The following is a 57,671-nucleotide window of genomic DNA, read 5'->3' on the forward strand; positions in this document are numbered from 1 at the left end:
ATTCCAAAGAGGAGGAATTGATGCAGTACCGCAGTCCACCCTTCTCAACCGGTCCGTCGTTAAAGACGTGCCCCAAGTGCGAGTCCGCTTCCGGGCTCTTTACCTCCGTGCGTTCCATGTTGTGGGACTGGTCGCGGTGGTAGGTCAACTTCTTAATCGGCTTGGTGAAGCTGGGCCAGCCGCACCCCGCATCATACTTGTCCGTGCTCGAGAAGAGCGGCTCGCCCGATACGACGTCGACGTAAATCCCCTTTTTGTCAAAGTCATCGTACTTGCCCGCAAACGGCATATCGGTTGCGGCGTGCTGGGTGACTTCATACTGGTCTTGCGACAGCTGCTTTAGTCGTTCATCTTTTTTTGCTTGATCCATAATTTTTCACCATCCCGACCTAACTATAGCAAACTTTGCCCGCTAGCTGCGCGCATAAGCTTGACGAATTTACATTATCTTAAAACAAGCGCCGCCGCAACTGCGTTATAATTATTTTTTAGATTAATTTTAGAAAGGTAACTTATCTATGCCACATTTAGCTGAAAATTTATCCGCAACCGTCAACACGAGGATCAAGCGTTTGCCCTCTTCCCAAATCCGCTCGTTTACCAAAAAAATCGCCCGGATTCCCGGGATGATTCCGTTGACCGTTGGCGAACCCGATCTGAATACGCCCGCGCACATCAAGCAGGCGGCGATCAGAGACATTGAAGCGGACGATTCGCATTACGCACCCGATTCCGGAACACGGGCGTGCCTGAATGCCATTAGCAGCTACCTGAGCAAAAGCCTCGGCGTCTATTATGATCCGAAGAGCGAGCTCTGCACCACCGTCGGGGTGACCCAGGCACTGAACGTTGCCTGCATGGCACTCATCAACCCGGGTGACAAGATTATCGTTCCGACCCCCGTCTGGGAGGTCTACTTTGGCATCATTGAGATGGCCGGCGGGGTGCCCGTTCAGGTCGACACGTCCGCGGACAACTTCATCCTGACCGCTAACAACCTGACCAACGCGCTTAAAAACGAGGGCAAGGGGGCCAAGGCCGTGATTCTGACTGACCCGTCCAACCCGACCGGCCGGGTATACGCACCAAAGGAACTGGAGAGCCTGGCAGCCGTGATCGCAGACAACAACTTATACGCGGTCAGCGATGAAATATACGCGGAGCTCATTTACGGCAGCAAAACGCACAGTTCATTGACGCAGATCATTCCGGAGCGCACGCTCCTTTTGTCGGGACTTTCAAAGAGCTTTGCAATGACCGGCTGGCGCATCGGCTACATCGCCGGCCCCCAAGAAATTATGAAGACGATTGTTAAGATTAACTCCTTTTTAATCACGTCCGTCACCAACAACGTCCAGGCCGCAGCGGCTGAAGCGTTAACGAACGGCCAGGAAGACTACGTCCAGGTGCGCGCAATCTACGAAAAGCGCATGCACATCGTTCAGGAGGGCCTGGAACAAAACGGCTTTACCATGGCCGCGCCCGAGGGTGCTTTCTACGTCTTTGCCAAAATTCCGAGCAGCTTTGGCGAAGACGACGTTGCGTTTGCAAGCGACTTGGCGCGTGAAGCCAAGGTGGGCGTTGTCCCGGGCAGCTACTTCGGCAAGGGCGGCGAAGGCTTTGTGCGGCTGTCCTACGCCTCATCAGAAGAAAGCCTAAGGACGGCAATTGCCCGAATCACAGCCTACGTTGAAAAAACTTTGCGTTAGCCCAATGCTTATTAGTTGGGATTACGCCTCCGACTAGTTTAAACTGAATAAGGATAAAAAATTTGCTATTAAACAGAAAGGTCAAAAAATGCATATTACAATGAAGAACGAACCGTTGACCACTAACGGACAACCGCCAATAGTTGGGGAACAGCTGCCCGACTTTAAAGTTGAACGGGCTGACAAGTCAACCGTTACCAAGAATGAACTGATCACTGGACCCACTCTGATCAGCGTAGTTCCCAACATCAACACCAGCGTCTGCAGCATTTCAACCAAGCGCTTCAACGGCGAAGTTGACAAGTACGATGGCATTGGCTTCTACACCGTTTCCACCAACACGCCAGATGAGCAAAAAAACTGGTGTGCAGCAGAAGGCGTTGCCAAGATGGAGCTTTTATCGGACGAGCAGCTTGATTTTGGCAAGAAATTGGGATTGTACGTGGAAGACGCTAGCATTGATTCACGGAGCATCTGGATTGTTGATGCTGCCGGGAAAATCTTGTACCAGGAACTGATCCAAGAAATGACCAACGAGCCCAACTATGATGCAGCACTTGCGTTTTTAGACGGCTTAAAGTAACCTTTTTTGCTAACACAAAAGCGGCTAGGGCAATTGCCCTAACCGCTTTTTATGTCGCCTAAAAAACAGGCTTGTCCAATACTTGCCACTGGGCAAAGGTCTGGTCGCTGAGCGTGAAGTGCTCTGGATCCTGCAGGTACTCCTTGGCCTTTAGAACCAGGGGCGAGGAGTTCGCGATGCTCAGTTCGCCAAGGGGCACCTTGACGGCACCGAGCGCGTCCTGGCCGTCGAACTGGGCCACGCTGGACTGCAGGTGGCCGCTTGCCTTTTCAATCCTGTAGAAAACGCAGATGTGCTGGTTGTAGTGCCAATCCTCGTAGTCCCAGGGATAGCGAAACGACATGACGCCGATCTGCTGCATTGCGAAAACCGTCAGGCCCGTTTCCTCGTTAACCTCGCGCATAGCGCAATGTTCCAGCCCCTCTCCGTCTTCCAGACTGCCGCCCGGCAGGTCAAAGCGGTTAACGTAGGGTCCACCTAGTTTTTAATGACGACCAGGCCGTTTTGCGTGCCGATTATGCCGTAACAGCCGAAGGCCCGGTGATATTTTTGCTTCATGATTGAATTCCTCAGTGTATTTTGAAATAATTATGCTTATAGCATATACTTCAGACCAAAAAAATAAATTTTTTTGTTTAAGCGACAATTTAGTGATTGTTGCCGTTGCAGAATAAAGTTTACGGTATATTCCGTAATCATGATATGTCTTGTCTCGTAAAATCTTAGCCTGCGTCAAACTAGAAGAACCAAAAGCTGTACTTAAAAAGAGCATCAGTCTGGTGCTTAATCAAAAATTCTATCAAACTCTTGCACCGGGATTTGCAAAAGAGACAAATAAGAAACGTGAAGTGCAAACTCCACGTTTCTTATATTAACCAATTATTTAATTACTTAGTCTTCATCCCACGCCGTCTTGGCCGGATAGTTTTCGCCCGCCTGCTGCTCAAGCGTCTTTCCCGTCTTGGCGACGCTTTCCTGGTACTTGTCTTCAACCGCAATGCCCAGGTCATCCAGCTGCTGCTTTGCGACCGGGGCCGGCGCGTGCATCATTGGTTCAGACGCATTGGCGTTCTTCGGGAAGGCCAGAACGTCCCGGATGTTGTCCTTTTCTGCCAGCAGCATCGCAAAGCGATCCAGCCCGATGGCCAGACCCGCGTGTGGCGGAAAGCCCATGTCCAGGGCCTCAAGCAGGTAGCCGAACTGCTCGTAGGCCCGCTTTTTGGAAAAGCCGAGGGCCTTGAGCATTTTTTCCTGAATTGACCGCTTGTGGATACGGATGGAGCCGCCCCCGAGCTCATCGCCGTTCATGACGATGTCGTAGCTGCGTGCATGTGCCTTGTGGGGGTCGGTTTCAAGCAGCTCAATGCCCTCGTCATCCGGCATCGTGAACGGGTGGTGTGCGGCAATCCAGCGGCCGAAACCCTCATCATATTCAAACAGCGGCCAGTCCACCACCCAGACAAAGTCGAAGACGTGCTTAGGAATGATACCGGTCTCCTTGGCAAACTCGCGGCGCAGGTGATCAAGCGAATCGCAGCAAACTTTCCACTTGTCGGCCACAAATACAAGCAGCTCGCCGCCAGCAAGGGCGAATTCCTTTATTAACGCTGATTTATTCTCGTCTGTCAAAAAGCGTGCAACCGGACCAGAAAATTCCCCGTCCTCGTATTTGGCCCAGGCCAGGCCCTTGGCGTGGTAGCGCTTGATGTAGTCTTGCTTCTTCTCAATTTGCTTGCGCGAGTATGCCTTGGCACCATTCTTGACGGCCAGGCCCTTGACAAAACCACCGTCGCTGATTGCCCCGCTAAAGACCTTGAAGTCACTGTCCTTAAAAATTGGGCTCAGGTCGTGGATCAGCATGCCAAAGCGGGTGTCGGGCTTGTCCGTTCCGTAGCGGTTCATCGCATCGGTCCACGAAATACGGTCAATCGGAGTCTTCAGGTCAATGCCCATGACGTCCTTCATGATTTTCTTCAAGAGGCCTTCGGTGTAATCCTGCACCTGCTGTTCATCCGTGAAGGACGTCTCCATGTCGATCTGGGTAAACTCCGGCTGCCGGTCGCCGCGCAGATCTTCGTCGCGGAAACACCTGGCCAGCTGGTAGTACTTGTCAAAGCCTGCCCCCATGAGCAACTGCTTGAAGAGTTGGGGCGATTGCGGGAGGGCGTAAAAGCTGCCCGGATAGATCCTTGACGGTACCAGGTAGTCCCGCGCGCCTTCGGGCGAAGATTTGCCCAAAATAGGCGTCTCAATGTCCACAAAACCATTTTCATCAAAAAATTCGTGGGTTGCACGCAAAATCTTAGACCGCAGAATAATTGCCTGTTGCAGGCCAGGGCGGCGCAGGTCCAGGTAGCGGTACTTCAGCCGCAGCTGCTCGCCCACTTCCGCATCATCCTTGACTTCAAACGGTGGGTTCTGCGCCTCGTTGAGAACGATGATGGCACTGGCGTCCACCTCAACCTCCCCGGTCTTCATTTCCGGGTTAACGCTGGACCGCTTGACCACCTTGCCCTTGACCTGGATGACGTATTCACTGCCGAGCGCTTCAGCCGCAGCCATCAGTTCCGCGCCCGAATCGTGGTTGACCACAACTTGCACGATGCCTTCGCGGTCACGCAAGTCGATAAACAACAAATTCCCTAGGTTGCGAATGCGTTGAACCCAACCGTACAGGTTCACTTCTTGGTCAATGTAGTCGGCGGTTATGTTGCCGCAATAGTCAGTTCTTTTTTCCATTTTTAATCCTTCAATTGTTCCATCACTTTTGCCATTTTATCAATATCGGCCAAATTAAGGTCAATGGTCTTGCCGTCTAGCAGACGCTTGACGTTTAAGGTGCCGTTTGCCAACTCCTTGGACCCCAAGGTAATCACGTACTTGGCGTGCGCACGATTGGCCTTTTTAAACTGGGCCTTGAGCTTCTTCTGCTCGACGTCATACTGGGCGCTATAGCCTTGCTGGCGCAGGCTGCGCGCAATTTCAACCGCCCTTTCAGCCGTCCCCTCGCCAATATTGGTGATGAAGAAGTCGATGCCCTGGTCAGTAAACAGCTGCGGGTTCTGCTGCTGCAAAACTAGCATGAGCCGCTCCTCACCGATGCCAAAGCCCACGGCTGGGGTGTGCGGCCCGTCAAATTCCTCAACCAGGTTATCATAGCGGCCGCCGCCCAGGATAGTCGTGGCCGACTCCCACAGGTTCTTGTCATCAACCATGAATTCGAAGATGATGCCCGAGTAGTAGTCCAGACCGCGCACCAGGTCATCGTCAACGACATAGTCAATCTGAAGGCGGTCAAGCATCCCCGTAATTTGCTCAAAGTTGGTTCGGGACTCCTCGTCCAGGTAGTCAATAATCTTAGGCGCACCCGGCAGGAACTGCTTGTCGCGCTCGTCCTTGGAATCCAAAATCCGCAGCGGGTTCTTTTCCAGGCGCCGCTTGGAGTCTTCCGATAACTGGTCCTTGAGCGGCGTGAAGTAATTGACCAGCGCATCGTGGTAGTCTTGGCGTACCTGGGCGCTGCCCAACGTATTGATGTGGAGCTCGTAATTTTGGACGCCCAGCTCTGCTAGCAGATCATGGCCCAACATGATGGTTTCAACATCAGACAGCGGGTTGCTGGCACCGAAGCTCTCTATCCCAATCTGGTGAAACTCACGCTGCCGGCCGGCCTGGGGCCGCTCGTAGCGGAACGTGGACTGGATGTAGTATACGTTGAGGGGCTTCACCCTTTCTGGGGCATACAGCTTATCTTCCACGTAAGCCCGCACGACGCCCGCGGTTCCTTCGGGCCGCAGGGCAATGTGGCGGCCGCCCTTGTCCTTAAAGTCGTACATCTCCTTTTCAACCACGTCCGAGGTCTCACCGCTGGAGCGGGAAAAGACCTCGTAACGCTCAAACGTCGGCGTCCGCATTTCCCGGTAGTTGGCCCGCTGCAAAAAGCTGCGCACCACCTGCTCAACGTTTTCCCACGCGCTTGATTGTTCCGGTAGGATATCAACTGTTCCTTTTAGTTTTTGCACTCTCATTTTTTCATCCTTCTACACTTAAAAAGCACCCTTGAAAAAATCAAGGGCGCTCTGAATTAGCACGGTACCACCTTTTGCCTGCTGCAAGTAACGCTTGCGAAACGATTATTACCTGTTAAAGGGTCACAGACAGCCTTTTATCCGTTCTTGCAGCAAAACGAACGGTCTCTGAAACAAAATGCCCATCTTCAGTCTTTGTCATTGATAATTCTTTTTTAGCTTATATTTTTAGGGACCAAAAGTCAACCGGTGAAGGCCTTTACAAGCCAAAATTATTGGTCGAGCACGATGGTGAACGGCCCGTCGTTTTCTAAACTGACCTGCATGTCGGCGCCAAACCTGCCGGTTTCAACCGTGAGACCGGTCTGTCGCAGCTCATGGTTAAAGGTCAGCCAGAGCTCTTCTGACTCAGGCGGACGCATCGCCCTGGTGAAGCTGGGCCGGTTGCCCTTTTTGGTTTCGGCCAGCAGGGTAAACTGGCTGACGCTCAGAATCTGACCGCCGACATCCCTGATTGCCAGGTTGGTTTTGCCGTCTTCATCTTCAAAAATACGCATCTTGGCAATTTTGGACGCCGCCTTCTTGACCTGGTCGAGATCATCGCCCTCTTTTAAACCGACCAAAAGAAGGAGGCCCCTGTCAATCTGGCCGACTGTTTCACCGGCAATTGTTACCCGGGCCCAGTTGACCCGTTGAATTACTACGCGCATCAGTTGTCTGCCCTCCGTGTTTCATAAACATCGGGAATGTCCCGCAATTTAGACAGAATGCTGTCAAGCTGGGCCGAATTGTTGACCGCAACCGTTGCGTAGATGTGGGCGATGTTCTCCTCGTTGACCTTGCCGGAAAGGTTGTTAATGTTGGGCGTGAGCGAATTCAGCTTGGTCAAGACGTCGCTCAAGAGGCGGCTGCGGTTGTAGCCGAAGACCTCAATGTTGGCGTTAAAGGTCTGGCCACTGCTTTCACCGACGTTTTCCCATTCCACCTCAATCAGGCGTCCCTGGCTGGCGTCGCTGCCAGTAATATTGCGGCAGTCCGCCCGGTGGATCGTGACGCCGCGGCCCTTGGTCACGTAGCCGACAATGTCATCGCCCGGGACCGGGTTGCAGCACTTGGCCAGGTGAAGCATCAAATCACTGATGCCCTGAATCATTACGCCATTTTTGTGCTTAATCTTCATGGCTGACGTCGTGCTTTTATGGTCTGGGGCGGCAGAGGCGGCCTTTTGGCCCGAATTGAGGATTTCTTCTTCAAGCTGCTGCTGTTTTTTCTTTTCGTCCGCACGCCGCAGGTCACTCGTCAGCCTGTTCACGATGCTGGTGGCAGACAGGTCGCCAAAGCCCACAGCAGCATACATCTCATCCGCCGTGTGGTAGTTTAACTGGTCCAGGACCTTTTCGACGTGGTCCTTATCCATAAACTCCTTGGGCAACAGGTCCTGATCGCGCAGCTTGTCGGCAACCATCTGTTCGCCCTGCTCAATGCTGCGGCTGCGGTCCAGTCCCCTGAAGTAGCGCCGAATCTTGTTGCGCGCACGCGAGGTCTTGACCATGTCGACCCAGTCGCGCGAGGGGCTCGCATTCGACTGGGTCATGATGTCGATCACGTCGCCGTTTTTCAATTTATAATCGAGCGGGACCAGCTTGCCGTTGACCTTGGCCCCCACCGCGTGGCTGCCGACCTGCGTGTGAATCTCGTAGGCAAAGTCAAGTGTGACCGAGCCCTTGGGCAATTCGTACACTTCACCCTTGGGCGTGAAGACGTAGACGCGGTCGGAAAAGATCTCGCTCTTAACGTTTTTCATGAACTCGCCGGCATCTTGGGTCTCATCCTTTAATTCAAGGATTTCGCGCACCATGTCGAGTTTTTCATTCGCACTGGACGGTGCTACCCCGGAAAAATTGCCTTGCTTGTAGGCCCAGTGGGCCGCAACACCGTATTCGGCAACCTCGTGCATCTCTTCGGTCCTGATCTGAATCTCAAGGGGCCGCCCGCCGGGACCGATAATTGTTGTGTGCAGCGACTGGTAGCCGTTGACCTTCGGGACAGCAATGTAGTCCTTGAAGCGGCCAGGCATCGGCTTCCACTTAGTGTGGACGGCGCCCAACACCGCATAGCAGTCCTTGACGGTCTTAACAATCACCCGCACGGCCAGCAGGTCGTAGATCTCGTTGAAGTCTTTATGCTTGTTGACCATTTTCTTGTAAATGGAGTAGATGTGCTTGGGCCGCCCGTATATCTCATACTTGATACTCAAGCTGTCCAGACTGGCCCTTAACGTCTTAATCGCATCCTGGATGAACTGCTCGCGCTCGCTGCGTTTAACGCTCATCAGGTTGACGATGCGGTAGTAGGACTTGGGGTTCAGGTAGTGAAAGCTCATGTCCTCTAGTTCCCACTTGATTGTCCCGATACCGAGCCGGTCGGCCAGCGGTGCATAGATGTCCATCGTTTCCGATGCAATCCGCCGCTGCTTGTCTGGACGCAGGTGCTCCAGCGTGTGCATGTTGTGCAGGCGGTCGGCCAATTTGACCATGATCACCCGGATGTCTTTGGCCATTGCAATCAGCATTTTGCGGTGATTTTCCGCCAAAAATTCCTGGTGGGACTTATATTCGTACTTGTTCAACTTGGTGACGCCGTCAACGATAAAGGCAACGTCCTTGCCGAATTTTTCCTTAATGTCCTCGTTGGTTACGGGCGTATCCTCGACCGTATCATGCAAAAAGCCGGCGGCGATTGTGTCAGGGTCTAGGTGCAGGCTGGCCAGCGTGCCCGCAACCTGGGTGGGGTGGACGATATAGGGTTGGCCTGAGGCGCGCTGCTGGCCTTCGTGTGCCTTTTGGGCAAACGTGTACGCTTTTTCGACAAACGCAATCTGGTCATCATTCATGTACTTCCTGCAGGCTGCAATCACCTGCTCATACGTCATTTCTTTGTACTTCGACATCTAAACCGACCCTTCTAGTTGTATATCTGCTTGTCCATCAAGCCAAAAATTTCAAAAATAAGGTAAATTAACCCAAAAAGCAGGTTGTAGTCAGCGTATTTAAGCAAAACCAGCAGACAAAAACTTGCCGGCAAAAAAAACAGCCAGGGGCGCTTCAGGTTGATTGACTTAATCAAATTACCCACGTGGTAGCTTACCGCACTATTAAATATGACAAATAAGAGCCCCACCCGCCAGATGGTCAGCACCTGCAGCAAACTAAAGATTAACGGCAAAACAACAACCAGGATGCTCCACCAGATTACGGGCATCGGCCGGTAGCGATTCAGCTTTCGAATGAATGGTATTTGTTTAAGTTTATCAATCAATTTGTTAATTCCTTACTTAGTTTTATATTATAACTCTTCTCAGCGGGGCCGGCGCTCAATTACTAGTCCGACCCACCGCTCCTGCCTCATGGCAAGGGCAATCTTAAAGCCATTTTGGTCCAGGGCACGCTTGATTTTGTCCGCTTGAAGGTAGTCAATCCCGGAAAAAATTACCTGTCCCCCCTCGTTCAGGTGTTCATCCAGCTGCGGGATCAAGTCGAGCAGAATTTCCGCTAAAATGTTGGCAACAATCACGTCGAATTTGCCCGCAACATCCTTTAACAGGCTGGTTTTTGCAATTTTAATGCTGGTCAACCCATTAAGGGCAGCATTTTCACGGGCAGCCGTGATGGCCTCGCTTGAAATATCGGTGGCCAAAACAAAACGGGCGCCCAGGAGTGCGGCGGCGATGGCCAGGATGCCCGAGCCGGTGCCCACGTCAACAACGCTCTGGGGCTTGACCAAGACGCGCTCAAGCCCCATCATTGCCAGCTGGGTCGTTTTGTGATTGCCTGTGCCAAACGCAAGTCCTGAATCGAGTCTAATCAGCTGCTGATCGGGAAAAGCAGGACGGTAATCCTCCCATTGCGGTACAACCGCGAGGTGGCGAGAAAAGTTGACCACGTGGTAAAACTTTTGCCAGACCGTGTTCCAGTCCTTGTCCTCAATGTAGGAAGCGCTCACACGCGCTGCCCCAATATCCAAGCCCAAACTTTTCAATTCCTGCAGCTTGCCGCGGTAATCGTGCATAATCCGTTCACGGTCGACGTCTTCATCGAAGTATGCCAAAAATTCCAGGTCTTCCGGCAGGTCCGCAATCTCGTCGAGGTCGACAACGGTCGAATCGTGTTTCCAGCCGGCCTGTTCAAAGTCGCTGCGCGCTCTGGATTCGACGCCGCGGCAGTGCAGGACGTCCTGGCTGTACACGCTGAGCGCATCTTCTGCTTCCTGACTGGTTGCAATTTTGATAATTAATAATTTCATTGTTTTGACCCCTTTTGTTTTTCTTTTATCAAATGCTATCATTGAAAGGAGGTGATAATATGTCAAAAAAGAAAAATCGCATTGAAAAAACGTTGGTGGAAAAGATTCTGGACCGTGACAAGATTTCTTACGAATCCGCCCAGTTCGCCACCCATGAGGATGCCGGCGGAGTTGCCCAGATGGATACGTCTATTTTAAACGAGAATCAGCGTTTGGTCTACAAAACCCTCGTCTGCACGGGCAACAAAACCGGCGTACTGGTCGGCGTTATTCCCGTTACCGAGCACCTCAGCATGAAAAAGCTAGCCCAAAATTCCGGCAACAAGAAGTGTGAGATGCTACCGTTAAAGGATCTTGAAAAAACCACGGGCTACGTTCACGGCGCCAACACGCCGATTGGGATCTACTTTAAGCACCGCTTCCCCATCTACCTCGACGCCAGCATGAAGGAGGAGCGCAAAATCGCCGTTTCCAGCGGCAAGGTTGGTCGCAGCGTCTTTTTAGCACCAAGCGACCTGCAGAAGGTTACCGCAGGCCACTTCTGCGATTTGCTTGAATAGGACTTGAAAACGTGCGCTTGTGTCCGCCCATCTGCCAGAACCAAGCGTGCATTTTTTTGAAAAAGCGGCACCACCGTCGAGTATTGCTTTAATTATAAACTAAAGAATAATTTTAGGATATAATTTGGGGTATACGAAAAGATAAGGACAAAAACAATGACATTATTAACGGACGAGCAACTGGCCAACATTGCTCACGACTACTTCCTCAGCAACCTCAATATTGCTGACATTTCCAAGAAATATAACCTTTCGCGCTACCTCATTACCAAGGCAATCGAGGAGGCCCGGAACAAGGGAATCGTCAAGATCAGCATCTACCAGAGTCCCAAACGGGCGCAAAAGCTGGAGCAGGAGATGCAGCGGCTTTTTAAGCTCAAGGACGTCTACATCCTGGAAGACCTGGAAACTAAAAACCAGGACAACGAGATGATTGTTAATTACGCGGCCAAGCAGATTCAAAACTACGCCAAATCCGCGCACGTGATTGGCTTAACCTGGGGCACCCTGCTGCGCGACATCATCGACAATTTTTCCGTCACCAACCGTGACAATCTGACCTTCGTTCAGCTGGTCGGGCAGGCGGTCAACGCCAATAAGCGCAAAAAGCAGCTTACCCAACACGCCGCGGATAAATTTAACGCCAAGTGTCTGACCTTTCCGGCCCCGCTGTATGCAATCAACCCGCAGCTGGTTGAAGACGTCAAGAGCGAACCCTACTACGAATACATCGCAAAGTACTTTTCCCAAATCGACCTGGTCTTTGCCAGCCTCGGTACGGCGCAGGCGCTCGAATCGGGGCAGTTCTTCATGGATCACTACGCAGACAAGCTGCTATCCGACGTTGACGGCAGCCAAATTGCCGGCATTATTTTTGGCCGGCCCTACGACATTAAGGGCAACTTCTATAAACCGATCGAGCCCCACATCTGCGGCATCAGCATGGACGACGTGATGCGCATCCCCGACCGCTTCGTAATCGTTAAAAACCGCTTCAAGGAAGAGGCCCTGCTCGGCGCGCTCAGAAGCGGCGTCGTTACGCACCTGATAACCACCAGCGGCATTGCCGAGCAAGTCCTGCGCAAGAACAAGATGCTCTAAGCACTACTTAAAGTTTTGGGCGTACAGGGCGCTGATGTAGTCCTGCAGCTGCGCGACCGAATGGCGGCGCGAGCGGGCACAATCCTTGGCCGCGCGTTCACACAAAAAGCATTTGCGCAAGGGAAGATTGAGCTCCTTGCGGGAGATGGCCTGCTTATTTTTCTGCACCAAGACGTCGGCGTCAAACAGGCGGCCCCAGACCGTAGAATCCTCAAAGGACATCGCGAGTTCCTTGACCCGCCTGCTGTTTTCTTTGAGCACGTAAAATTTCTCGCAGCCGGTCGGCCGGTCCCAGCTCTCGGCCACGTCAAAAGCCATGCCCCCCTTTTTGAGCATGCCTTCTAAGTCGGCGGCACCGGCGGCAAACAGGCGCCCGATGAAGCGGTTGTTTTTAACCGGTCCGGGAACATTCAGCTTGACGTCTAAAAGCACTGCACCGGGAAAAGTCTGGAAAAGCTGCCGCTGTTTTCTGACGCGTTCGTCCTTGTCAGCCAGTACCGCATCGATTCCGACTCTCTTGCCCTCTGTAAAAATTGATTTAACCATCAAATCATCCTTTCCCTTAAATTATGCTGACTAAAAAGCGTGAAAACAAGTCTTAAACTTATTTTCACGCTTTTTTGCATAATTTTTTTATTTCGCGCTAGTCTTTAACCTCTTTGATTGTGTCAATAATCGTACCATCACGGTATTGGATTAGTGCCACCGTGCGGTCTGTATATTCTAGCGGCTTTGGCACGCCAACTTGCTCTTCTGCCATCTTTTGCAGCTCTTTAATGTCAACAATCTTCAAATCAGGAATCTTGCTGAAGGCCGCAAGCAGATCGGGGCGGTCAGGATTGATTGCAATCCCGCGTTCAGTAACCAAAACGTCGACGGAAGCACCCGGCGTCACAACCGTTTCAACGGCCGGAACAACCGTCGCATTGCGCCCGCGCACAAGGGGTGCGGTAATAATCGTCATCTTTGCAGAAGCGGCATCCTGGTGCCCACCGATTGCGCCCCTAATGATGCCATCGGAGCCCGTCATGACGTTAACGTTGAAGTTAGTATCAATTTGGAGGGCCGAGAGAATCGCAACGTCCAGCTTGTTCACAACGGCACCCTTGTTATGCGGGTCCGCATACCAGGACGCGTCGATCTCCTGTTGGTCCTTGTTCTTGGCCATGGAAGAAGCCGCACCCTTATCGAAGTCCTGCACGTCCATAATCTTCTTTACCAGGCCCTCTTCAAGCAGATCGGTTGTAGGCTTGGTAATTCCACCCAGGGCAAACGATGCAGTTATTCCATCGTCAAGCATGGATTGCCGCAAGTAGCGGGTTACCGCAAGTGCTGCGCCACCGGAACCGGTCTGGAAGGAGAAGCCCTCCTTGTAATAAGGCGAGTTGGTGATCACCTGATTGACCATCTGGGCAATCTTCAATTCCTTAGGATCCTTGGTAAAACGAGTGGCACCGGAGCCAATCTTGTCTGAATCCCCAATGCGGTCAACTTTTACAACGTAGTCCACCTGGGTTTGCTTGATTGAAGCCGGCGTATTAGGATAGTCGACAATATTATCAGTCAACAGGACAACCTTGTCCGCATACTGGGCATCGATTAAAGCATAGCCCAGTGAGCCGAATACGGCCTCACCGTCTTGACCGTTTGCATTTCCGGCCGGATCCGCTACCGGCACACCCAGGAAGGCAACATCAATTTTGATTTCGCCTTCCTCAATTGACCGCGCACGGTTGCCGTGAGAACGGAAAATCACCGGCTGCTCGAGTCCACCGTGGGAAACAAAGTCGCCCAGGCTGCCCCGCATTCCGGATGAGGTAATATTGGTCACGACCCCCTTCTTAATCGCCTCAATCACCTTGTCGTTCATGACGCCGGTCAGCGAGGAGGGCGCAAGGGTCAAATTTTTATAGCCTAGCTTGATGATTAGGTCCATTACCTTGTTAAAGGCAAAGTCGCCGTTTCTGAAGTGGTGGTGAAACGAAATCGTCATTCCATCCTTCAGGGTTTTCTTAATGACATCTTCTAAGGAGTCAACCACCTTGTTTTCACCGGTTGTTACGGAAACCTTAGGGGCCACCCGTTGAGCCACTGGCTGCCCTACATCCACGCTTTTAAAGGGTCTAAGACCCATCTTTGACATTAACTCTTCCCGTAATGTGCGGTTTACGTTATTTTCCAATGTAATTGCCCTCCTCATCAATCAGGTTTGAAGCTTTCGCGGTTTCAATGACGCGGTCGGCCTTTTCAACGACCGGCTTGTCGACCATCTTGCCGTTCATCGAGATAACGCCAGAGCCCTTGGCCTTGGCTTCACGAATGGCATTCTGCACGGCCGCGGCGTCCTCAATCTCCTCCTTTGTCGGGTTGAAGACCTCGTTGACCATCGGGATTTGCCGCGGGTTGAGCAGCGACTTGCCATCGTAGCCCAATTCGTGGATGTAGCGGGTCTCACGGTAGAAGCCGTCGGTGTCGTTCATGTTAGAAAAGACCGTGTCAAACGCGTATACATCGGCTGCCCGGGCCGCCTGCAAAACCATGTTGCGCGCAAATTCCAGTTCACGGCCATCGGGGTAGCGGTGGGTATGCATGTCGGCGGTATAGTCCTCACCGGACACGGCTAAGCCCATCATGAGCGAACTGGCCGTGGCAATTTCAGGCGCGTTTAAAACACCCTTGGCACTTTCAATGGCAGCCATCACCCCAATTGAGCCTTTTTCTACGCCGTATTCTTCCTCGGCTTTTTCCATGTCTTTGACCAGCTTTGCAATCATCGCGGCCGACTCGGTCTTGGGCAGGCGGATAACGTCGACGCCCGCCTTCACCATTGCCTTGACGTCCTCATCATAAAAGGGCGTGTCCTGGCCGTTGATGCGCACCACGATTTCTGCTCCGCCGAAGTCCACTGTTTTGATTGCGTTATAAACGAGCAGCCTTGCCGCATCCTTTTCGGTCAGCGAAACCGCGTCTTCTAAGTCAAGCATGATTGAATCTGCACCGTATATCCCGGCATCCTTAATCATCGCGGGGTTATTGCCGGGAACAAACATCATTGTCCGCCGCAGACGATTTTTTACGTAAGTCATTTATTGCAGTACCTCCAATTTTGGTTCATTTTCAGTTCCAGTAGCCCTCTGGGCAGCAGCCAAGCTGCGTGCGGCAATGACGCAGTCAAGCGCACCCTTATCGGTGGCCTTGACGTTAGCATCCTTGATGCCAAAGTTGCCCAGCGTAGTGGCAATGACCTTTTTGATTTGCTCACCGTAGGCCTTGGCAACCTCAGAGTCCAGGTCAATCTGAATTCCCTCGGTTCCCTTTGAGATCATGACCTGGATATCGGATGATTCCAGGGTGCCTGCGACACCAATAGTTTTAATTTCCATTAATATTCATTCCTTCCTTGATTCGTTCTTGCAACTTTTGCTTGTTATCTATTATAAACTGCATGGTGGCAAGCGGCACTAGCGGTCTTATTGCCGTCAGGTTGTCTTCTTTGAGCAGCTGCCGGACGCGCGTAGCCGTGATTACTTGGCCATCATTGCCGAAGCGTTCAACAATTTGGACGGCGATTGCGGGACTTAACGTGTTAACCAGACTTTGGTTATAGAAATTAGTTGTTCGTGAAAATGGTTCTGTCCCCACATAACGCCGCTTGATTGCTAAAGCAGGTGCAATGAAGTTTTTAAAGACGCGTGCATCCACCTCGGTCTGCGTCTTGATTAGGTCATCGGGCGACTTCAGGAAGTAGGCCGGAAAGGTCGACTGCGAAACCATGTAGTCGCCGCCGTTGACCACTGCCACATTCTTCAGGTCGGCGGTTCCGGCCTGAACCAGCTGCATCCGTTCGCTCGTCTTGAAGAGCGAGGCGTCGGTTGCCACGACAAAGACATACAGCAGGTCGTTTTCCCGGCTAGCCAGTTCAACCAGGCGCCGGTGCCCCAGGGTAAACGGGTTGGCGTTCATGACGATTGCAGCCACCTTCTTATTTTCCTGGTCCTCGACTTGGGGCACGGATGCCAAAAAATCGTTCACGTTGGGGCTGCCAGCTTCCAGAAAGGCCGCGTCGCTGGTCTGGGCTAGCACGGTGAAGCCCAGGTGACTAAAGCTGGCGGCATACTGGGGCTTAGTAAAGACAAAGTGGTGGAAAATCTTTTGACCAAACAGGTACTGCTGCAGGGCCGTCACTATTTGGTTGAAGCGCGCACCGGGCACCGCCCCCTGATTGCAAACCGCGATGTACTTAAAGACGTTGCCGGCAATGCTGCCAGTTGCAACCAGCTTGCCACTATCATCAATTAGGCCTAGCGTATGGTCGATTGCATCGACTTCGCGCGGGCTAAAATTTGCAATGCCCAGGTCAAGCAGAAAATCATGCCACTTCTTTCGTGTTAGGGTATTACCTAAATAAAGGTCGACAACTTTATCCATTTGGTCACATCCTTTCTGAGTTAAGCCGGTGGAAGTGCGGCAAAAAAGCTCATCACTTCATCATGCATGATTTGGGGCTGTTCCGCCTGCACCAAGTGCCCGCAGTGCGGGATGATTCTTGCCTTGATTTTCGGATTTAGTTTGCTCATTGCAAAAGCAAAATGATAATCAAAGAAAGGGGAATTTTCTCCCGCTAAGACCAGCATGGGAATCTTCAAATCGACTAAAACATCCCGCCAATCCTGCGCCGCGTGGTTGACCCGGCAGAGGTAGTTGCCTTCAGGCGAATACGGGTACTTGCGTGCTTCCTCTTTGGCCCGTTTAAACATTTCGTCATCAATATGGGCATACATGCCGTTTCCCAAGTCGAACTTGAGGTAATCCGGAAAATTCGCCCAGGTCAAATCCTTAAACCCAAACGGCCACGTTTGGTCTGCAACCATCTTCGGTGGCTGGTCTAGGTCAACCAGAGCCTGAAAACGGTCTGCACCGTAAAGGGAAAGGTACGCCCATAAATTGGCGGCACCCATTGAATTGCCAATGCCGATTGCGTTGGTCAATTTCAGTCTTTGCATAACTTGCTCAAGATCAGCCGCATGCCTGCTAATGCGCTGGCCCTTATACGTGCGTTCCGAGCGCCCTTGGTTGCGCGGATCAAGCACCACAACACGGAATTTGCTACTGAAAAGCGCGATGCTTTTTCTCCACAGCTGGGCGGAACTGCCGATGCCGGGAAGCATGACCAGGGGCTGCTTTGCGGACTGAGTATCGTAATAATGCAGCCTTACGCCGTCATTAGCTATGAAATCAGCTTGGTGAATCATTTACCACATGCCAATGACTTTCATCCACAAACTTCCGATTATGCCAAAAATCAGGAGGTAAATAATGCCCAAGATAAAGTTTAATTTCCACCATTCACCCTGCTTGATGTAGCCGGTAGTAGCGAGAATTGAAGCCGGACCGTTGGCATAGTGCGTGGTAGAGGCGTTGACGGCGCCGGTAAAGGCCAGGAGCATTGCGGCTAAAGCAAGCGGTGCACCCGTAGCAACTGCGACCGACAAGAATGGCAGGTACAAGGCCGTCATGTGGGCCGTGCCGCTCGCGAAGAAGTAGTGCGTGTAAAACATGAGGACCACCAGCACGAGCAGGACGATTTCCCAGCTGATTCCATGCAGACCGCTTTGAATCGACTTAGAGAACCAGTCAATAAAACCAAACGAAAGCAGTTTTCCGGCCATGAACACCAGAATGGAGAGCCAGATCAAAATATTCCACGCCCCCGTTTGCTTGAGCGCATCCTGCATTGTCAAAACGCCGGTCAATAACAATAAGCCCACTGCCAAAAAGGCAACAAAGGTCGAATCAAGTTGCGGAATCTTGATGACCCCGGAAAGCACCCAGAGAATGATTGCAAACAGGAAGACGATCGCCATGATTTTTTCGGGCTTGGTCACCGGACCCATCGCATTCAGCTGGTCGTCGGCCCACTTCCGCGCATTGGGCGTTTCCTTAATTTCAGGCGGAAAGAGCTTATAAATAACCAGCGGAATCACAATCGTAGCAACCAGCACAGGCACTATCGCGGCTGAAAACCAGCTGATCCAGCTCATCGTATACCCTTTTTGCGCCGCCATTTGTGAGGCCACCATGTTGGGGGCAGCACCAGTAATAAACAGGGCCGTCGAGAGGATGTTGGCGTGGAAAGCAATAAAACTTAAATAAGCACCAATCTTCTTGCGTGATGGATCATTTGGCAGGGAGTCATAGTCATGTGCAATTGATTCCGTGATTGGCCACACAACCCCGCCTGTTCGCGCACTGTTTGATGGAATCAAAGCGCCCAAAATCAGTTCTAAGCCGGTGAGCGCATAACCGATGCCCATCGACCGCTTGCCAAACCGTCTAATCATCCAGTAGGCAATCCGGTTGCCCAAGCCGGTCTTGCTGATGCCGTAAGCCATAATAAAGGCCATCGCAATCAGCCAAGCCGCTGAGTTGCTAAATGCACTCAGAATGCCTGACGTTACTGCGCCAGTTTTGGGGTTGACCTCGTCCTTAATGGGCGCCAGGCCAACCAAAACCGTCGTTATCAAGCCGATTAGCGTGGTACCGCCGATTGGCAGCGGCTTGGTAATGCAGCCGACAATTGTTGCAACAAATATCGCAAACATTTCCCAGGCCGGGGCAGATAGCCCGGCGGGCCGCCACGGCGTGATGCACCATAGTACCAGACCGATAAGCACGGGGAGGATAAAGCCCCGATAATTTACCTTTTCCAACTTCTTCATAATTGCACCCCTAGTCATTCAGACGATAAAAATCGTCAATTATGTTGTAGTCCTTCTCCTTAAGTGCGGCATCAACCCAATCAATATTGCCGGTGCCATCGTGAAAACTGGCTGCCTTGGCGTTATCCGCAATGTTATATTCCTGTACAGTGGGCAAAAGAGCGGCTGCTTGTTCACGGGCAACCCGGACAACACCGTCGGCATCGCCCACAATGAGGTCGCCGGGGTTGACGGTAATTCCGCCGCAGGAAACAGGCACGTTGAGTTCACCCGGGCCCTCTTTGTACGGACCGTTTGGCGTGGTTGAAACGGCGTAGATGGGAAGATCCCAGTCCTGCAGACTGTCGATATCCCGCATTGGTCCGTCAACCACCACACCGGCCACGTGCCTCTGGTCACGGAGCCAAGTCAGCATTACCTCGCCAATAACCGCACGCGTATTGTCGCCCGCGTTGTCAATCACAATGACGTCGCCCGCGTGACAGTATTTTAGGGCCGCATAGATTGTCAGGTTGTCACCGGGCCGATTATGAACCGTGAAGGCGGGGCCGCTCATTTCTCTTTGCGGCTTCGACATCAGCTTGATGCGCGTGGCCATCGCCCCTGTCCTATGCATACAGTCAGCGATATTGGACGCGGGCAGTTCCCTGTACGCGTCCATAACCTTTTGTTCTGGAATATTCCTTTTTAAATAGATTCGCTTACCAACTTGCATATCCTATTGCCTTCTTTTTAGTCTAAATTAATATCCGCGATAACTTCCTGCATCTTGTCTGCAGAATTGTGCATTTTTTCTATTTCATTTTCTGACAAGTGGGCCTCAATAACGTGGCTGATGCCCGTGCCATCGATTGCCGTAGGCGTTCCCAGGTACAAGTCGTGCTTAATGCCGTACTCGCCGGCAATCGGTGCGGATAGCGGCAGAACCACCGAACGATTGTCCAAAATTGCGCTCACGATTTGGCTTAGCATCATTGCAATACCATAGAAGGTTGCGCCCTTGTTTTCGATAATCCTGCCGCCCTTTTGGCGGATATCGGCTTCAATCTCGCTTAAAACCTCATCATTAATTGCATCGTAGGCGTGCAGTGCCTTGCCCGCAACGGTCGATTCGTCGAAGTTTTCAAAGGAAGTGTCGCCGTGCTCGCCCAGAACCATCGAGTTGACGGACGCAACGGGAACCTGCAGCTTGTGGGCCAACTCAACCTGGAGACGGGCCGAATCAAGCGAGGTGCCCGTGCCAATTACCTTGTTCTTAGGAAAGCCCGATAATTTTTGCGTCAAAGTGGTCAGGATGTCCACCGGGTTGGCAGAAACGACGAAGATCCCGTCAAAGCCCGAATCAACAACCGGCTGCACGATGCTCTTCAAAATCCCGACGTTCTTGTTGACCAGGTCCAGTCTGGTCTCGCCGGGCTTGCGCGGAACGCCCGCCGTGATGACAACCACGTCGGCGTCTTTAGCATCAGCATATTCGCCCGGGTGAATGTTGCATTCGCCAGCAAACGGCGTGATGTCTTCCAGGTCCATTGAATCACCTACCGGACGCTGCTTGACCACGTCGGCGATAATCAGTTCATCAACCCGTGTCCGCATCAGGAGATCGTTGGCGAAGGTTGATCCAACAGCACCGTCGCCGACAAGCAATACTTTTCTATTCATAATTTAAATTCCTCCCTAAAATTTTGATAATTTGTAATTCTTTACACAAGTAATTATAAAATTTATTCTACTTTTTTGCAATATTTAAAATAAATATTTTATTTTTTAAAATTTTAAAAGTTAAAAGCTACTCTTACTTTGCAAAAAGCACTTGTATTTAGACAAAGAAAAACGCATGGATCTGCTGTCCATGCGTTTTTTTCAAAAGTTAAATGCCATGCTAAGCGTTAAGCGCGCGAATAAAAGCCGTCATCTGAATACCGGCCTGGCGACCAAAGACAACCGTCTCGGCAATCGAGTTGCCGCCGATGCGGTTATTTCCGTGCAAGCCGCCAGAAACCTCACCGGCCGCATACAGTCCCTTAATGACCTTGCCGTCAGTGTCCAGGACCTCGGTCTTGGGGTTGATGTGAATTCCCCCCATCGTGTAGTGGATCGCCGGATTGATGTGAATGGCGAAGAAGGGGCCCTGTGCAATTTCGCGGTCCATCCCCGTTGTGCGGTCAAATTCGCCGTCATTTTTGCTTTTTACAGCAGCGTTCCAGGTCTTCACCGTCGCGTTCAGGTTTTCCCCGTCAACGCCCAGCGTCCGGGCGAGGTCTTCAATGGAATCACCGTGCTTAACCAAGCCAACGTGGTCGTAAAACTCAACTGCAGTAAAGTTTGCACGGATGCCCTGGTCAAAAATCAGGTAGGCACCATTTTCGTGCAGGTCGTTAATCGCACCGGAAACAATTTTGCGCGTGCCCATCTCATTCACAAAACGCTTGCCCGCCTTATTGACCAGGATGGCGCCCTCTCCACGCAGGCCCTCACCGATGAGGTAGACGTGGTCCGTATCCGTCTGGGCCGTCGGGTGCACCTGGATGAAGTCCATCTGCTCAAGCTGTGCATCAATCTGACTGGCCAGCTTGAGCCCATCGCCGGTTGCGCCCGGCTGGTTGGTGGTCTTGTAGTCTGCCAGGTCCGGCCGGTACTTCTTGATCAGTTCCTTTGAAGAACCAAAGCCGCCGGTGGCAAGCAGCACTGCTTTGGTCGCTATCCTTTTAACGCCCGCGGCAGATTCAACTTCGACCCCGGTTACCCTCTGGTCGGCACCTTGAATCAGCTTGGTTACCTTGCACTCGTTGAAAACCGGAATATTTTCCTCCTGCACCTGCTGCAGCGCCCCGGTTACCAGGTAATTACCGACCGGTGCCATCGATGCCGGGCGGTGGGCGCGCTTCTTGCTCATCCCACCCGTAATGGTCAGGTTGGTCAATTCAATCCCGTGGTCGGCCAGCCAGTCGACGGCAAGCGCAGAATGATCAACGAAGTAGCGCAGCAGTTCGCGGTCATTCATGAGGCCGCCGCCCTGCAGCGTTTCCTTATAGAAGCTCTCCTTATCGTCAATGATGCCCTCTTTTAGCTGCACCAGGCTTTCTGATGCGTTCATGCCGGACGATGCGCGGTTGGTATTGCCGCCGAGTTCCTTGTTTTTTTCAAAAACGGCAACCTTGAGCCCCAACTCGTTTGCCTGAATGGCTGCGGTCAGGCCGGCACCACCAGCACCGACAATTACAGCATCGTAACTACTTTCAATCTCCGAACCCTTATTCGGCGTAAAGACAAATTTTGCCATCAGTTAATTCTCTCCTATTTCTATTCTTCCGGTTCTGTACGGTCAACGTTGGTCATCTGCATGTAATCCATCCACTCGTCGTACTGCTTTGCGGTTACCTTGCCGCTCTTTAGAGCCGCCTCCTTCAGCGTTGTGCCCTCCTTATCGGCAGCCTGGGCAATTTTGGCGGCATCATGGTAGCCAATGTGCGGTGAAAGTGCGGTCACAGTCATCAACGAATCATTCAAAAGATCGTTCATTTTTTCTGAGTCAACCGTTAACCCTGCAATCATTTTATCAGCAAAACCGGTAATTGTCCCCGTCAAAATCGTGCACGAATCCAGGAACGCAGAAATCATGACCGTCTTAAACACGTTCATCTCAAAGTTGCCCTGCGAGGCGGTGAAGGTGATCGTTGTGTCGTTGCCAAAGACCTTGGCCGCCGCCATGGTTACGGCTTCCGCCTGGGTCGGGTTGACCTTGCCCGGCATGATGGAAGAACCGGGTTCGTTAGCCGGAATGTTCAGTTCGTGGTAGCCGGCACGCGGACCCGAGGCCAGGAAACGAATATCCTGGGCAATCTTGAACATGTCTGCAGCCAGGGTCTTCAGTGCGCCGTGGACCACGTCAAGCCCAGAATGGTGGGCCAAGCCCCAGAACTTGTTCGTTTTAACCTGGAACTCGTGACCATAAATGAGGGAGAGCTTGCCGGCGATTTTTTCCGTCATGCCCGGTGCCGCGTTAAGACCGGTACCGACGGCAGTACCACCGATAGCCAGCTCGTACAGAGTTGGTTTCAGCTGCTTGAGATAGGAAAGGTCATGCTTCAACGCGGAGATGTAGCCGGAAATTTCCTGGCCAAAAGTAATCGGCGTCGCATCCTGCAGGTGCGTCCGTCCCACCTTAACGGTCCGCCAGTATTGGTCCTGCTTGACCTTTAGTTCATCGATCAGGTGCTGAACGGCCGGTTCCAGTTTGTCGAGTGCTTCAACCGCCACAATGTTCATGACAGTCGGGTACGTGTCGTTTGAGGATTGGCCCCGGTTGACGTCATCGTTGGGCAAAACGTTGAGACCCGGGTGCAGCTTATTGGCCAGGTTTGCGACTACCTCGTTGACATTCATGTTGCTCTGGGTGCCTGAACCGGTTTGCAGAACGTGCAGGGGAAAATCACGACGCAGTTCTTTGTCGCTCAGCTTCAAAAGCTGGTCGATTGCATCCTCAATCGCACGCCCCTTTTCTTCTGGTTCGTCGCCCACCTCGACGTTTGATTCGGCCGCTGCCTTCTTCAGCTGCAGGAAGGCCCTGATAATCGCCAGCGGCATCAATTCGCCGCTGGGAAAGTTGTTGCGGCTTCTTTCCGTTTGTGGACCCCACAGAGCATCCTTGGGAATCTTAACGGGGCCGATCGTATCGCTTTCAATTCGGTATTCTTCTTTTGTCATAGTGAATCTCCTTTTACGTCAACAATGATTTTTGCTTGCAATCGATGATCAATTGACATCTTGAGTTAATGATACCGTTTTTTTACTTTTTCTTCAATATTTTAAAAAAATACGTATTTATTTAATTATTTAAAACAATTAGCCAACTTTTTCCCAAATAAAAAGCACTCCGAAAAGTGCTTTTTTAGCTTGTCTGGTCTCACATTTTCAGCGTCTCAGCGTTGATTGCCACAATAACGGTCGACAGCGACATTAAGAGCGCGCCGACAGCGGGAGTAAAGGTTATGCCCAGAGGCGCCAGCAGACCCGCGGCTAGGGGCAGCGCAACAATGTTGTAGCCTGCACCCCACAACAAATTCTGCACGGTTTTTTTATCGGTGGCCTGGGCCAGGTTGAGGAAACTAATGACGTCGGTAGGGTTGCTGTTGACCAGCACAACATCGGCGGAATCAATCGCCACGTCGGTACCTGCCCCGATGGCAACGCCGATATCGGCGCGGGCCAAACTCGGTGCATCGTTGATGCCATCGCCCACCATCATTACCTTGTTGCCCGCATTTTGCAGTTTCGCCACAATTTTTTCCTTATCTTGGGGCATTAGTTCCGCATATACATCCGTTATGCCCACTTCTTCTGCAATGCGGTGGGCCACGCTCTTGTTGTCGCCCGTGAGCATGACGGGCGTGATGTTCCGCTGCTTAATCTGCTTAACCAGGGCGGCTGCGGACGATTTGACTTGGTCCCCCACTTCAACGTAGCCTAAGACGTGCGCACCGCGCAGGAGGTAGCTGACCGTGTAGCCCTGCGTTTCTACGTGCGGAAAATCCGCCACTTGTGCACGCGCCGCCCGTTCACTAACCAGTTGGTAGGACTGTCCGCCTATTGTCCCTGCTACTCCTTGTCCCGCCAGATTTTTAGCGGCAGAAATAGGCAAAAATGCGACCCGCTTTTCCCGGGCATACTGGAGGATGCACTGTGCAATGGGGTGCGTTGAATCCTGCTCGAGCGTTGCAATCAGACCGAGAACGGCTTCATCAGAAACGGTGTTGTCCAGACTGGCACACCCACGGACCTGAAACTTGCCGGCCGTCAGCGTGCCCGTCTTATCAAGCAGCAGGTAATTGATTTTGGGACTGGCACTGATTACGTTCCGGTTCCTGATTAGCAGCCCGTGCCGTGCCCCCAGAGCCGTGCTCTTGGCATTGACAAGCGGAATTGCAAGCCCCAAGGCGTGCGGACAGGCGATCACCAGCACCGTGACCATCCGCTCAAGACCACCGGCAATCCCGCTTGCGGCCGTCCAAACGATTAGGGCAATAATTCCCACAACCAGCGCAGCGTAGAACAACCAGCCCGAAACACGGTCCGCCAGATTTTGCAGCTGCGACTTAGCCATTTGCGACGACTGGACCAGCTTATTGACGCTTGCCAAAAAGCCCGAGCCGGCAGCACTAGAGACCTTCACGGTGAGCAGACCCGCACCGTTGATCGAGCCGCCAATTACTTTGTCGTTTTCCTTGCGGGCAACTGACTGCGCCTCACCCGTCACTAATGACTCGTTAACCTGACTGGTGCCACACAGCACTACGCCGTCTAAAGGAATGCTTTCTCCCGGCTTAACTTGAATAATTGCCCCCGCCCGAACGTCGTTGACGGGAACATCGCTGGTTTGCTTTCCACTTTGAACGTGCACCTTGTCCGGCAGCAACTTAGCCAGGTCGTGCACCGAGCTGTTGGCCGCCATTACAGAATTCATTTCAATCCAGTGTCCCAAAAGCATGATCAGGATCAAGGTTGCCAGTTCCCAGAAAAAATCCATGATGTGATTGCTGCCGTGCAGCAGGTTGTTGTGGATAAAGGCGTAAAGACTATAAACATAGGCGGTTGTGATGCCCAGGGAAATAAGGGTCATCATTTCCGGCTTTTTCTGCTTTAATTCGGCAACAGTGCCCTTGAAAAAGGGTCCGCCACCATATAAAAACAAAATGGTCGCAAAAATCATGACCACCCATTCCGCACCCGGAAAAGAAAACTGGAAGGGCAAGTGAACGCCCATTGCCGGTGATAAGAAGAGAATCGGCAGGGACAAAATTAGCGAAACCCAGAACTTTTGTTTCAAGTTGCCCATGTGCATCATGCGGCCGCCATGCTCCATCATGTCCTGGCCGTCGATCGCAGGCATAGCGCCATGGTCCATCTTCATTTCCGCATCATGCTTTGCCGGCTGGAGATTGCTATTATTCTGTTTGTTTCCCATTTCCATTTTATTCACTTTAATCAGGTCCAATCAGTTATCAGCGATTACTCTTTACTTTAATCTACTTTGATCAGTGGTCAATGTCAATGAAGAGGCTCAAAACTAAAACTATATTATCAGGCACGGCTATGCCTTCTCCGCTTGCCTGCCATGGCAAAAATGCAGCACTAATCCAATTGCAAGGCCGACAAGTGCGGGAATAATCCAGTCAAGGCCAATTCTGGCAAAGGGCAGGACGTTGACCTGAAACGTCCGCAGTTGCAGTGCCCAGGAAGTCCGACTAATAACCGGCGGGAAAGATGCAAACAGATCCAAAACCGCTGGGATTGCGGTCAACCCCACTCCCCAGTAGTAGACTAGCGGATCGTGGCCGAAGAGCGAGCCGCCAATCGACAGGATGATCAGCACGATTGCAATCGGGTATAGAAACATTAGCATCGGGGTCGACCAGGTAATAATCGTATCAAGGCCGAAGTTAGCGGTTATGAAGGACGCGCCGGTCATCAAGACGAGCCACGTGTGGTAGCTGACTTTGCTAAAACTGCGGTGGAAGTCCTGCGCAAAGGCGGCCAAGAGCCCCACCGCCGTCGTTAGGCACGTCAGTGTCACCAGCGTTGCAAGGAGCGCGTGCCCAAAGCCACCCAGGTAGTACGTCACAATCTGGTTAAAAGCGGTGCCGCCTTCCGGCGATATCTTGAAGTGGTTGAGCGTCGTTGCACCAAGCCAGATTAAGATAACGTAAATAACCCCGATTGCCCCCGTGGCAAGGATGCCGGCAATTGCCGTGACCTTGGCGTTGCTTTTAGCCGTGGTTTTGCCTAGTTGGCGCACCGCCGACACAATCGTGTAGCCAAAGGCCAGACCGGCCAAGGCATCCATCGTGTTGTAGCCCTGCAGGAAGCCGTTAAAAAAGGATGCGCCCTGGTAAGCGGCAGTGACCGGCTGCATTTTTGCGGCACCCATCGGGGCAAGAGAAGCCAGCAGAAAGACAAAAAAGAGCAAAAGCAAAAATATTGGGTTTAATATTCGGCCCACGCTAGCCAAAATGGTCGATTGCTGATAGGAAACCGCGAGCGCTGCAATGAAGAAAAGGGCCGAAAAAAGCAGCAGGGCCGGTTTGGTAAGATTTGCCGGCAGTACGGGCTGGAGGCCGACGGAAAAAGAAATGCTGGCCGTCCGCGGCGTAGCAAACAGCGGGCCCAGCGTCAGGTGAATCAAAACCATGAAGGCCAAGGCGAAACTTCTGCCCAGGGGGCGGCCGATGTCGTATACGCCCTTAGCGTGACTGGTGCTGATTGCCAAAACCGCCAGTAGGGGCAGAAGCACCGCCGTAAGCAAGAAGCCCAGCGTGGCCGCTACCCAGTTGGCGCCAGCCATTTGGCCCAAGTGGATTGGAAATATCAGGTTGCCCGCCCCAAAAAACAGCCCAAACAAGAGCGAGGCAACTACAATGTACTGCCTCCATGTTAGTGGTTTCGTGTTCAAGTCCAACTTTGTTTCATCCATAAGAATAATCCTTTCATTACTCAGCAAAATGGCAATTTGCCAAATGCCCATGCTATTAAAAAGCACCCTTGATTTCACTCAAGGGTGCTTTAGGCACGGTACCACCTCATTTACCGCAGGTTAAACTACGGTCACTGCACGTACAGCTGCTGCGATACGCTTGCACGATAATGGGTGCTACCAGTACTGGCTACTCCTATTTTTCACCAGATAGCTCCGAGCTACTTTCAGACTGCCATCACGGTCCGTTCTCAGCACCAGGACTCTCTAGCGCGCTACGTGCAATCTTACTCTTCTCTTCAACGCCAATAAATATTAGAATTATTTTAATTATTAATTAATAACTTGTCAAGCAATTTTAGCATAAACGGACTTGCCTGCTTATGCCAAAAATTCATAATTTTTCTTTAGCCACCCAGCAAAAGCCTGCGCTGTCTCAGTCTTTTCGTAAGCAAGCACGGCTATGCCATAATGTGGTTTAACGGGGTAATCTAAGGGGATGCTGTATTCATTTTGCTTGTCAGAAGTGGAAACAAAATTAGCCCAGATGCCAACTCCTAGGCCAGCCTGGATCATAACGTGCGAATTGAGTATGTTGTTTGAATAAACGAGACTCACATCCTTAATTGTCCTTGTAATCGCCTTTTGCAATTCGTTTTGTGATGGTGGGCACCACTGACTATCAAGAAAAATCAAGCGGTGGTCCCGCAGTTCACTTAATTTTAAGGGCGCTCCTTCAGTATCAGCTGTTCCCAAAAAAGTCGCACAGTACTTGCCCTCCACCAAGTCCATGTACCGAATGTTATCTTCCTTGGCAACAATGTCCGGCATTGTGAAAATAATATCGCAGTCGCCATTTAATAAATGGTTCTTTAAATCATTGTGAGCAAAATTTTCCAAATAAATATTGGGGCAATTATCTGCCTTGTCGTGTTGATATTTTTTGATAATTTTAGGGAGCAGCAAAATTTCATACGGCGTTCCGCTGTAGCCAATGGTCAGGTCGTTTTCTCTTCTGCGCGCTATTTGCTGCGCATTTTGAACCGATTTATTGTAGAGGTTTAATAGCGGCTTTATCGAACGATAAAAGTCTGCACCGCTTTCCGTCAGTTTAACCTGCTTTCGGGTCCGGTAAAACAATAAAAAGTGCAGTTCTTTTTCCATTGCCAAAATAGTCTGGGAGACTGCAGACTGGGATAAATTCATCTGCAGGGCAGTACGAGAAAAATTCAGTGTTTCTGCCAAATTAACAAAAACGGCCAAGTGATCATAATTCATTTTAATTGCCTTCTGTTATTAGTAAATCTTATTAATAATCATTTTTCTGATTATTTGTGTTGCTCTTAACAATGTTATATTAACTGTATAAATGTTAGCAAAACTATTATAGCTTTTATGAGGAGAATAATGATGAAAAAACTGAAAGATGGCAACTATTCCGTTATCGCGCAAGAATATGAAAACGAAACCATGCCGTTAGAAATTGAGATTGCGGACAACAAAATCACGAAAATAGTTCCCCAAAGAAAGATGGTGCCCGGAAGTTTAGAAGAGACCGTCTTTACTAAAATTCCTAATGAAATCATCAATAGTCAAAGCATCGACGTTGACGCGGTTTCCGGTGCCTCCCATTCCTTCAGCGGGCTCATCCAGGCTGTTGGTTCGGCCATTGAGCAGGCTGGCGGCAACATTGCCGAATTTAAATCCGTTACACGCAAAAAATCCGCCAAAAACGTGCCCACGACTCCTGACCCGGTCAGCGGCGAGAAGACATATGCCGAATGGCGCAAAACGCCTGAGCACGTGGTTAAGGAATATGATACCGACCTGTTAATCGTCGGTGCCGGCATTTCAGGTCTGGCCGCCGCTGTGCAGGCCCGGCAGCTGGGAATGAAAACAATGGTAATCGACAAGAACGGTTTTGTTGCCGGCAATGGTGGCGGCGTTGAGGGCATTTTTGGCATCAATACCAAGATGCAGGCTGAAGCCGGAATACATGCAGAACCGGAAGAGATTATTGCCAAAGAAGCAGAATTGGGGCAGTACCGTGCGGATGGATCATTCTGGGTTGACTTAATTAACAACTCTGCTGCAAATATTGATTGGCTGCTGGATCTCGGTGTTCAGCTTACCGGCGTTGACGACTACCACGGCACCTGCATGTTTCCAACCTTCCACTGGTTTAAGGGTGGTTTTGCCTCCGTTGGCTACGTTCCTTACATGAAAAAGAAGGCCGACGAGCTCAAGGCAGAATTCATGCTTGAAACGGCCGCAACCAGCATTATTTACGAAGAAGGCACCGTCAAGGGTGTTTACGCGGAGGGTCCTCAGGGCAGTATCAAGATCAATGCCAAGGCCACCCTGCTGGCAACGGGGGGCGTCGGGCACAATCCTAAGCTGCTTGAAGAGCAGGGCTGGTCAACCAAGAATATCCACTACTGCTCAATGCCAAGCAACACCGGCGACGGTTACCAAATGGCCATGTCCGTTGGTGCAAAGGACTTATTAAAAGAGTCGCCAGAATTTATGATGAACTACATCCAGGCATTGCCGCACGAGGGCGTTCACCTGTACATTGATCCCATCAACGGCTTCATGTCCTTGCCATCAGGCGGACCAGTGGTTTTTGTCAACCAAGACGGCCGGCGCCTGATCAACGAGAACGTCAAAAAGTACAACCTGCTCTACCAGCGGATGGCAATTAAGTCGACCAAGGTTACCTACGAGATTTTCACCCAAAGCATTTATGACCAAATCACTAAGGATGTTCCGGACGCAGACCAAATTTTGGCCAACGCGGTTATAACCAACGAAGGCAACTCATTGTTTAAATCCGATACAATTGCGGGGCTTGCAAAAGCGGTTAACCTGCCAGAGGACGTTTTGCTCAAAACCATGGAAAATTATAATTCATACTGCGACAACGGGCACGATCTGGAATTCAACAAGGACAAAGAAATGCTCGTTTCCATGAAGGAAGGTCCATACTACATTGCCCGGCTTGATCCTTCCAACCTAATTGGCGTCGGCGGAATTGGCTCAAACCAAAACTTTGAAGTTGTGACTGCTGATTTTGCCAAGATACCAGGACTGTATGCTTCCGGTATGGATTCAACCATGCAGTACCGGGACGTTTACACTATTACACTGGGCGGTTCTGCATGTGCGCATGATGTGAACTCAGGTCGCCACGCCGCCATGAATGCCTACGAATATATAAGGGATACCAAATAATTATTCATTAAAAAAATCCTCTTGCCTTTTTAAGTGAGTCCCGAAAGCCATCTAGCTCTCGGGGCTCATTTTTCTTTGACAGGGGATTTTTTGATGCTTAAGCACCTTTTACAATCTTCGTTCCGTGCAGCTGCGCCACGCCCAAGCGGGCGGCAATCTCTTCGCCGTTGGCGGCGGTGATGCCGCCACCCGGCAGTATCTCAATGCGCGTGCCGGCCCACTCAACCAGCGTTTTTAGGTGGACAAGCGTTGCAAAAATCGTCTGGTCAAGATTCCCGCCGTGCGTTAACACGCGCTTAACACCGTGTGCGCTCAGCCAGTCAAGCGCTGCATGCTGGTCTTCAGGCAGAATGGCGTCAAAGGCCATGTGCATGACTGCTTGGAGTCCGAGCACCTGAGACAGACCCAAGAGCCGCTTCATCAACCGTTTATCGAGCTGACCTGCAGCAGTCAAGCAGCCAAAAGCGACGGCATCGGCACCAAGCAAGGAGGCAGCCTGCAGGTCGCTTTCCATTACCGCAATTTCACCGTCACTGTAAACAAAATCGCCGCCCCGCGGCCTAATCATCACCACAACGGGTACGTGGCGGTGGTGGGCATACTCAACCGTTTGCTTAATTAGACCAAATGACGGGGTCGTTCCGCCGGCCCCCAGATCGCTGTTTAATTCAATCCGGCCCGCGCCGGCGCCAATCATCTTGACGGCAGCAGCAAAGCTTTCAACACATGCTTCCTTCAGCATAATAATCAACCTCTTTTTGATAAAAAGCACCATCTAATCAGTAATCGTATTAATCGAGCCGCTTCCCGCTTTGTTTTTCATATTCATCAAACCAGGCCTGGGAAGCAGCCCTAATTGTTGTGGTGCCCTTCTTACCCGGCTGGGCGACAAAGATGGTCGCCGCGCGTTCCCCGGTTGCCACACAGAAGGGAAATGCGATGGTCGTGGCCACGCCCCATTCTCCCTTCTTGTTTAGGGCAATAAGCGAGATTGCACCGGCCTGACCATAGCGCTTCGTCAACTTGGCGACAAAGGGATAGAGCGTCTGATCGCAAGCGGCCTGCGGCGCCATGCCGTCCGCCATCCTGCGGACAATCTCATAGGACAAGCAGCCCTTCATAATGTCTTCGCCCAGGCCCGTGGCGGTGGCACCACCGACCTCGCTATCGGCGTAAAAGCCGGATCCGGACAAGGGCGAATCCCCAATGCGGCCGTCCTTCTTCATGAAGAGACCGGAAGTCGAGGTGGCCGCAGCCATCGAGCCGTGCTTGTCCAAGGTGACCGCACCAACGGTGTCGTGCCCGTCGTACGGACGCAACTCATCTTCTTTGAGCTGGCCAAGGCGCATGCGCCAGTCCTCCTTGGCCCGTGCGGTCAGCATGTTGGTTATTTCAAAGCCGTTTTGCATAGCAAACCTGCTGGCCCCCGCACCGACCAAAAAACTGCTGGTCTTGTTTACGCTCAGCCTGCGCGCCACGGAAACAGCGTGCTTGACGTTTTCAATGGCCCCGACCGCACCCTGGGCCAGTGTGTCGCCATCCATGAAGGCCGCGTCCATCTGCACGACACCGTCCTCATTGGGCAGACCGCCGTAGCCCACCGACTTGTAGGTCGGATTGGCCTCCACCGCGTTAACTAGTTTTTCAACCGCATCGCCAGCGCTGTTTCCATTTTTTAACATTTCACCTGCCTTGGCAAGCCCGTCATACGACATTTTCCAGGTTGATATTGCTGCCCATTTGTTCATCTCTTTACCCCTCCTACTTTTATTACTCAAATCTTAGTCCAGACCGGCAAATTCGACAAGTGGCAAAAATTACGTGCCGCAATCTTCGTAACCAATATTGTTGATCCGGGTAACTTTAACCACGTACTCGGCTTGCACACAACTTTTTAGGATCACCATTTTGTCCGGCCTTTGGAATCACCCCCGCATACGCGGGAAGCACCAAGCATATATCATTTCGGTAATTGAGGAGGAAGGATCACCCCCGCATACGCGGGAAGCACTTAGTCCGCCCGGCTCTGGCAAGTCAATTGTGAGGATCACCCCCGCATACGCGGGAAGCACGAAGATTTCGACGATGTCAATAGTCCTATGGAGGGATCACCCCCGCATACGCGGGAAGCACGATAATGTCGCCGCGGATAATCGTCTTGCTATAGGATCACCCCCGCATACGCGGGAAGCACGATAAAAAAGTTTATCAATTTAGAAAAGGAGAAGGATCACCCCCGCATACGCGGGAAGCACTTTGAATTATTCCCTGTTCATAAGCTTGGTTCAGGATCACCCCCGCATACGCGGGAAGCACCGCCTGGTGGTCTCCCAAGTTTAGATATTTCTGGGATCACCCCCGCATACGCGGGAAGCACACAGTTCAACTTTTGACGATAAGTATATGTACAGGATCACCCCCGAATACGCGGGAAGCACTGTAATTTGATGAGCATAATTAAAGCGCTAGGGGGATCACCCCCGCATACGCGGGAAGCACACCGAGCTTTACACCCCCGTCAATGCCCGGGTAGGATCACCCCCGCATACGCGGGAAGCACTGAATCACAAGAGTTACATATTGATTCATTAGAGGATCACCCCCGCATACGCGGGAAGCACAATATCGCCAGCAATATAACTAGGGTTACTATGGGATCACCCCCGCATACGCGGGAAGCACCCAGATTGACGGCACTAACCGCACTGCAAGCTAGGATCACCCCCGCATACGCGGGAAGCACTCACCAGTGTTTGCCCCGTCGTAATCCCAAATTGGATCACCCCCGCATACGCGGGAAGCACCAGGTGCCAGTTCAAAAAATGGTGACTTCACTAGGATCACCCCCGCATACGCGGGAAGCACACTAAAAAAATCCCATAAAATCAACGTTTCTAAATTTGAAGATCCCCGTTTTTAATTAGTTTTTCTGCAAGACTCAAGGTTGACTCAGCATCTGATTTTGCCTCATGTGGCCTCAAATTTTTGATGTCGTATTTTTTCAAAACGGTGCCTAACATATAATTGTCCAAAAATTTATTTTTCTTTTTAACAATCGGCATTAGGTCAATTAATTTATTGGATAAACCCACATCATTGATGTTTTTAAATCCCGTTGTAATAAACCTATCATCAAAAGATAAATTATAGCCGACAAGCGGCAATTTTTCAACAAACGCTTTCAATCCATGCAGTGCATTAGCTAATTCAACGCCTTGCTTCTTCAGAATTTCATTTGAGATGCCTGTTAGTTTAACAATGCTAGCGGGTATTTTTTGGTCATTTTTAACAAAAACATCGTAATGTTCCTTTGTCCCGTTTGGTTTTCGTTTGACCGCCGCAATCGAAATTATTTGATCTTTCGTTGGGTCTAGACCCGTGGTCTCGATATCAAGTGCAATGAAAGAAACCTGACCATCTACAACAGAACGTTTACGCATACTAGCCTTGGCCTTGCGCCATTTTGCAGCATTGCTAAAGCCATGTTTGACAGGAGCGTCGACCCGATTCAAGCGTTTTACTAGCGGGATTCCATCAAAATCCATAACCTGATAATCAGGTCTGGTTGTTTTAATCTGATAGCCAAATTCATTTTTAGCATTAAACGCCATTGTTGCCTGACCGTTGCCGATGTCACGCATAATTCGCTCCCATAACAAATCACGGATTCTCGCGGTTACGTTGCCAACGTATACACCAGTCTGAATTTCTTGGCACCACTTGGTTAGATCGCCCCTAAGAGAGGGTGGAACTTTAGTTAAGGTAATGACTATCATTATGCTTTGCCTTCGTCGTGTTCAGAATACTGCACGCCAAATTTTTGAAGGCCCACTTTGTCATCCCATAACCCCAAACTTTCGACCTCTTGATCATCTTCAGCGTCTAACAAAAACTTCAGGTCTTTAACCATCCGGGTCATTATCTTCCCATCCACAAACGTATCACGCATAGCCAACCTGGTTTTAGAGGCGATATCCTCGCCCTCTTCATACTCCGCGGCCATTTTAAATGCGATTGGCATTGAAATTTCAGCCTTGTATAAATCTGCAAAGTCATAAACAAAAGACAAATCATGCCCGGTATGCACAAAGCCCAATGCGGGTGAGGCTCCCAGGGCAACAATAACGCTGTAACTAAGGCCATATAGGGCCTGATGCGCGGCAGTCAAAGCCTTATTGATCGGGGTGCCAGAATCAAAATCGTTATGATTATATTCACGCCGGCGCCAGGGAACCTTTGTTTCTTTTGAAAGTTCACGGTAAACCTGACGAATCCTTGCTCCCTCCTTTCCGCGCAGTTCCTGCATGGTCAAATTTGCAAAATCCTCGTTCGGAAAACGCATTTGGTACATTTTGCGCGCAACCGCTATTCTTGAACGCGTATTAGATACCAGTTTGGCTTGTCTTTCGATTAGCAAGGACGAATGGTTCAACGCACGGCCATGGGCATACTGGCGAACGCCCCTTTCGCCAACCCAGACCACACTCATGCCCGCATCACCAATCAATTCCATTGCCAGGTGGGTGATGTCTACCCCCGGCCCCAGCATCAAGACGCTGATGATGCCTGCCGGAACAAACACGGTGCCTTTGCTATCGGCGACCACAATAGCGCTATCCTGGCGATTTAATTTTGCATGTTCTAGATAAAGGAAGGTAATTCGATCTTGAACGCGTCCTAATTCAACCAGTTCCGGCTTTTTGGCGCCAACATTATGTCTCATTTTTTTCAACCGGAATTACTGTCATTAATCCCATGCCATAGGCTTTCTTACGGCCTATCCCATCAACTAATGCCTTTTTGAACGTCGCCAAATCCGTTATTTCAAGAATTCCTTCGAAAGAAACGCGACTCAGTCGAATCGGTCTTTCGTTCTTATGCTTTAAGACCAGATGATCACGGTCAACAACATCAAACAGATATTGATCGGGGTTTCCTAGTTTCTGCACAATGTGAAAACCGGCCGTTTCAGCTTTTTTGATGAGCCAATCTTTTTGTTGGTCAACCGTAACGTGAGGGAAGACTCGTCCCCTTTTTTCGCCCGGTACAATCACCGAATGGGTTGGATTGGCGGTTAGGCGAAACCGCAGGTACTGACCGGTCTTCAGGGAATTTAACAAGTTATCATATGATTTGGTGATCACCGTACCCTCAACCCCGTACTTTACAAGCGCCGTTGGGTCCGGCCTGGTTTCACTCAAAACAATCAGGTACTTTTCATTTTTTAAGGTATCAATCCGCCATAACTTACGGGTCCGGCTTTGTTGTGCAACCTCGTCTGGAAAACTCCGCTCAACCCAATTATGGTAAGCGCCTAGATGCGTTAAATCCTTGGTTTTTTGTCGATTGTTAACATCGATCTTTACCCTTGATAGATACATTTTGCTCCTTTCCTACAACGCCGCAAACGGATCGTGCTCGCTATTCTCCTTAAACCTGGGATTAGGCACTTTTTTCCAAACACGTGCAACTGGCCGATAATTGAAATATCGATTACGCTGATCAAAAGAACCGACGCTATCGCGCACCATGAAATATTTTTCGTCAGCCAAAAGTTGGGCATCAGCAAATAATTCCACGTTGACGTTTGCCTCAATTGCTTTTCGCTCCTGGTACCAGTTCGCTGCCTGCCAGGGCAATCTGGCTAGGGCTTGCACCGGACCAGCATCCGTAAACTCATCTATTTGTAAAACGCCGGCCGGGGCATTCGCCCGCCGACCGAGGAAGAGCTGAAACTTGGGGTGACGCAGCGCATATTTGATTTCTTCAATCAGTGAATCATTCGCGCTCCCAACGGCAGCCACGAAGACCGCGTCCTGGATGTAGCCCCGATAAGTCAGTTTCCGGGTGTCCTTCTTCCATTCGACCGTCTGAAAGTCAGTTAGAAGGGTGCCCGGCTGATCAACCCTCACCGCAAAATCAAGCCTGTTAAGGTCCTTGATGCGCTCATCGTCTCTTTGATAGCCAAAAGCAGCGGCAATCATTCCAATGACAGCACTCTTTGACGGATGGGCGTCTGTTGTGCGCTGATTAAAGCTTGCCTCATTCCCGTATGATTGCAGCGGCCCCGACAGTTTAATCGTTATCGTTTTCATCTTGCACCACGCGTTCAAGCTCACCGGATACTTGCTCAATCAATTCATTCAGATTAGCTACCTGGCAATCTTCTAAAGAACTATCATCGTCCACTGACAAGATCCACGTCTTAACCGGCGGCTCGACCATTTTGGCGGTGTTTTTGTATTCTTTTTCGATTCGTTCGATTGAAGGCTTAACGTAGCCTTTGTTCGACTTCACCGCTTCTTCAAATGCCGAAACCAGGTTCACCGGCGTGTCGGTCCTTAACGTGATCATCACATAATTCGGCAGAGTTTTATTGGCAAAGGTATTCTGCTTGCCGGACGGCATTGACAATAAGAACGACTTGATAAACTCAACCGCTCCCTCAATTGCCGTTTCTGAGCCCAGATTACGGACCAACTCAGGGAAATTCAGGTTTGCGTAGCGATAAAGCGTGGAGGAATTATATTCAATCGTTCCAAGCATCGCGGCTCCCGTTGTGTCTTCTTTTTGAAGATCATCAAGGGCCGTAAAGTAATCAAATTCGGGAATCACTTCATGGGTCGAGATTGCATGCGCCACCTGGGCCGACCCTTCAACGTTTAATTCGGGATTGTCAGCGACCATGCGCCCAAACAAGGCCAGATCCACCGACTGCCCACCATTGAACAAGCGCTTTAATTCCTTTTTATCAATCGAATCGTGGTCCAATACGTATTGGGCAATCTTTTCGACCTGTCCCTGACTTACCAACAGCAGGGCACCGGTCTCGCCGTTCTTATTCAGCTTAATGCCCGTGCTTTTAAAAATCTCTTTAACCTTGGCCTGTACGTCTTTTTCTGGCAAAGAAGGAGCCAGTTCCGTAATTTTTTCCGTTAGCAATTGGGCCAATCGTACGGTTCTTAGGCCCGCACCAAGCTCCTGCTTGTTAAATTCCTGGCGCATTGCCCGCTTCCAACTTTGTGATGAAACGCGCGCCCTAACGGCTCCACCGTAAAGTGCAGTTTTGGGCGCACCCGTGTCGTCCCTGTTGATGTTAGATGATGGAACGGCCTGCAGCACGTGAAGGTCAACGTACAAGTTTTTATTATCAGTCTTCATTTTTTTCTCCTGTCTTTTCTTCCTTTTTATAATTGTAACCATAGTATTTTTGACCCCAGTCGAGTCGAACCTTGTTTGCCGATTCATAGCTCATTTGAAAGCGGTAGAGGTCTTCGGCAAGCTTGGCGTAGTCAATCTTTACCCGTGAATTATTTGCTTTAATAATCCCGATAAGGTGATTAAGCGAGTTGATAACGCTGTTAACGTCCGTGGTTGACAGGGTTTGTCTAACCCGTCGATCCAAGGCTACTTCCAGATCTTCGTTTTTTCTCAATTCTGCCAGCGCCGTGAAGAAATCGCTGCCTGCTGCCTGCTTCTTATCTGAATCGGCTTCTGCCGTTATGGCAGCCCTTGAATTGGGGTTGTTTTTGCGCTGAATGCGCCCATAAACCAACTCATCCCTTCCCTGCTGGTGGATTGCATACATCCTCAGGGCCGCATATATTGCCTTTTCGGCATAGGACGGCTTGCCATTTGTGCTTAACATGTCCGCATCCAATGATGCCATCATCAGCGGCCAGACCGCCTGCGCCCGGGGGCTTTCAAAGCTTGCTGCCCCGCGGATGCTTGCAAGCACGCCACGATAATTTTTTGACTCATGCATGTGCATGATAATCGAATTGGTCTTCATACCTATTTTATTCATAGTTTGTCTCACCACCTGATTTTCAATTTGTTAGAAATGCTGCCCAACAACCTGTTCTTCGCCACAAAAACATTGTGCAAATTTTTCTTATCGTCTACGATGCCCTTAATATCACGCGGCGAACTATTTTTCATAAAGTCTTCCACCTCCGAGTTAACAATTTGCCATAATTCCTTTTTCCATTCGTTGATCTTAACGTCGCGATCATCCTGGTTGGTCAGGCTGGCGAGCCATTCTTTAAACGGAACGTTCAACCGAGCGTAAAATCTAGCCGTTAACTTGGAGCTAAATGCTTTAGAATCAATATTTCGGATGTCTGCCAGCTCCTTGACGAATCCCCAATAGCTTTTGGCAACATCCTGGGTCAGATCAATTGTATCCGCGATTCGCTTGGGCCAGTAGTTTGCACTATCATCGAAAAGCACGTCGAGGTCCATGGTCAAATCATCCGCGACTTCGGCGTATGGTGATTGCGAGGTGGCGTTGCCATCGCTTACCAGGCCGCCAGAGACCAATGAAATGCGTTTTCGGCGATCAATAATATTCTCCCTTTTAAGCTCATTAAGCCAACTGACTATTCCCGGCCTGTGGATACCGTCAGACTTGTCGGGGTTGACATAATCGCCAAACCTGCGCCACATTGCAATGCTCAATGACTGTTTTCCCTTAACCGCAGGCACAAACACATCATCCTTGGATTTTTTCCAAACGGTCATCGGTTCGATGAACGCATTGCTTGGGCTAAACATGGGAATGCCAGCACTAAAAATCGTTGGGGTCATGTCGCTTGACCATTCAATGTGAATGATCCGCGACCAGGCCGTGTATATTGCCGCCCGGTTATCCGGCAGCAATGCCGTCTTGCGCCACTTAATGTATTCGCCAATCTCCTGATATTCCCAGACCGGCCTTTCTTGGTGGTACTCATCGCCCGCTAAAACCAGATTCAACATCAGCGTTTCAAACATGTTCTTCCCCTTGACATAGACCGGATTCAATTTATACAGCCAACCGGCGGGGGTTGAGAACTTCTCAGCGGTTTCAATCTTTGCCTTATCGGTCACGCCCGTAAAATTTTGATAGCAAATGAGCCAACGCACCAATTCGGCCACCGCTAAATCGTTTTTGAAATCTGTAACCTTGGGCGAAAAGAGATCGGGCGTGTTGTTGCTTTCCGAAATTCGGCGGTTCATTTGCTTGACCGCAACCGTCCCCGTGCCCTTTTCTATTTTGTATTTGGCCGGCACGAACCGGTCATATTCCTCCCTTGTCACTTGGTAAAAGGGATGCTTGCCAAACAGATCAAAGCGCTCCTGATTTTTCTCTAGGTAGTCCGCCACCACACCGGTAAAGTGTCCACCATGGTATAAGTCTTCCCACGTATCAAGCAGGTCATCTTCATCGTAGTCACTAGCACCCGTTACGCGCAAATCATCCGGGTCAACCGTTAGCCAGTCATAAGGCTCATCCCCTGCATCAAAGCGTGAATAAACCGTCTGCAAAACCGCAAGCAAAAAGCGCATAATTGCCAGGTCCTGTGAACGCATCTCACCAGCCAACTGCCGGTACTGATTGGCATTTTTAAATAATTCGCACATCGATACCGTTTGGGTTTCCGCATTCAAATCGATTACTTTAATCCACGGATCACTGACCAAATTAAAATGCTGATCATTCATTAGTTTCCTCCTTTGTTAATTTTAAGCCGAATTTAGCTGAATAATGTAAGAGCCAATCATGCTTCTTATTCTTCAAATGAATAGTGGCACTGTGGTTAGCATCTAATACTACTGCTAGTTCGCCCTTTAGCCACTTGTCCGACTGCCAAGAGGGAAAATATCTGCCAGTAGTTTCCTCTAGCGCATCAATAATGTCATCGGCATCGAAACTAACCACCGTCGGCAAACGAATAATTTGCCCCGCGACCTCTTTAGACTGGCAGGCTGCAATTGGTCTGCCATCAAGCAGAAAGATGCGGTGCTTTTTTTCTTGTAAAAGAAGCACTTCAATTGTTTCTGCAATATCGCGAACCGCTGCTTGGGCCTTCTGCTCATCCACTGAACTATGCGAACGTTCTAGCCAGCCGTGCAAGGTTTTTCTTTTCCGTTTAGCCGGAGCCCTAATTCTGAAGACCTTAGCTTTACTCTCCGATCGTTCAAGGTCTTGGTCAAATTCGGCCTTGGCCATTGAAAGATCAGCAATATCGGGGTCGTTATTGTCGCTGTAGGTTTCTTGGACGAGGACAGATATATCATTTGGCAGCCGAATTTCATCGTTTAAATAGTAATCTGTCTTCATGAGCAGGTACTTTTCGTAAACCGCCTCATTTCCCGCACCATAATTTCCCCACGCTTCAATCCCCATCACATAGAGCTGAGGATCGCGCAATTTTGCTGGACGGTCAATCAGGTGCCGATGCAGCCGGCCGGCCCGCTGCAGCAGCAGGTCCATGGGCGCGATGTCGCTATAAAGCACATCAAAGTCAATATCCAGCGACTGTTCAAGCACCTGCGTGCCAATCACGATCATCTTGTGCGGCCGTGTTCCCCCCTTGCCGATCTTAAATTGCAGCCGGTCTTCAATCTTGGTCCGCTCGGGCGCGAGAAATGCCGAATGCAGAACAATCAATTCAACGTCTTCGGCATTAACCAGACTTGCCAACACTTGCGCCCTTTTAACCGTATTGACAATTATTCCCGCAATCCCACCGTCTTTAATTGTGGTTAAGACGGATTCGATTAACTGCTTATCTTCTAAGTTGATTCGTTCCACCTTCAGGCTGACCGGTTTTTGATCTGATTGTCCGGCGAAGTGCGAAACCTGTTTCACCTCGGCGCCATCTATAACAGTTAAGAGTGGGTATGCTTGAGATTCTGCCCATTCACCAGTTGTTGCTAATTCCTTTTGGTATTTGCCCCGATAATACGATTTTAAGAGTTGTACTCTTTTGTTTTTTGGTAAAGTGGCCGAGAGCAGCACTACTGGTACATGGTAGGCGCCTAACCATTCAAGTGCGCGGTAGAGATACTGGTTCATGTATGCGTCATAGGCGTGCACCTCATCAATCACGACGACCTTGTCACTAAACCCCAGGTGCCGTAAAAACAAGTGCTTCTGCTTCAGAGCCATTAGCAAAAGCGTATCAATCGTGCCCACCGCAAACTTTGTTAAAATTGACTTTTTACCAGAAAACCAGCTGTTAACAACGACCGCGCCAGCATCGCCAACGTTGCTGGCATTGGGCAAATTGGCATACTCCTTATTAAATAGGGCCTTGCCGTGCAGCAATTTGATGGCCAGGTTATCGTTTTGCTCACCTGCTATCTCACCCAGCCACGTGTTGACGCGCGTAAACATGGCGTTACTCGTGGCTTGGGTCGGCAGCCCCCAGAACAGGCCATCACGCTGGGTCGCATAGGCTAATTGTTCCGTAGCAATCAAAGAAATTTCTGTTTTTCCCAGTCCCATGGGTGCTTCGATGATGACCATGCCAGGATCTGCGGTACCCGCAATCGCCTCTGTGATCACCCTTTGCACGGGCCGCGCGGTAAAACCCCAGCGCTTTTTGTAGGGATCATTGGCCACATCAACTTTTTCAGGATACCAATCTCCGCTAACATCCCAAGCTGCAACCGCTGCCTCGAAGCGCCTTTCTAAATCAAGATCGTCTAGCGTCTGGTCCAAATGAATCAACGGAAATAATTTCTTATTGCGATCGTTGCCTAAAAACTCACTTGAAGCAAACCAATCGGCCGTAATCAAGAGACCTTCTAAAATAACTGCCTGAGCTTGGCCAACCGCCGGGATTTCTGCAACAGACTGATACCCGGCGCGCCGCAAGCCCAAAGCAAAAATTTCATTTTGAACAGCTTGCCAATTTTTTTGGACCACTCCTGCACCAGTTGCAGAATTAGCCGTATCATACTGCCGATAATTAGCCGGATATGAATCAAGCTGATCGGCCGGGAAATCCGGCCCCGCATCACCGTGGTGGCCGCCGATAATGGCTCCAATCGAATCAGGAACGCCCATGTCTTCCAGCAAAGCCTCCCCGGCCCTAGCATGAGGAGAGTATTTTCGATCCACTCCGTTAAAATCATTCAACCGCGAAAACCCCGCATCAACTAGGTTGTCGATTAGCTTCTGGTCCAAGCCATCATCACCGCTGTACGAGGGCTTGGTTTGAAACGCCGGCGTTGCCTTACCGATATCATGAGTGAACCCTAAAAATTTAACTAATTTACGCAACTCGCTTTCACTGCCCACACTTGCGCTTAGCCAATTTTTGGTACCGGCACAAACTTTATGGCTGAGCAACCAATTTATTACATTGGACGTATCAGTCAAATGGGCTAGCAGGGGCAGCCAGAGCTGTTCACCGTTGTCCGTCCGCTTTTTCGCCCAGAGTGTCTTTGCTTCTACTTTTGTATTCATTCTTCTCCTTTCCCCGGTATTTATTATTTTTATTATAGAATACTATGGTTGCAAATTAATTGCAAGTGCATCTTTAATTAATTTAGCTGTCTTCATCGTATCTTCGCTTGACAAGTTCCAGACAGCCCTCAATCAATTCCACAAAAAAAGTTAGCGGCTGCCCGCTAACTTTTGTCTTTTCCCCTGCTTATCGCAGGAAGCACTATAATCAAAGAATCCTATGAGGATCACCCCCGCCAACATGCGGGAAACAAATGTAAAACTATTATACACTTTCAAACAAATTACAAAAACTTTTGGATTATGCCCATACGATACAAGCTTACCAGTAAGGTAATTCATTCTGAAATAAAAATCCTTGGTAACTAAATAATTATTATCCTGGGACAAAATTTTTAACAAGCATCAATGATGAAAACGTGCTCCATTACCTAATTCTAACAAAAAAAGACCCTAGACAGGGGTATAAGTCTAGAGTCCTTAGTTGCTACCACATGCCGATCACCCTGGTCCACAGGAGACCGCCACCCAGCCAGATGATATTGAGAATAACGCCAATAATTGCACTTAACTTCCACCAGTCCTTGCTTGAGACGTAACCGGTTGAAGACAATAATGCCGCTGGACCAGCCGAATAGCTTGACGTTGACAGGTAAAGCGAGCCATCGAGAGCCAGCATCAAAGCGGCCATGATTGGTGGGACGCCCGCACCGATTGCAATCGACAAAAAGCCCGCGTAAAGTGCCGAAATCTGCGTTGATACGCTTGGAAACAGGTAGTGCAGGTAGAAGTAAGCCAGGTACAAGATAACCAGCACCCAGATCCAGTTCATGCCGTGCAGGCTGCTGCCCAGAGTCTTAGAAAACCACGGGAAGAACCCGAGCTGCATGAGTTTTTGCGACATCAGCATAATAATCGAAAGCCAGGTCAAGATGTTCCAGGCAAAACTCTGTCCCAATAGGTCCTTCACGTTGATAACGCCGCAAATAAGGAGTAGTGCCACTGCGATGAAGCTGACCTGAGTTGCGTCGATGCCAAACTTGGAACCGACCAGCCAGAGGATGACCGCCAGGACGAAGACAACGGCCATGATTTTTTCCGCAGCCGTCATTTTGCCCAACTCCTGCAGCTTGCCCTCTGCCCAGGCGTGTGCGTTGGGGGTCTCCTTGACCTTAGGCGGATAAATTTTGTAAAGAACAAACGGCACAATGAGCAGCGAGATTAGTCCAGGAACAATTGCGGCCACGAACCACTGCATCCACGAAATAGTGATGTTCTGCGTCTTGGCAATTCCAAGCGCCACCATGTTGCCGGCCAGACCCGTCAAGAACATGGTTGAAGTAACAATGTTGACCTCGTACTCGTTAAAGACCAAAAATGAGCCCATATTCCTTTGCGTGCCTTTTTTCGGATCAGAGCCCATTTCCTTAGAAAGGTTATCGATAATGGGGTACATGATGCCGTTTACCCGCGCATTGTTGCTGGGGATGCCAATTGCCAAAACGGTTTCTACCAGTGACAAGGCATAAGCCAGGCCCAACGTTCTTTTGCCAAAGGTCTTGACAAAGAAGTAGGCGATGCGCTTGCCCAGACCCGACTTGATGAAGCCGGCAGCCATGAACATGCACATTGCCACCATCCAGGCGGTTGAGTTGCCGAATCCGGCCGTTACCTCATCCATCTTGAAGATGCCGCTAAGAGTAGCAATCACAACTGCAATAATGGTTGTGGCCATCATTGGCAACGGTTTGGTTATGCAAGCCACGATTGTTGCAATAAAAATAGCAAACAGGTGCCACGCCTGCGTGTTGATTGCGACTGGCTTAACCGGCGTCAGCAGCCATAAAATTATGCCAACTGCAAGCGGCAGAAGCCACTTTTTCCATTCAAATTTATCTAACATTTTTCATACTCCCTCAAATTATTTCTTTGCCTTCTTGATTGCCGCGTTGACCGCTTCCCTTAGGGCCGTAGTAGTTGTTGAAGCCCCAGAGATCGCATCAACGGCGGTGGTATTCTGGTCGACCATTTCCCGTGGCAGGCGCTCAATGGCAACGGCTCCAATGCCTTCGGTTTCATGGTTTTCCAGCACCTCGATATTTTCAATCGTGCCTTCTTCGTAGGTGACTCGCACGAGAATCCGGCCACCAATTCCGGCTTCCGATGAACCCAGGTACTGGTTGTTTTCCAGCTTGATCTGGTCCTCCTTGTAGCCGTTTTGGAGGTCGTTGATTTGGGGCAGCCGCTTGCCGAAAGCAATTTTTGCAGCGGTCTCCGGCAATTTTGCCGCATTTTCGCCCGCAATCTTGCCAAAAATGAGGCATTCGGCCAGGTTGCCACCGCCCTGGTAGCGGTTGACGCACATTCCGCCCAGTTCTCCGGCCGCGTACAGACGCTTAATGGGCCGGTTATTCTCGTCAAGAACACGGGCAAATTCGTCGTGCTGCGGACCACCCTGCGTGTTCAGCACCGCCGGGGCCAACTTGATTGCGTAAAGTGTTCCTGCGTCTGCAAGCGCTTCGAGCGTCTTTGGTGCGCGGTTAAATTCGGCGTCTTCGCCGTTTTGAGCATACTTGTTAAACCGTTTGATAGTCGCCGTCAGGTTAGCGGCAGGCACGCCCATTTTTTGCGCCAACGCCGCGGAAGAATCCGCCTTGACTAACTTGTCAAAGAAATGCTGGTATTTCAGCGTTCCCTGCTTTTCTTCCGTGCGGAACCGATCAAGCTGCTTCTGGTCAAAAACCAGCCACGCGTTGTCATAGGCATGCGGCAGCAAGTAATCGCCATGCTGGTAAATGTGTCCGTGCCTGAACTTAGCATCTTCACGCATGAAGCGGCTGCCATCATCGGCTACCGCAAAAATTGAGCCGGACTTAACGTTCTTCCACCCGCTGACCTGACGGCCGCGCTGATTTTCGCCCTCAGCGATTACGTAGCTGGGAACAATGCCCAGTGATTCATAATTGCCCATGTGCCACATCTTGGCACCGACCTCAGCGGCCATCTTGATGCCCGCGCCTGTGTTATAGAGCGTTCCGAGTGGCGTTAGGCGGGTGACGTGCAGGTAGTCCTGCTGCATCTGCGCGTTGTTTTCAAAGCCACCGGTTGCAAGCACAACGCCGCGTTTGGCGTGAATATAGTAGTCTTTGCCGTCGCGGTTAATCACGACCCCTTGGACCTCGCCGTTGTCAGGATCCTGTAAAAGGTGGGTGGCCGCAGAATTTAGCCAGACATCGATATTGTCTGGTCGCTTCATCACCTGCTTACGGATAACCTTCCACAATTCGGCATCAAAGTCGCTATTGTGCACCAGGGCAAAATCAAATGTGTCGGCACCATCATACTCCGGGTACTCGCAGAGACGCTTTTTGTTAGCCAGATGATCGCCCGGCTTGTAGTCGCGCGACCAAATAAACGGGTTGATGCCAAAGTGTTTTTTAAAGTATTCCGGCATTGCCACAAAGCCATCCAGGTATGCGTCCAGTGTTTTTTCATCAAGTGCAAATGGTGCGGCAAGCTGCTTAAAGTAAGCTGTCAGCTGGTCCTTATCGTGGCCCATCGCCACGTGTTGGGCCGAATAACGGGTATTGCCGCCCTCGTGCCCGTATGGTGCGGCATCAGCCAGGAGGACGCGTGCACCGTTATCAGCGGCAAAACGGGCGGCCGTGCCGCCGGCACCGCCAAAACCCAAAACAACCACGTCGTAATCACCGTTCCAGGTCATTGTTTCGTCAATTTTCATCTTCTTTTTCAACCTCTCTTCCTAGATAATTTTTTGTGATCTCATTTATTTATTGTTTTTTGCATTCATCAGCGCCTGGTCAACGGCCTCCTTGAAGGCCGCACTGGTTGTGCTTGCGCCGCTCACAGCGTCAACGGCGGTTGTCTGCTGGGCAAGCATCGCTTTTTGCAAGACCGGAATGGCCCTGCCACCGAGGGATGGCGTTTCTTTTTGCTGGAGCGTCTCAATGTCAGCAATACGATCGCCGTCAACAGTCACGCGCACAACAATCGGCACGTCGTTAATGCCGTTTTCACTGATCCCTATTCCCTGGTTTGCACCAGCCTCATAGTCAGTTGAGGTGGCGTGCGCATCCGACTTCAGGTCGGGATTTGCGGAAGCCCCGGTCACAACGTCGACCGCTGCCAACCTGCGTTTAGGCCAGGCCGCATTTTCACCCGCAATTTTGCCGGAGATCAGCAGGTCAGCAATACTGTTGGCACCAATGTACTTGGTCGCAAAAATATCGCCCAGCTCCCCCGCCTCATACAGGTGCGGGATCACGTTGTTATCCAGGTCAAGAACCTCGCACTTTTCGTTGCGGCGCGCGCCCCCGTGCGTGTGCAAAATATTATGCCGGATGGCAATCGCATAATAGGGGCCAGCGCCGAAGGCACGCATGGTCGCAATATCGCGGTTCAAGAACATGTCCCGCTTTTTCTTTGCACTCATGAAGTTAAAGTCGGCAACCGCTTCGGCCAGTTTCGGTGCCGCAATTTTTTCTGCTAGGGCCGCAAGCGAATCCGCCTTAACCGCGTAGGTGAGCAGCTGCTTGATCTGGTCAGCCTTGTCCGACTCATCTTTTTCCAGCTGGTCATACTGTTTTTGGTCCAACACGATGTGCGGGTGGTTCTGGTTAGGCAGCATGATCCAGTTGCCGTGGTTGTACTTGTAGCCGTGGCGATCTTCCTCGTCCTCACGGTAATAGCGCGTGCCGTCATCACCGGCCACGAAGATGCTGCCGTTAAACAGGCTCTTCCAGTTGATCATGTAGGCGAACTTTTCCCGCGGCTCGTTTTCATTCAGCGAAAAACCGTGCGAATCGTAGTTCGACATGTGCCATAAGCGCGCACCCGCCTCAACGGCCAGGTCGATGCCCTTGCCCTTGTTGTAGAGGGTGCCAATCGGTGCAAGCGACCCCTGCCCCAAGAAAGTTTGGATCATGTCCTGGTTATTTTCAAAGCCGCCGCAGGACAATACAACGCCGTTTCTTGCAGCAACATTCCTAGTAACGCCGTTATGCCTGATTTGGACACCCAGGATTGTCTTGGTTGTCGGGTCCTGAACCAGGTGCTCGGCCGGACTTGCGAACCAAACGTCAATCTTGTCCAGGCGTTCGTAAACTTTCTTACGCAGCAGTTTCCAGAACCCCCCGTTGTACATGCCCGCCGTCACGCTCTGCGAGCGCATCGTAGCGGCATGACGGTACTCCGGGTACTCACCCTGGGGACGCCTGCCCGTGTATTCGGCTTCAATGCCAAAATACTTTTGGGCATATTCCTTCATTTGCAAAACATTATTGACAAAGGCATCAAGGGCCTTAGGGTCATACTTAAAGGGGTAATAAGTCTGCTTGTAGTAGTCACGCAGATCGTCAAAGCTATCGCTCCAGGCAAATGCACCGCCGGCATAGCGGGTATTGCCGCCCTCGTGTCCTTCCGGAGCCGCATCGACCAGCAGCACCCGCGCATTCTTATCGGCCGCAAACCGGGCCGCGCCCGCACCTGCTCCGCCAAAGCCCACGACGATCACGTCGTAAACCGCATCCCACTTGAGACTTGAATCGTAGATCAAAATTCTTACCTGCACTTTCCTAAAAAATCTGTTAAGTGAAATATGTCTTGTTGATAAAAATATATCTTATCAAGAAAAGGAAGTCTAATAAATTTTTGCCGGCCATATTTGCACAAATGCGTCCATAAACGCCGTGATGTGGGGAATGCTTGCATATTTGGCAGAATTTAATATAATTTAAAAAGATATACTTATAAAAAAATTTTATTAGTTTAGGGGGAAAAATGAACGAAAAAGACCTTTCATACTTTTGCAAGCTGGTTGAGACCGGGAGCTATACGGCAACCGCCGCCTATTTCAACGTGACCCAGCCAACTATTTCAATGGCGGTCAAGCGCCTGGCAGCCAAGTTCGCCGATCCGCTGCTCCTTCAAAAGCACCGCAAAAGCAAAATTGCTTTGACCACCGCCGGCGACCTCTTGTACCGGAAAGCCAAGATTTTGCTGCAAGATATTGCCAGCATTAACTACGACGTGACCCACGCAAGCGACAAAAAAATCCGGCTGGCCTTTTCAGGCGAAGCCGGAAGCTTTTACATTCCCGACATTGTCCAGGAATTTTACCGGGCTCACATCACTAACTTGCTGGACACCCATATTGAAAGGTCTGCCGATGCCTTTTCCGATCTGACTAACGGCAACGTTGACGTCGCAATCTACTCGTGGATGGTGCCAATCAACGACCCGGAATACTTTATCCATAACCTGCAGAGGACCGAACTCGTGATCATCACCGGGCCGGACGATCCCTGGAGGGACCTAAGCGAGGTTAATGCCAGCGACTTGCGCAGTCGCGGTTTTATTGCGCGCGAACGCGGCTATTTAACCAGGGAGTGTCTGGAAGAAGAGGCCCGCTTAGGCGACTTTGCTCCCCGAATCATCTACACCGCAACCACAATGAAACTGATGATTGACCTTGTGCAACGCAACGTCGGCATTGCCCTAGCAATGGAGAGCAGTATCAAAAATGTTCCGGAAATTCACGTCATCCGCCTAAAACCCGGTCAGAAACTTTGGGCCTACATGCAAATTGCCATGCGCAAGAGCTTTGTTCCCAACAAGTACCAAAGACAGGGGATTGAAATACTGCGGCACTTCAAGCCGTAAGGCAGCTGACCCTATGCCGAAGCCTAGGAAACACCGAATTTTACCGCACAAAAAAACTCACGGTTTTAAAACAAACCGTGAGTTTTCAGCTTCAGCTCTATGCCAAAGCATTGAATAACAATCCTGCAATCACGCCGCCAGTAAGCGGTGCAGCAATCGGAACCCAGCTATAGGCCCAATCTGAACCACCCTTATTGGCAATCGGCATGAACTGGTGAGCAAGACGCGGTCCCAAGTCCCGGGCTGGATTCATGGCGGCACCCGTAGGTCCGCCTAGCGATAGCAGCACCGCGGCAATGAGAAAACCAGCCAGAAGCGGGTTCAATCCCGGAGCAAACTGGGTGTGACCCATTGCCAGAAGTCCGTAAACCAGGACAAATGTGGCCATCAGCTCGGTAACAAAGTTCCAGAGGTAATTTCTAATCGCCGGAACGGTTGCAAAAGTGCCCAGAATTGCTTCCTGGTCGTCTGTTTCGGCCCAGTGCGGGTAATACGTCAGCCACACCAGGATGCCGCCGATAAAACCGCCGGCAACCTGAGCCGCAAAATACGGCAACACTGATGACCAGGCAATCTTGTGGGCAATGGCCATCCCCAGCGTAACCGCCGGATTAAAGTGACCCGGTGACAGCCAGCTAACGCAGTACACGCCAAATGTAACGGCAAATCCCCAGCCAAGCGAAATGACAATCCAGCCACTATTCTTGGCCTTGGACTGGTTCAAGTTGACGCTTGCACACACACCATCGCCGAGTAAAATCAGGATAATAGTTCCGAAGAACTCTCCCACCAATTGCATCGATAAGCTATTATTCATTTTTTAACTCCTACTTCGATTATTGGGCTTTATCAATAGTCCTAAAATAATTATCGGTAGTAAACTATTCCCAAACCAAATATATAACTAAACGCAAGCTTTGTAAACACTTCCGTAGAAAAAAGCAAGCCGCCCCCCTACCGCCTAAACTATTAATTCAATACTTTGGGATGCTTGTGGTCCAAAGTTGACCATTTAATAAAGCTGTTGTCATAAGAACCCACGTAGTTGACGCCGTGAATCCTCTTCGTCTTGAATACGGAGAACCACTTGCCCTTGGAAATGTAGTAGCCCGTTTTCTTGCCCTTCTTATTGTACACGAGGGCCTTCTTTTTCAACTTGTAATTGACGGCATGGAACAATTTAACGTTATTAGACTTGATATAGCCCGTCTTCTTCTTGCCAAGACTAAAGCCAAGGAGTGCCTTGCCCTTGACCGTGTTGAACGACGTAATATAAATAATGGTTCCCTTTTTCAGCACTTTCTTTTTCATCCGTTTACCCTTTTGGTTGTAAACGAATGACTTTCTGCTCACGCGGACGTATTTCTGCATTAGCTGGATGGCCTGCGCGCCATCAGTGGAGCCCTTAGCAGGCTCCTTAGTGCTGTTGTCAGGGTTGCCCACCGCAGCGGTGGCAGGCGAATCTGCAGGCACATCCGCCGCAAAAATCGGCGCAGCCGTACTGAGTCCCAGCGAAAGCGTGGTTATGCTGATAAAACTTAACAATAATTTCTTGATCACTTTTATCCCCCTTAATCATTATCAACTGTCCAGTTACTCATTTTACTACATCGTCCGCATAATTTCTTGTCTTCAGGAAGGCCAAATTTGTTTTATACTATTTAGGGTAATGCTCCCGTTAATTATTATAGAAAGTCTTGTTATGAAAAAAAATCAGAAAGAAACAATTGAAATTCTCGTTACGATTGACCAGAACTACATTAAGCCGCTTGAAGTGATGCTTTATTCACTCCGGCTCAACAACCTCGACGAAAAATTCCGCATTTGGCTAATCCACGACAACATTGACAGCGGGGCCCTAGCTGCGCTCAAAAATTTTGGTAGTCAAAGCGGCATTTCCATCGAACCGGTAGGCATGAAGCGAAATTTTACCTTCCCCGCGGCTCTGCTTAATCTGCACGATTACCCTAAGGAAATGTACTACAGGCTGCTGTCGAGCACCGTTTTGCCGCAAGAACTCCACCGGGTCATCTACCTTGACCCCGACATTTTGGTCATCAACGCAATCCGCCCCCTGTGGGAGTTAAACCTGGAAAAAAAGATGTTCGCGGCTGCCGTTCACGAGGGCCTGACCGACATCATGAGTTCAATCAACAACTTAAGACTGGGCACAAATACGGGCTACTTCAACTCCGGCGTTATGCTCATGGACCTCGACCAGATGCGGCAGAAAGTCGAACCGGGGGACATTTCACAAGCAATCAGTAAGCACCACGACACGTTGATCCTACCGGACCAGGACATTCTCAACTACCTTTACGGTGAGGACATTCTTAAAATCCCCGAAACCCGCTGGAATTTTGACGCACGGGCCTATTCCGTTTACCTGGCCCGCAGCACCGGCAGCATTAATACCGAGTGGATCATGAAAAACACCTCGATCCTGCACTTCTGCGGCAAGCCTAAGCCCTGGCAAAAGGAGCAGCATTCCCGCTTCAAGCCGCTCTACCTCAACTACCAGCAAATGACCGAACGCATCCTGGCGCGGCAAAAATAAAAGATATTTCCGCTTTTCCTATTGAAGCATCAGCTATCTGTGATAAAATAAGAAAAGTTGTTAATTATCAAGCATAGCAGTGCTTTAACCGAATCTTATGCCGGTTGATATGGTGCGGTGCTTGATTAATAAATTTTATAGAAAAGAGAAGAAAAATGGCTTCAATTAACAAATCTGAACTTACCAAGGAAGTTGCAGCTAAAACTGAGCTCAAGCAAAAGGACGCCGAAAAAGTAATCGACGCTTTAATTGACTCAATTAAGGAGAACCTCGCCCAGGGTGAAAAGGTGCAGATCATCGGCTTTGGTTCATTTGAAGTTCGTGAGCGTGCTGAACGCAAGGGTAGAAACCCGCAAACAGGCAAGACCTTGACTATTCCTGCAACTAAGGTTCCTGCATTCAAGCCAGGCAAGGCTTTGAAGGATGCCGTAAAATAATTTAACCAATAAAAACCCAGCGTGTGCCTGCCCGCTGGGTTTTTGTTTGCAGTAAATTTATGCCGTCTACTTATTTTGGTGGTTTAATTTCTTCGCAAAGAGGTCGCCAATAATCTGAACGATGAAAATTAAGACGATGACTAGAAGCGTGGCAACTAGGGTCACATCGTTGTCAAAGCGCTGGTAACCGTATGAAATCGCCGTATTGCCGAGTCCCCCTGCACCAATGGCTCCGGCCATCGCCGTCAAACCGATCAGGCTGATGACCGTTACCGTCGAAACACGGGCCAGTTCAGAACGTGCCTCGTTGAGGTAAACGCTGAAGATAATATCCCAAGTCGTTGCTCCCAAGCTTTGGGCCGCCTCAATCTTGCCCTGACTCACGCTTTCCAGTGCAACCTGAACCTGCCGGGCATAAAAGGGAAAGACCCCTAGAGTTAACGGAACCAGTGCCGCCTTAATGCCAATCTGCGTGCCAACAATTTTTTGCGTGACCGGTGCAATGAAGGCTAACAAGATGATAAAGGGAATGGCCCGGAAGATGGAAACAATCTTGTCAAAGACGTTATACCAGAACTTATTAGACTTGATGCCGCCCTGCTTAGTTAATACAAGCAAGACGCCAAAGATAATGCCGAGAATGCCACCAAAAACGGCTGACCAAAAGGTCATGAATAAAGTTTGCCCGATGGCCGTGCCCCAGCCCGTGTCGCCTAGCCAGCCCAAATTAACTACGTTTGGAAAAACTTTAGTAAACCAACTATTCATAATAACTTCCCCTTTTCATTTAGCCGCGTCACGGCCACTTTTTCTTCCGTCAAGAAGCGAACCGTCGCTTCCTGCTGTTCTTGGTTGCCCTTGACCAGTACCAAGAGCGTGCCGATTGGATCATCGTTCAGCAGTTCAACGTTGCCGTAAAGCATGCTGGCTTCAACGCCAACTTTCCGGTACAGGTCGACAATAATCGTTTTGGTGACATTGGCCATGCTGTAGACCAACTGGTAGATCGCCTCGTCGCCGTTCAGCTTGTCCAGGTTAAGCAGCTTCAAGGTGTTGATAACCTCGCGCGAACCGCCAACGAAACTCTGCGTCAACTCGTTTTGCGGGTGCAGGACGACGTCGCGCAGGCTGCCCTCTTCAACCACCTGGCCCTGCTGCATAACCGCAACTTTGTTACAAATCTTCTTAACCGCGTTCATCTCATGGGTAATCAAAACAATCGTCAGGTTAAGCTCTTTTTGTAGTTTCTTGAGCAGCTTGAGGATTTGCTGGGTGTTTTGCGGGTCAAGTGCACTGGTTGCCTCATCTGAAATCAAGATGTCCGGCTCATTGGCCAGGGCCCGTGCAATTGCAACCCGCTGCTGCTGGCCGCCCGAGAGCTGACTCGGGTAAAAATTGGCCTTGTCCTTTAGATCGACCAGTTCAAGCAGCGTCTGGGCCTTGGCCGTAATTTCTTTGTCCTTTAACCCGGAATGCCTGAGCGCGAAGGCCACGTTTTCGACCACCGTGATCTCATTCAGCAGGTTAAAATTCTGAAAAATCATCCCGATTTTGCGCCGCGCAAGCTGCAGCTTCTTGTTGCCAATAACCTGCTTGCCGTCCTTGACAAAGTCAGTCCCATTAACGCTGATGGTGCCTGCGGTTGGCGCCTGCAGCAAGTTGATCGTCCTAACCAGCGTCGACTTGCCGGCACCAGAGAACCCGACGATGCCAAAGATGTCCCCGGGTTCAACGGTTAGACTTACATCGTGAACCGCATGGACGACCTTCCTTTTTTTATCTGTAAAGTCAACGTTGACGTGCTGTAATTCAATAATTCCCATGCTTATTGCTCCATTCACTAAAACTTCAGGTCCCAAGCTGTTTTTTCCATGTCGCCATAGTACTTTTTATAAAGCCGCTTGATTTCATCTGTCTGAAAGGACTTGACGACTGCGATATAGTCCTTGTTTTTCTCTTCACCCTTGCGTGCACAAATGATGTTTACCCACTGCAGGGAGTCTTTGTTCACCGGTTCGACGTAGATGGTCTCCTTCTTGCCCAGACCGGCAGGTGCCGCAAAGTCATTGTTAACCACCGCAGCGTCAACTGAGTCAATGACCCGGCCAGCCTGGTCAGCGTTAATCTCCTTAATCTTAAGATTCTGGGGATTCTTAACGATGTCGGCGGCGGTCACCAGGGTCTTGCCAGGGCGCAGCCCAATCAGGCCCGCATTCTTCAGAACGAACAATGACCGCGATTCATTAGAAGCATCGTTGGGCACGGCAATCGTAGCACCGGCAGGAAGGTCATCCAGCTTGTGGTACTTCTTGGAATAAAGCCTGATCGGTGCAATCTTGGTCCTGCCAATGGCAACTACTCCGCCGTGATTAGCCTTGTTCCACGCCTTCAAAAAGGCATAGTGCTGAAAGGCGTTAAGGTCAAGGTCGCCGCTTTTTACCGCCTTGTTGGGCTGGTTGTAGTCCGTGAAATTCTTGACCCTGAGCGTCACGCCGTACTTTTTCTTGGCAATATCCGCAACGTGCTGCCAGATAACCTCCTTGGGCTTGGTTTCACTAACAATTCCCAGGGTCACCACGTGACTGTTCGTGGTCCCCTGTCCAATTCCCGGGCCAAAACTAAACCAGCCCGCGACTACGATAACGAGGGCCACAGTCCCCCAAATAACAATATGCTTTGCCTTCTTTGACATCAACGCAACCTCCACAATTTTTCCAATAAAAAAGCACCCGTCCCCAATACTAAGGACGAGTGCTTCGCGTTACCACCTTTAAATTCATTTACTACTCACGTAATAAATCTCATCAGCTGTCAATCAACAGCCTGCAAGGATAACGGATGCAACTCCGCCGCAAGCTAAATATCACTCACGGTCATCACTCCAAGCCCATGTTCACCATCCGTTGTTAACTGACTCTCACCACCACGCCAGTTCTCTTTATTAACAACAGCAACGGCTACTCTGCTTTTCAAGATGTATTAATTATTTAATTGTTTATTAATTTAACACCAACATTTTAGCATGTCAAGAATTTTTTGTGCAAAACGATGTTTTGCGCAAATAGGTCAGAAATTCGTAAGAATACTTGTTGCGCTCATCGGGACCGTGCACTCTCTTATTTACCAGCCTGAACTTGCTGTAATCAAGCCTGGGCATCCTTGTATCGCCCGCAAACGATGCCTTAATCACGGTCCTTTCCAGGCAGTCCGCATGGTCTTTAAGCGCCTGAAAAATCGTTGCGCCCCCAATCACGTAAATTTGTTCACTTCGATGCGCGTCCAGCCACTCGTTCAACTTCGCCAGCGAATTAACAACCTCAACTTGCGAATTTGCCAGGTCTTGCCTCTTGGTCAAGACAACGTGCTGGCGGCCGGGCAAAATGGCAGGCAGGCTGTCAAAAGTTTTGCGCCCCATCACAATGGGGTGCCCCACCGTCAATTCTTTAAAGTGCTTCATGTCCGCCGGCAGGTGCCACGGCAAGTGGCCTTTTTGCCCAATTTGGCGCTTTTGGTCTTCAGCCCACACAAACGTAATCATCGTCGTCACCTCCTGCAGCTTCGTACTTTATTTTACACCGCCCCTATTTTACCCCTACCATTTAATTGGTGCGTGATGATTGCCTAATATGCTATAGTAATTGAGTAAAATAACCGCTGACAAGGAGAAGACAGCATGAACAAGAGAACTGACAAAATTACCGCAGAAAATTACAACAAGATGAAACGCACCGAGGCGGACCTCGTGCGCAATTTGCAGGCCGTGGTCAGGGAGCCCGGCAAAGAAGCCGCCCTGAGCGATGCAATCTTTACCGCCCACCAAGACTGGCTCAAGGTCATCATGCCCAACTATTCGCCTGAGATTCACTTAGGAATAGTCAACGGCTATGAGCGCGACGAACGCTACCAGTCATACTACGACAACAAGGCCGGTCAGGGCGCAACCAAGCTGCTCATAAAAATCGTCAAGGAACATCTGGAAAAGTAAAAGGCGTGGTTCTTCTTTAAAAGAAGGAGCTGCGCCTTTTTACCACCCGCCTTTCTTTTGCCTAGTATGGCGTATTAGCGCTTGCTGGTGGAAAACGGCGAGTCTTTTCCCGCCCATTCTGTCCTATTGGTAAAACTGGGCCCCTTTTCATTTAAGTCAGTTGAACCCCCTGTGTTGCCTTGCAATTGCCCACTTTAATAAAAGGGGTGCGACCAGGGTGGTCATAATAATTGCGCCCACAACGACCGAATAAGCCGTTGGCGCCAGCAAGTGTTTCTGGAGCCCGAGTTGGGCAACAACCAGGGCCATTTCACCACGCGAGACCATTCCTGAACCGATTAGCAGGGAATTAGAATCGGAAAAGGCGGCCAGCTTTGCACCGGCTCCAGCACCAACTAGTTTTGACGCCACGCTACCGGCAAACAGGGTCAAGAATAAGGCCCAGTCGTCCGTAATGCCGGCAACGGTCATTTCTAGGCCAATGCTGGCAAAGAAAACAGGAACGAAAAAACTATAGCCAATGACCGTAAAACTTTTTGCCAGCGTTATTTTTGCGGACGTGCGGTTGAGTGCCAACCCCGCAAAAAATGCGCCGATGACGTTGCTTAAGCCAACCTGCTCGGCTCCCCACGCGGCCGTCAAGACGATGACCATGCTGACCAGCGTCTTGGCTGCGGGCAGCGTCAAGCGCCCGCTTAGTTCCATTAACCGCGGCACAAGCCAGACTGCGGCTGCAAACAGCATGAGCAGGAAAAGCACTTGCACTAAGAGCGTCTCACCCAGCTGCAGTGCCGGATGGGCACCACCAATTCCGGCCAAACTGCTGACAACGCTCAACAGAACAACCGCGAGCAAATCGTCAACTACGGCAGCCCCCAGTATGGTCATCCCCGCCCTTGTTTCCAAGCGCCCCATTTCCTGCAGGACGGCAACGGAAATTGAAACGGAGGTTGCCGCAAAGGTGATGCCCAAAAAGATGCTTTCAACTTGGGAAAAATGAAAGCAAATTCCGGTAATGTACGCGGTGATAATGGGAACAATCATGCCCAAAGCCGCAACTAAGA

The 57,671-nt window shown here is 50.4% G+C and carries 50 protein-coding genes, 1 pseudogene, 1 CRISPR repeat array and 1 other annotated feature (2 of these 53 only partly in view); of the genes and pseudogenes, 9 read left to right on the forward strand and 42 right to left on the reverse strand.

What is annotated here, in order from left to right:
• On the reverse strand, positions 1-370 hold the 5' portion of the coding sequence (gene msrB, locus AC2JF6_RS00830) for a peptide-methionine (R)-S-oxide reductase MsrB (protein ID WP_500728849.1). The gene continues 62 nt to the left of window position 1, outside the view; only the first 370 of its 432 coding nucleotides appear in the window; the start codon lies at positions 368-370; its stop codon lies beyond the left edge, outside the window.
• 148 nt (positions 371-518) lie between these two features.
• Here msrB and AC2JF6_RS00835 point away from each other — a divergent pair, with 148 nt between their 5' ends.
• Positions 519-1,709: an aminotransferase class I/II-fold pyridoxal phosphate-dependent enzyme gene (locus AC2JF6_RS00835; protein ID WP_500728850.1), complete on the forward strand. Its 1,191-nt coding sequence runs from the start codon at positions 519-521 to the stop codon at positions 1,707-1,709.
• An 88-nt stretch (positions 1,710-1,797) separates the two neighbouring features.
• Entirely contained in the window at positions 1,798-2,292 is a 495-nt protein-coding gene (tpx, locus tag AC2JF6_RS00840) for a thiol peroxidase (protein WP_500728851.1), read from the forward strand.
• Positions 2,293-2,350: 58 nt separating this feature from the next.
• Here the strand turns inward: tpx and AC2JF6_RS00845 are convergent.
• The 7 genes and pseudogenes from AC2JF6_RS00845 to prmA form a co-directional block, all read right to left on the reverse strand.
• A pseudogene (locus AC2JF6_RS00845) lies at positions 2,351-2,850 on the reverse strand (NUDIX hydrolase).
• A 333-nt stretch (positions 2,851-3,183) separates the two neighbouring features.
• Entirely contained in the window at positions 3,184-5,031 is a 1,848-nt protein-coding gene (aspS, locus tag AC2JF6_RS00850; protein ID WP_500728852.1) for an aspartate--tRNA ligase, read from the reverse strand.
• Positions 5,032-5,033: 2 nt separating this feature from the next.
• Complete coding sequence (gene hisS, locus AC2JF6_RS00855; RefSeq protein WP_500728853.1) at positions 5,034-6,320, reverse strand: histidine--tRNA ligase; 1,287 nt, start codon at positions 6,318-6,320, stop codon at positions 5,034-5,036.
• 272 nt (positions 6,321-6,592) lie between these two features.
• Positions 6,593-7,030, reverse strand: a complete 438-nt coding sequence (dtd, locus tag AC2JF6_RS00860) for a D-aminoacyl-tRNA deacylase (RefSeq protein ID WP_500728854.1) — start codon at positions 7,028-7,030, stop codon at positions 6,593-6,595.
• On the reverse strand, positions 7,030-9,270 hold the full coding sequence (locus AC2JF6_RS00865) for a RelA/SpoT family protein (RefSeq protein WP_500728855.1): 2,241 nt from the start codon (positions 9,268-9,270) through the stop codon (positions 7,030-7,032). The genes dtd and AC2JF6_RS00865 overlap by 1 nt, the downstream gene beginning before the upstream one ends.
• A 14-nt stretch (positions 9,271-9,284) precedes the next feature.
• Entirely contained in the window at positions 9,285-9,647 is a 363-nt protein-coding gene (locus tag AC2JF6_RS00870) for a hypothetical protein (protein WP_500729092.1), read from the reverse strand.
• A gap of 30 nt (positions 9,648-9,677) precedes the next feature.
• Entirely contained in the window at positions 9,678-10,622 is a 945-nt protein-coding gene (gene prmA, locus AC2JF6_RS00875) for a 50S ribosomal protein L11 methyltransferase (RefSeq protein ID WP_500728856.1), read from the reverse strand.
• A gap of 59 nt (positions 10,623-10,681) precedes the next feature.
• Here prmA and ybaK point away from each other — a divergent pair, with 59 nt between their 5' ends.
• Both ybaK and AC2JF6_RS00885 read left to right on the forward strand, forming a co-directional pair.
• Positions 10,682-11,182 (forward strand): Cys-tRNA(Pro) deacylase, encoded by a 501-nt coding sequence (gene ybaK, locus AC2JF6_RS00880; protein WP_500728857.1) that lies wholly within the window; start codon positions 10,682-10,684, stop codon positions 11,180-11,182.
• Positions 11,183-11,338: 156 nt separating this feature from the next.
• Complete coding sequence (locus AC2JF6_RS00885) at positions 11,339-12,283, forward strand: sugar-binding transcriptional regulator (protein WP_500728858.1); 945 nt, start codon at positions 11,339-11,341, stop codon at positions 12,281-12,283.
• A 3-nt stretch (positions 12,284-12,286) separates the two neighbouring features.
• Here AC2JF6_RS00885 and citX read toward each other — a convergent pair whose 3' ends face one another.
• The 14 genes from citX to AC2JF6_RS00955 form a co-directional block, all read right to left on the reverse strand.
• Complete coding sequence (gene citX / locus AC2JF6_RS00890; RefSeq protein ID WP_500728859.1) at positions 12,287-12,829, reverse strand: citrate lyase holo-[acyl-carrier protein] synthase; 543 nt, start codon at positions 12,827-12,829, stop codon at positions 12,287-12,289.
• A 97-nt stretch (positions 12,830-12,926) separates the two neighbouring features.
• Entirely contained in the window at positions 12,927-14,465 is a 1,539-nt protein-coding gene (citF, locus tag AC2JF6_RS00895; RefSeq protein WP_500728860.1) for a citrate lyase subunit alpha, read from the reverse strand.
• On the reverse strand, positions 14,455-15,369 hold the full coding sequence (gene citE / locus AC2JF6_RS00900) for a citrate (pro-3S)-lyase subunit beta (protein WP_500728861.1): 915 nt from the start codon (positions 15,367-15,369) through the stop codon (positions 14,455-14,457). The genes citF and citE overlap by 11 nt, the downstream gene beginning before the upstream one ends.
• Positions 15,370-15,666, reverse strand: coding sequence for a citrate lyase acyl carrier protein (citD, locus tag AC2JF6_RS00905; RefSeq protein WP_500728862.1), 297 nt, complete (start codon positions 15,664-15,666; stop codon positions 15,370-15,372).
• Positions 15,656-16,711, reverse strand: coding sequence for a [citrate (pro-3S)-lyase] ligase (gene citC / locus AC2JF6_RS00910; protein WP_500728863.1), 1,056 nt, complete (start codon positions 16,709-16,711; stop codon positions 15,656-15,658). The genes citD and citC overlap by 11 nt, the downstream gene beginning before the upstream one ends.
• Positions 16,712-16,731: 20 nt before the next feature.
• Complete coding sequence (locus AC2JF6_RS00915; protein ID WP_500728864.1) at positions 16,732-17,535, reverse strand: alpha/beta fold hydrolase; 804 nt, start codon at positions 17,533-17,535, stop codon at positions 16,732-16,734.
• Positions 17,536-19,002 (reverse strand): DASS family sodium-coupled anion symporter, encoded by a 1,467-nt coding sequence (locus tag AC2JF6_RS00920; RefSeq protein WP_500728865.1) that lies wholly within the window; start codon positions 19,000-19,002, stop codon positions 17,536-17,538.
• 10 nt (positions 19,003-19,012) lie between these two features.
• The gene (locus AC2JF6_RS00925; RefSeq protein ID WP_500728866.1) at positions 19,013-19,717 is read right to left on the reverse strand and encodes an RraA family protein; all 705 of its coding nucleotides are present in this window, start codon (positions 19,715-19,717) and stop codon (positions 19,013-19,015) included.
• Positions 19,718-19,734: 17 nt separating this feature from the next.
• Positions 19,735-20,664, reverse strand: a complete 930-nt coding sequence (locus AC2JF6_RS00930; RefSeq protein WP_500728867.1) for an L-lactate dehydrogenase — start codon at positions 20,662-20,664, stop codon at positions 19,735-19,737.
• A gap of 220 nt (positions 20,665-20,884) precedes the next feature.
• Positions 20,885-22,285, reverse strand: coding sequence for a flavocytochrome c (locus AC2JF6_RS00935; protein ID WP_500728868.1), 1,401 nt, complete (start codon positions 22,283-22,285; stop codon positions 20,885-20,887).
• Positions 22,286-22,305: 20 nt separating this feature from the next.
• Positions 22,306-23,709: a class II fumarate hydratase gene (locus tag AC2JF6_RS00940; RefSeq protein WP_500728869.1), complete on the reverse strand. Its 1,404-nt coding sequence runs from the start codon at positions 23,707-23,709 to the stop codon at positions 22,306-22,308.
• Between the two features lie 199 nt (positions 23,710-23,908).
• On the reverse strand, positions 23,909-25,972 hold the full coding sequence (locus AC2JF6_RS00945) for a copper-translocating P-type ATPase (protein ID WP_500728870.1): 2,064 nt from the start codon (positions 25,970-25,972) through the stop codon (positions 23,909-23,911).
• Positions 25,973-26,092: 120 nt separating this feature from the next.
• Positions 26,093-27,457, reverse strand: coding sequence for a branched-chain amino acid transport system II carrier protein (gene brnQ, locus AC2JF6_RS00950; RefSeq protein ID WP_500729094.1), 1,365 nt, complete (start codon positions 27,455-27,457; stop codon positions 26,093-26,095).
• A gap of 92 nt (positions 27,458-27,549) precedes the next feature.
• Positions 27,550-27,784, reverse strand: a binding site (T-box leader).
• Positions 27,785-27,853: 69 nt separating this feature from the next.
• Positions 27,854-28,750 carry a LysR family transcriptional regulator gene (locus AC2JF6_RS00955; protein WP_500728871.1) on the reverse strand — a complete coding sequence of 299 codons (897 nt, stop codon included), beginning with the start codon at positions 28,748-28,750 and terminating at the stop codon, positions 27,854-27,856.
• A gap of 132 nt (positions 28,751-28,882) precedes the next feature.
• Between AC2JF6_RS00955 and AC2JF6_RS00960 the strand changes: the two genes are divergently transcribed.
• On the forward strand, positions 28,883-30,706 hold the full coding sequence (locus AC2JF6_RS00960) for an FAD-dependent oxidoreductase (RefSeq protein ID WP_500728872.1): 1,824 nt from the start codon (positions 28,883-28,885) through the stop codon (positions 30,704-30,706).
• A gap of 97 nt (positions 30,707-30,803) precedes the next feature.
• On the opposite strand, the gene AC2JF6_RS00965 is transcribed toward AC2JF6_RS00960, so the two are convergent.
• From AC2JF6_RS00965 to AC2JF6_RS01025, 13 genes are all read right to left on the reverse strand, one after another.
• Entirely contained in the window at positions 30,804-31,448 is a 645-nt protein-coding gene (locus AC2JF6_RS00965) for a copper homeostasis protein CutC (protein WP_500728873.1), read from the reverse strand.
• A gap of 49 nt (positions 31,449-31,497) precedes the next feature.
• A complete protein-coding gene (locus AC2JF6_RS00970; protein ID WP_500728874.1) occupies positions 31,498-32,454 on the reverse strand; it encodes a glycosylasparaginase in 957 nt (318 codons plus the stop codon).
• A gap of 174 nt (positions 32,455-32,628) precedes the next feature.
• A CRISPR array of direct repeats spans positions 32,629-33,571; the repeat unit is 28 nt; unit sequence GGATCACCCCCGCATACGCGGGAAGCAC.
• 29 nt (positions 33,572-33,600) lie between these two features.
• Positions 33,601-34,482 carry a type I-E CRISPR-associated endoribonuclease Cas2e gene (cas2e, locus tag AC2JF6_RS00975; RefSeq protein ID WP_500728875.1) on the reverse strand — a complete coding sequence of 294 codons (882 nt, stop codon included), beginning with the start codon at positions 34,480-34,482 and terminating at the stop codon, positions 33,601-33,603.
• Positions 34,482-35,429 (reverse strand): type I-E CRISPR-associated endonuclease Cas1e, encoded by a 948-nt coding sequence (cas1e, locus tag AC2JF6_RS00980; RefSeq protein ID WP_500728876.1) that lies wholly within the window; start codon positions 35,427-35,429, stop codon positions 34,482-34,484. Before cas1e ends, cas2e begins: the two co-directional genes overlap by 1 nt.
• Positions 35,419-36,087 (reverse strand): type I-E CRISPR-associated protein Cas6/Cse3/CasE, encoded by a 669-nt coding sequence (gene cas6e, locus AC2JF6_RS00985; protein ID WP_500728877.1) that lies wholly within the window; start codon positions 36,085-36,087, stop codon positions 35,419-35,421. Before cas6e ends, cas1e begins: the two co-directional genes overlap by 11 nt.
• A 12-nt stretch (positions 36,088-36,099) precedes the next feature.
• Positions 36,100-36,801, reverse strand: coding sequence for a type I-E CRISPR-associated protein Cas5/CasD (gene cas5e / locus AC2JF6_RS00990; protein ID WP_500728878.1), 702 nt, complete (start codon positions 36,799-36,801; stop codon positions 36,100-36,102).
• Positions 36,782-37,867, reverse strand: coding sequence for a type I-E CRISPR-associated protein Cas7/Cse4/CasC (cas7e, locus tag AC2JF6_RS00995; protein WP_500728880.1), 1,086 nt, complete (start codon positions 37,865-37,867; stop codon positions 36,782-36,784). The genes cas5e and cas7e overlap by 20 nt, the downstream gene beginning before the upstream one ends.
• Positions 37,857-38,513, reverse strand: coding sequence for a type I-E CRISPR-associated protein Cse2/CasB (casB, locus tag AC2JF6_RS01000; RefSeq protein ID WP_500728882.1), 657 nt, complete (start codon positions 38,511-38,513; stop codon positions 37,857-37,859). The genes cas7e and casB overlap by 11 nt, the downstream gene beginning before the upstream one ends.
• An 8-nt stretch (positions 38,514-38,521) precedes the next feature.
• Entirely contained in the window at positions 38,522-40,192 is a 1,671-nt protein-coding gene (locus AC2JF6_RS01005) for a type I-E CRISPR-associated protein Cse1/CasA (protein ID WP_500728883.1), read from the reverse strand.
• Entirely contained in the window at positions 40,185-42,947 is a 2,763-nt protein-coding gene (cas3, locus tag AC2JF6_RS01010) for a CRISPR-associated helicase Cas3' (RefSeq protein WP_500728884.1), read from the reverse strand. The genes AC2JF6_RS01005 and cas3 overlap by 8 nt, the downstream gene beginning before the upstream one ends.
• Positions 42,948-43,434: 487 nt before the next feature.
• Positions 43,435-44,850, reverse strand: coding sequence for a DASS family sodium-coupled anion symporter (locus AC2JF6_RS01015; RefSeq protein ID WP_500728885.1), 1,416 nt, complete (start codon positions 44,848-44,850; stop codon positions 43,435-43,437).
• A gap of 18 nt (positions 44,851-44,868) precedes the next feature.
• The gene (locus tag AC2JF6_RS01020) at positions 44,869-46,689 is read right to left on the reverse strand and encodes an FAD-binding protein (protein WP_500728886.1); all 1,821 of its coding nucleotides are present in this window, start codon (positions 46,687-46,689) and stop codon (positions 44,869-44,871) included.
• Positions 46,690-46,734: 45 nt separating this feature from the next.
• Positions 46,735-48,522, reverse strand: coding sequence for an FAD-binding protein (locus AC2JF6_RS01025; protein ID WP_500728887.1), 1,788 nt, complete (start codon positions 48,520-48,522; stop codon positions 46,735-46,737).
• Positions 48,523-48,746: 224 nt separating this feature from the next.
• Here AC2JF6_RS01025 and AC2JF6_RS01030 point away from each other — a divergent pair, with 224 nt between their 5' ends.
• Entirely contained in the window at positions 48,747-49,628 is an 882-nt protein-coding gene (locus AC2JF6_RS01030) for a LysR family transcriptional regulator (protein WP_500728888.1), read from the forward strand.
• 97 nt (positions 49,629-49,725) lie between these two features.
• Here AC2JF6_RS01030 and AC2JF6_RS01035 read toward each other — a convergent pair whose 3' ends face one another.
• Entirely contained in the window at positions 49,726-50,445 is a 720-nt protein-coding gene (locus AC2JF6_RS01035) for an MIP/aquaporin family protein (RefSeq protein ID WP_500728889.1), read from the reverse strand.
• Between the two features lie 152 nt (positions 50,446-50,597).
• The gene (locus tag AC2JF6_RS01040) at positions 50,598-51,188 is read right to left on the reverse strand and encodes an SLAP domain-containing protein (protein ID WP_500728890.1); all 591 of its coding nucleotides are present in this window, start codon (positions 51,186-51,188) and stop codon (positions 50,598-50,600) included.
• A 142-nt stretch (positions 51,189-51,330) separates the two neighbouring features.
• Here AC2JF6_RS01040 and AC2JF6_RS01045 point away from each other — a divergent pair, with 142 nt between their 5' ends.
• Both AC2JF6_RS01045 and hbs read left to right on the forward strand, forming a co-directional pair.
• Positions 51,331-52,185, forward strand: coding sequence for a glycosyltransferase family 8 protein (locus AC2JF6_RS01045; RefSeq protein ID WP_500728891.1), 855 nt, complete (start codon positions 51,331-51,333; stop codon positions 52,183-52,185).
• A 155-nt stretch (positions 52,186-52,340) separates the two neighbouring features.
• The gene (gene hbs / locus AC2JF6_RS01050) at positions 52,341-52,622 is read left to right on the forward strand and encodes a non-specific DNA-binding protein Hbs (protein ID WP_500728892.1); all 282 of its coding nucleotides are present in this window, start codon (positions 52,341-52,343) and stop codon (positions 52,620-52,622) included.
• A 66-nt stretch (positions 52,623-52,688) separates the two neighbouring features.
• Here hbs and AC2JF6_RS01055 read toward each other — a convergent pair whose 3' ends face one another.
• The 4 genes from AC2JF6_RS01055 to AC2JF6_RS01070 all read right to left on the reverse strand — a co-directional run bounded on the left by AC2JF6_RS01055 (position 52,689) and on the right by AC2JF6_RS01070 (position 56,160).
• Positions 52,689-53,390: a methionine ABC transporter permease gene (locus AC2JF6_RS01055; RefSeq protein ID WP_500728893.1), complete on the reverse strand. Its 702-nt coding sequence runs from the start codon at positions 53,388-53,390 to the stop codon at positions 52,689-52,691.
• Complete coding sequence (locus tag AC2JF6_RS01060) at positions 53,387-54,445, reverse strand: methionine ABC transporter ATP-binding protein (protein ID WP_500728894.1); 1,059 nt, start codon at positions 54,443-54,445, stop codon at positions 53,387-53,389. Before AC2JF6_RS01060 ends, AC2JF6_RS01055 begins: the two co-directional genes overlap by 4 nt.
• 17 nt (positions 54,446-54,462) lie before the next feature.
• Complete coding sequence (locus tag AC2JF6_RS01065; protein WP_500728895.1) at positions 54,463-55,317, reverse strand: MetQ/NlpA family ABC transporter substrate-binding protein; 855 nt, start codon at positions 55,315-55,317, stop codon at positions 54,463-54,465.
• Between the two features lie 330 nt (positions 55,318-55,647).
• Positions 55,648-56,160 (reverse strand): dihydrofolate reductase, encoded by a 513-nt coding sequence (locus tag AC2JF6_RS01070; protein WP_500728896.1) that lies wholly within the window; start codon positions 56,158-56,160, stop codon positions 55,648-55,650.
• A 135-nt stretch (positions 56,161-56,295) separates the two neighbouring features.
• Here AC2JF6_RS01070 and AC2JF6_RS01075 point away from each other — a divergent pair, with 135 nt between their 5' ends.
• The gene (locus AC2JF6_RS01075) at positions 56,296-56,607 is read left to right on the forward strand and encodes a TipAS antibiotic-recognition domain-containing protein (protein ID WP_500728897.1); all 312 of its coding nucleotides are present in this window, start codon (positions 56,296-56,298) and stop codon (positions 56,605-56,607) included.
• 156 nt (positions 56,608-56,763) lie between these two features.
• On the opposite strand, the gene AC2JF6_RS01080 is transcribed toward AC2JF6_RS01075, so the two are convergent.
• On the reverse strand, positions 56,764-57,671 hold the 3' portion of the coding sequence (locus AC2JF6_RS01080; RefSeq protein WP_500728898.1) for a cation:proton antiporter. It continues 253 nt past the right edge of the window; only the last 908 of its 1,161 coding nucleotides appear in the window; its start codon lies beyond the right edge, outside the window — the gene reads right to left on this strand; the stop codon is at positions 56,764-56,766.

Source organism: Lactobacillus sp. XV13L, from assembly GCF_059900875.1.

What these genes read in the sequence shown, in the direction of transcription:
- cas7e (WP_500728880.1), bottom strand. Translation starts at nt 37,867, where the DNA reads ATGAAGACTGATAATAAAAACTTGTACGTTGACCTTCACGTGCTGCAG.
- AC2JF6_RS01060 (WP_500728894.1), bottom strand. Translation starts at nt 54,445, where the DNA reads ATGGGAATTATTGAATTACAGCACGTCAACGTTGACTTTACAGATAAA.
- hbs (WP_500728892.1), top strand. Translation starts at nt 52,341, where the DNA reads ATGGCTTCAATTAACAAATCTGAACTTACCAAGGAAGTTGCAGCTAAA.
- citX (WP_500728859.1), bottom strand. Translation starts at nt 12,829, where the DNA reads ATGGTTAAATCAATTTTTACAGAGGGCAAGAGAGTCGGAATCGATGCG.
- AC2JF6_RS00945 (WP_500728870.1), bottom strand. Translation starts at nt 25,972, where the DNA reads ATGGAAATGGGAAACAAACAGAATAATAGCAATCTCCAGCCGGCAAAG.
- AC2JF6_RS00935 (WP_500728868.1), bottom strand. Translation starts at nt 22,285, where the DNA reads ATGGCAAAATTTGTCTTTACGCCGAATAAGGGTTCGGAGATTGAAAGT.
- aspS (WP_500728852.1), bottom strand. Translation starts at nt 5,031, where the DNA reads ATGGAAAAAAGAACTGACTATTGCGGCAACATAACCGCCGACTACATT.
- AC2JF6_RS01005 (WP_500728883.1), bottom strand. Translation starts at nt 40,192, where the DNA reads ATGAATGATCAGCATTTTAATTTGGTCAGTGATCCGTGGATTAAAGTA.
- cas2e (WP_500728875.1), bottom strand. Translation starts at nt 34,482, where the DNA reads ATGATAGTCATTACCTTAACTAAAGTTCCACCCTCTCTTAGGGGCGAT.
- casB (WP_500728882.1), bottom strand. Translation starts at nt 38,513, where the DNA reads ATGAATAAAATAGGTATGAAGACCAATTCGATTATCATGCACATGCAT.
- AC2JF6_RS01020 (WP_500728886.1), bottom strand. Translation starts at nt 46,689, where the DNA reads ATGAAAATTGACGAAACAATGACCTGGAACGGTGATTACGACGTGGTT.
- AC2JF6_RS00885 (WP_500728858.1), top strand. Translation starts at nt 11,339, where the DNA reads ATGACATTATTAACGGACGAGCAACTGGCCAACATTGCTCACGACTAC.
- AC2JF6_RS00835 (WP_500728850.1), top strand. Translation starts at nt 519, where the DNA reads ATGCCACATTTAGCTGAAAATTTATCCGCAACCGTCAACACGAGGATC.
- AC2JF6_RS01075 (WP_500728897.1), top strand. Translation starts at nt 56,296, where the DNA reads ATGAACAAGAGAACTGACAAAATTACCGCAGAAAATTACAACAAGATG.
- AC2JF6_RS00865 (WP_500728855.1), bottom strand. Translation starts at nt 9,270, where the DNA reads ATGTCGAAGTACAAAGAAATGACGTATGAGCAGGTGATTGCAGCCTGC.
- tpx (WP_500728851.1), top strand. Translation starts at nt 1,798, where the DNA reads ATGCATATTACAATGAAGAACGAACCGTTGACCACTAACGGACAACCG.
- AC2JF6_RS00970 (WP_500728874.1), bottom strand. Translation starts at nt 32,454, where the DNA reads ATGAACAAATGGGCAGCAATATCAACCTGGAAAATGTCGTATGACGGG.
- AC2JF6_RS00930 (WP_500728867.1), bottom strand. Translation starts at nt 20,664, where the DNA reads ATGAATAGAAAAGTATTGCTTGTCGGCGACGGTGCTGTTGGATCAACC.
- citC (WP_500728863.1), bottom strand. Translation starts at nt 16,711, where the DNA reads ATGGATAAAGTTGTCGACCTTTATTTAGGTAATACCCTAACACGAAAG.
- AC2JF6_RS01030 (WP_500728888.1), top strand. Translation starts at nt 48,747, where the DNA reads ATGAACGAAAAAGACCTTTCATACTTTTGCAAGCTGGTTGAGACCGGG.
- AC2JF6_RS00955 (WP_500728871.1), bottom strand. Translation starts at nt 28,750, where the DNA reads ATGAATTATGATCACTTGGCCGTTTTTGTTAATTTGGCAGAAACACTG.
- AC2JF6_RS00920 (WP_500728865.1), bottom strand. Translation starts at nt 19,002, where the DNA reads ATGAAGAAGTTGGAAAAGGTAAATTATCGGGGCTTTATCCTCCCCGTG.
- citE (WP_500728861.1), bottom strand. Translation starts at nt 15,369, where the DNA reads ATGACTTACGTAAAAAATCGTCTGCGGCGGACAATGATGTTTGTTCCC.
- AC2JF6_RS00940 (WP_500728869.1), bottom strand. Translation starts at nt 23,709, where the DNA reads ATGACAAAAGAAGAATACCGAATTGAAAGCGATACGATCGGCCCCGTT.
- AC2JF6_RS01045 (WP_500728891.1), top strand. Translation starts at nt 51,331, where the DNA reads ATGAAAAAAAATCAGAAAGAAACAATTGAAATTCTCGTTACGATTGAC.
- AC2JF6_RS00925 (WP_500728866.1), bottom strand. Translation starts at nt 19,717, where the DNA reads ATGCAAGTTGGTAAGCGAATCTATTTAAAAAGGAATATTCCAGAACAA.
- AC2JF6_RS01015 (WP_500728885.1), bottom strand. Translation starts at nt 44,850, where the DNA reads ATGTTAGATAAATTTGAATGGAAAAAGTGGCTTCTGCCGCTTGCAGTT.
- cas1e (WP_500728876.1), bottom strand. Translation starts at nt 35,429, where the DNA reads ATGAGACATAATGTTGGCGCCAAAAAGCCGGAACTGGTTGAATTAGGA.
- AC2JF6_RS00965 (WP_500728873.1), bottom strand. Translation starts at nt 31,448, where the DNA reads ATGCTGAAGGAAGCATGTGTTGAAAGCTTTGCTGCTGCCGTCAAGATG.
- cas5e (WP_500728878.1), bottom strand. Translation starts at nt 36,801, where the DNA reads ATGAAAACGATAACGATTAAACTGTCGGGGCCGCTGCAATCATACGGG.
- citD (WP_500728862.1), bottom strand. Translation starts at nt 15,666, where the DNA reads ATGGAAATTAAAACTATTGGTGTCGCAGGCACCCTGGAATCATCCGAT.
- ybaK (WP_500728857.1), top strand. Translation starts at nt 10,682, where the DNA reads ATGTCAAAAAAGAAAAATCGCATTGAAAAAACGTTGGTGGAAAAGATT.
- cas3 (WP_500728884.1), bottom strand. Translation starts at nt 42,947, where the DNA reads ATGAATACAAAAGTAGAAGCAAAGACACTCTGGGCGAAAAAGCGGACG.
- cas6e (WP_500728877.1), bottom strand. Translation starts at nt 36,087, where the DNA reads ATGTATCTATCAAGGGTAAAGATCGATGTTAACAATCGACAAAAAACC.
- hisS (WP_500728853.1), bottom strand. Translation starts at nt 6,320, where the DNA reads ATGAGAGTGCAAAAACTAAAAGGAACAGTTGATATCCTACCGGAACAA.
- dtd (WP_500728854.1), bottom strand. Translation starts at nt 7,030, where the DNA reads ATGCGCGTAGTAATTCAACGGGTCAACTGGGCCCGGGTAACAATTGCC.
- AC2JF6_RS01070 (WP_500728896.1), bottom strand. Translation starts at nt 56,160, where the DNA reads ATGATTACGTTTGTGTGGGCTGAAGACCAAAAGCGCCAAATTGGGCAA.
- AC2JF6_RS00960 (WP_500728872.1), top strand. Translation starts at nt 28,883, where the DNA reads ATGAAAAAACTGAAAGATGGCAACTATTCCGTTATCGCGCAAGAATAT.
- AC2JF6_RS01035 (WP_500728889.1), bottom strand. Translation starts at nt 50,445, where the DNA reads ATGAATAATAGCTTATCGATGCAATTGGTGGGAGAGTTCTTCGGAACT.
- AC2JF6_RS00915 (WP_500728864.1), bottom strand. Translation starts at nt 17,535, where the DNA reads ATGATTCACCAAGCTGATTTCATAGCTAATGACGGCGTAAGGCTGCAT.
- prmA (WP_500728856.1), bottom strand. Translation starts at nt 10,622, where the DNA reads ATGAAATTATTAATTATCAAAATTGCAACCAGTCAGGAAGCAGAAGAT.
- AC2JF6_RS01055 (WP_500728893.1), bottom strand. Translation starts at nt 53,390, where the DNA reads ATGAATAGTTGGTTTACTAAAGTTTTTCCAAACGTAGTTAATTTGGGC.